48 protein-coding genes and 1 pseudogene (2 of these 49 only partly in view) are annotated in these 56,464 nt (G+C 68.7%); 24 read left to right on the forward strand and 25 right to left on the reverse strand.

Annotated features, from left to right (window positions below):
- Positions 1 to 387, forward strand: the final stretch of a protein-coding gene (locus tag ACTT2I_RS17795) for a benzoate/H(+) symporter BenE family transporter (protein WP_088435230.1). Its footprint begins 804 nt before the window's first position; the window shows 387 of its 1,191 coding nt (coding positions 805–1,191); the start codon falls outside the window, past its left edge; it ends in the stop codon at positions 385 to 387.
- Positions 388 to 391: 4 nt separating this feature from the next.
- Here ACTT2I_RS17795 and ACTT2I_RS17800 read toward each other — a convergent pair whose 3' ends face one another.
- Genes ACTT2I_RS17800 through egtB form a run of 4 tightly spaced genes read right to left on the reverse strand, consistent with a single transcriptional unit; the run spans position 392 to position 5,432 of the window.
- Positions 392 to 955 carry a DUF2628 domain-containing protein gene (locus ACTT2I_RS17800; protein WP_088435231.1) on the reverse strand — a complete coding sequence of 188 codons (564 nt, stop codon included), beginning with the start codon at positions 953 to 955 and terminating at the stop codon, positions 392 to 394.
- The gene (locus tag ACTT2I_RS17805) at positions 952 to 3,120 is read right to left on the reverse strand and encodes a lytic murein transglycosylase (protein WP_088435232.1); all 2,169 of its coding nucleotides are present in this window, start codon (positions 3,118 to 3,120) and stop codon (positions 952 to 954) included. Before ACTT2I_RS17805 ends, ACTT2I_RS17800 begins: the two co-directional genes overlap by 4 nt.
- Before the next feature lie 54 nt (positions 3,121 to 3,174).
- Positions 3,175 to 4,149: an L-histidine N(alpha)-methyltransferase gene (gene egtD / locus ACTT2I_RS17810; RefSeq protein ID WP_421100001.1), complete on the reverse strand. Its 975-nt coding sequence runs from the start codon at positions 4,147 to 4,149 to the stop codon at positions 3,175 to 3,177.
- A complete protein-coding gene (gene egtB / locus ACTT2I_RS17815; RefSeq protein ID WP_421100002.1) occupies positions 4,146 to 5,432 on the reverse strand; it encodes an ergothioneine biosynthesis protein EgtB in 1,287 nt (428 codons plus the stop codon). The genes egtD and egtB overlap by 4 nt, the downstream gene beginning before the upstream one ends.
- A 172-nt stretch (positions 5,433 to 5,604) precedes the next feature.
- Between egtB and ACTT2I_RS17820 the strand changes: the two genes are divergently transcribed.
- A complete protein-coding gene (locus ACTT2I_RS17820) occupies positions 5,605 to 6,912 on the forward strand; it encodes a GGDEF domain-containing protein (RefSeq protein WP_421100003.1) in 1,308 nt (435 codons plus the stop codon).
- Here ACTT2I_RS17820 and ACTT2I_RS17825 read toward each other — a convergent pair.
- A complete protein-coding gene (locus ACTT2I_RS17825) occupies positions 6,891 to 7,286 on the reverse strand; it encodes a YchJ family metal-binding protein (protein WP_421100004.1) in 396 nt (131 codons plus the stop codon). The genes ACTT2I_RS17820 and ACTT2I_RS17825 overlap by 22 nt on opposite strands.
- Positions 7,287 to 7,348: 62 nt before the next feature.
- On the opposite strand from ACTT2I_RS17825, the gene ACTT2I_RS17830 reads away from it, so the two are divergent.
- Positions 7,349 to 8,125, forward strand: a complete 777-nt coding sequence (locus tag ACTT2I_RS17830) for a sulfite exporter TauE/SafE family protein (RefSeq protein WP_070474219.1) — start codon at positions 7,349 to 7,351, stop codon at positions 8,123 to 8,125.
- A gap of 37 nt (positions 8,126 to 8,162) precedes the next feature.
- Here the strand turns inward: ACTT2I_RS17830 and ACTT2I_RS17835 are convergent, their stop codons facing one another.
- The 4 genes from ACTT2I_RS17835 to folE all read right to left on the reverse strand — a co-directional run bounded on the left by ACTT2I_RS17835 (position 8,163) and on the right by folE (position 14,714).
- Entirely contained in the window at positions 8,163 to 11,780 is a 3,618-nt protein-coding gene (locus ACTT2I_RS17835) for an ATP-binding protein (RefSeq protein WP_421100005.1), read from the reverse strand.
- Positions 11,781 to 11,826: 46 nt separating this feature from the next.
- A complete protein-coding gene (locus ACTT2I_RS17840) occupies positions 11,827 to 12,528 on the reverse strand; it encodes a DUF4194 domain-containing protein (protein WP_421100006.1) in 702 nt (233 codons plus the stop codon).
- Complete coding sequence (locus ACTT2I_RS17845) at positions 12,515 to 13,984, reverse strand: DUF3375 domain-containing protein (protein ID WP_421100007.1); 1,470 nt, start codon at positions 13,982 to 13,984, stop codon at positions 12,515 to 12,517. Before ACTT2I_RS17845 ends, ACTT2I_RS17840 begins: the two co-directional genes overlap by 14 nt.
- A 127-nt stretch (positions 13,985 to 14,111) precedes the next feature.
- A complete protein-coding gene (gene folE / locus ACTT2I_RS17850; protein ID WP_019183982.1) occupies positions 14,112 to 14,714 on the reverse strand; it encodes a GTP cyclohydrolase I FolE in 603 nt (200 codons plus the stop codon).
- 159 nt (positions 14,715 to 14,873) lie between these two features.
- Between folE and ACTT2I_RS17855 the strand changes: the two genes are divergently transcribed.
- The 6 genes from ACTT2I_RS17855 to ACTT2I_RS17880 all read left to right on the forward strand — a co-directional run bounded on the left by ACTT2I_RS17855 (position 14,874) and on the right by ACTT2I_RS17880 (position 20,524).
- The gene (locus tag ACTT2I_RS17855) at positions 14,874 to 15,329 is read left to right on the forward strand and encodes a MarR family winged helix-turn-helix transcriptional regulator (RefSeq protein ID WP_293978816.1); all 456 of its coding nucleotides are present in this window, start codon (positions 14,874 to 14,876) and stop codon (positions 15,327 to 15,329) included.
- Positions 15,330 to 15,413: 84 nt separating this feature from the next.
- Positions 15,414 to 15,623: a DUF1656 domain-containing protein gene (locus tag ACTT2I_RS17860; RefSeq protein WP_019183984.1), complete on the forward strand. Its 210-nt coding sequence runs from the start codon at positions 15,414 to 15,416 to the stop codon at positions 15,621 to 15,623.
- Complete coding sequence (locus tag ACTT2I_RS17865) at positions 15,620 to 16,528, forward strand: efflux RND transporter periplasmic adaptor subunit (RefSeq protein WP_421100008.1); 909 nt, start codon at positions 15,620 to 15,622, stop codon at positions 16,526 to 16,528. The genes ACTT2I_RS17860 and ACTT2I_RS17865 overlap by 4 nt, the downstream gene beginning before the upstream one ends.
- On the forward strand, positions 16,525 to 17,982 hold the full coding sequence (locus ACTT2I_RS17870; protein WP_293978807.1) for an efflux transporter outer membrane subunit: 1,458 nt from the start codon (positions 16,525 to 16,527) through the stop codon (positions 17,980 to 17,982). Before ACTT2I_RS17865 ends, ACTT2I_RS17870 begins: the two co-directional genes overlap by 4 nt.
- Before the next feature lie 3 nt (positions 17,983 to 17,985).
- Positions 17,986 to 20,043 (forward strand): FUSC family protein, encoded by a 2,058-nt coding sequence (locus ACTT2I_RS17875; RefSeq protein ID WP_421100009.1) that lies wholly within the window; start codon positions 17,986 to 17,988, stop codon positions 20,041 to 20,043.
- Positions 20,044 to 20,128: 85 nt separating this feature from the next.
- Positions 20,129 to 20,524, forward strand: a complete 396-nt coding sequence (locus tag ACTT2I_RS17880; RefSeq protein ID WP_088435243.1) for a hypothetical protein — start codon at positions 20,129 to 20,131, stop codon at positions 20,522 to 20,524.
- A 14-nt stretch (positions 20,525 to 20,538) separates the two neighbouring features.
- On the opposite strand, the gene recD is transcribed toward ACTT2I_RS17880, so the two are convergent.
- The 3 genes from recD to recC are packed head-to-tail and all read right to left on the reverse strand — an operon-like array spanning position 20,539 to position 29,416.
- The gene (gene recD, locus ACTT2I_RS17885) at positions 20,539 to 22,434 is read right to left on the reverse strand and encodes an exodeoxyribonuclease V subunit alpha (RefSeq protein ID WP_421100010.1); all 1,896 of its coding nucleotides are present in this window, start codon (positions 22,432 to 22,434) and stop codon (positions 20,539 to 20,541) included.
- Positions 22,431 to 26,072: an exodeoxyribonuclease V subunit beta gene (recB, locus tag ACTT2I_RS17890; RefSeq protein ID WP_421100011.1), complete on the reverse strand. Its 3,642-nt coding sequence runs from the start codon at positions 26,070 to 26,072 to the stop codon at positions 22,431 to 22,433. Before recB ends, recD begins: the two co-directional genes overlap by 4 nt.
- On the reverse strand, positions 26,069 to 29,416 hold the full coding sequence (gene recC, locus ACTT2I_RS17895) for an exodeoxyribonuclease V subunit gamma (protein WP_421100012.1): 3,348 nt from the start codon (positions 29,414 to 29,416) through the stop codon (positions 26,069 to 26,071). Before recC ends, recB begins: the two co-directional genes overlap by 4 nt.
- A gap of 224 nt (positions 29,417 to 29,640) precedes the next feature.
- Here recC and ACTT2I_RS17900 point away from each other — a divergent pair, with 224 nt between their 5' ends.
- The 6 genes from ACTT2I_RS17900 (at position 29,641) to ACTT2I_RS17925 (ending at position 33,782) form a co-directional block, all read left to right on the forward strand.
- Positions 29,641 to 30,429, forward strand: coding sequence for an ABC transporter ATP-binding protein (locus tag ACTT2I_RS17900; protein ID WP_019183992.1), 789 nt, complete (start codon positions 29,641 to 29,643; stop codon positions 30,427 to 30,429).
- The gene (locus ACTT2I_RS17905; protein ID WP_019183993.1) at positions 30,429 to 31,178 is read left to right on the forward strand and encodes an MlaE family lipid ABC transporter permease subunit; all 750 of its coding nucleotides are present in this window, start codon (positions 30,429 to 30,431) and stop codon (positions 31,176 to 31,178) included. Before ACTT2I_RS17900 ends, ACTT2I_RS17905 begins: the two co-directional genes overlap by 1 nt.
- A gap of 116 nt (positions 31,179 to 31,294) precedes the next feature.
- Positions 31,295 to 31,822, forward strand: coding sequence for an outer membrane lipid asymmetry maintenance protein MlaD (mlaD, locus tag ACTT2I_RS17910; RefSeq protein WP_421100013.1), 528 nt, complete (start codon positions 31,295 to 31,297; stop codon positions 31,820 to 31,822).
- Positions 31,819 to 32,481, forward strand: a complete 663-nt coding sequence (locus tag ACTT2I_RS17915) for an MlaC/ttg2D family ABC transporter substrate-binding protein (protein ID WP_019183995.1) — start codon at positions 31,819 to 31,821, stop codon at positions 32,479 to 32,481. The genes mlaD and ACTT2I_RS17915 overlap by 4 nt, the downstream gene beginning before the upstream one ends.
- On the forward strand, positions 32,471 to 32,782 hold the full coding sequence (locus ACTT2I_RS17920) for an STAS domain-containing protein (protein WP_421100014.1): 312 nt from the start codon (positions 32,471 to 32,473) through the stop codon (positions 32,780 to 32,782). The genes ACTT2I_RS17915 and ACTT2I_RS17920 overlap by 11 nt, the downstream gene beginning before the upstream one ends.
- A gap of 1 nt (position 32,783) precedes the next feature.
- Positions 32,784 to 33,782: an MlaA family lipoprotein gene (locus tag ACTT2I_RS17925; protein WP_421100015.1), complete on the forward strand. Its 999-nt coding sequence runs from the start codon at positions 32,784 to 32,786 to the stop codon at positions 33,780 to 33,782.
- Between the two features lie 58 nt (positions 33,783 to 33,840).
- Here the strand turns inward: ACTT2I_RS17925 and ACTT2I_RS17930 are convergent, their stop codons facing one another.
- From ACTT2I_RS17930 to ACTT2I_RS17950, 5 genes are all read right to left on the reverse strand, one after another.
- Positions 33,841 to 34,401: a glutathione peroxidase gene (locus ACTT2I_RS17930; protein ID WP_088435249.1), complete on the reverse strand. Its 561-nt coding sequence runs from the start codon at positions 34,399 to 34,401 to the stop codon at positions 33,841 to 33,843.
- A gap of 56 nt (positions 34,402 to 34,457) precedes the next feature.
- On the reverse strand, positions 34,458 to 34,823 hold the full coding sequence (locus ACTT2I_RS17935; protein ID WP_421100016.1) for a hypothetical protein: 366 nt from the start codon (positions 34,821 to 34,823) through the stop codon (positions 34,458 to 34,460).
- An 85-nt stretch (positions 34,824 to 34,908) separates the two neighbouring features.
- Entirely contained in the window at positions 34,909 to 36,492 is a 1,584-nt protein-coding gene (rmuC, locus tag ACTT2I_RS17940; RefSeq protein WP_088435251.1) for a DNA recombination protein RmuC, read from the reverse strand.
- Positions 36,493 to 36,551: 59 nt separating this feature from the next.
- The gene (gene nfsB, locus ACTT2I_RS17945) at positions 36,552 to 37,205 is read right to left on the reverse strand and encodes an oxygen-insensitive NAD(P)H nitroreductase (protein ID WP_293978768.1); all 654 of its coding nucleotides are present in this window, start codon (positions 37,203 to 37,205) and stop codon (positions 36,552 to 36,554) included.
- Between the two features lie 29 nt (positions 37,206 to 37,234).
- The gene (locus tag ACTT2I_RS17950) at positions 37,235 to 38,242 is read right to left on the reverse strand and encodes a zinc-binding alcohol dehydrogenase family protein (protein WP_421100017.1); all 1,008 of its coding nucleotides are present in this window, start codon (positions 38,240 to 38,242) and stop codon (positions 37,235 to 37,237) included.
- Between the two features lie 90 nt (positions 38,243 to 38,332).
- On the opposite strand from ACTT2I_RS17950, the pseudogene ACTT2I_RS17955 reads away from it, so the two are divergent.
- From ACTT2I_RS17955 to ACTT2I_RS17965, 3 genes and pseudogenes are all read left to right on the forward strand, one after another.
- Positions 38,333 to 39,300: pseudogene (locus tag ACTT2I_RS17955) on the forward strand (LysR family transcriptional regulator); the annotation flags it as partial.
- 17 nt (positions 39,301 to 39,317) lie between these two features.
- Positions 39,318 to 39,944, forward strand: coding sequence for a leucine efflux protein LeuE (leuE, locus tag ACTT2I_RS17960; RefSeq protein WP_088435254.1), 627 nt, complete (start codon positions 39,318 to 39,320; stop codon positions 39,942 to 39,944).
- A 160-nt stretch (positions 39,945 to 40,104) separates the two neighbouring features.
- On the forward strand, positions 40,105 to 40,461 hold the full coding sequence (locus tag ACTT2I_RS17965) for a hypothetical protein (RefSeq protein WP_421100018.1): 357 nt from the start codon (positions 40,105 to 40,107) through the stop codon (positions 40,459 to 40,461).
- A 10-nt stretch (positions 40,462 to 40,471) separates the two neighbouring features.
- Here the strand turns inward: ACTT2I_RS17965 and ACTT2I_RS17970 are convergent, their stop codons facing one another.
- Positions 40,472 to 41,371: a LysR family transcriptional regulator gene (locus tag ACTT2I_RS17970; protein WP_293978753.1), complete on the reverse strand. Its 900-nt coding sequence runs from the start codon at positions 41,369 to 41,371 to the stop codon at positions 40,472 to 40,474.
- A 100-nt stretch (positions 41,372 to 41,471) separates the two neighbouring features.
- Here ACTT2I_RS17970 and ACTT2I_RS17975 point away from each other — a divergent pair, with 100 nt between their 5' ends.
- Positions 41,472 to 42,467, forward strand: a complete 996-nt coding sequence (locus ACTT2I_RS17975; protein WP_421100019.1) for an aldo/keto reductase — start codon at positions 41,472 to 41,474, stop codon at positions 42,465 to 42,467.
- Positions 42,468 to 42,678: 211 nt separating this feature from the next.
- Positions 42,679 to 44,091, forward strand: a complete 1,413-nt coding sequence (locus ACTT2I_RS17980) for an amino acid permease (protein WP_088435257.1) — start codon at positions 42,679 to 42,681, stop codon at positions 44,089 to 44,091.
- A 136-nt stretch (positions 44,092 to 44,227) separates the two neighbouring features.
- Here ACTT2I_RS17980 and ACTT2I_RS17985 read toward each other — a convergent pair whose 3' ends face one another.
- Both ACTT2I_RS17985 and ACTT2I_RS17990 read right to left on the reverse strand, forming a co-directional pair.
- Positions 44,228 to 45,481: a dipeptidase gene (locus ACTT2I_RS17985; RefSeq protein WP_293978746.1), complete on the reverse strand. Its 1,254-nt coding sequence runs from the start codon at positions 45,479 to 45,481 to the stop codon at positions 44,228 to 44,230.
- Positions 45,482 to 45,632: 151 nt separating this feature from the next.
- Entirely contained in the window at positions 45,633 to 46,802 is a 1,170-nt protein-coding gene (locus tag ACTT2I_RS17990; RefSeq protein ID WP_019184040.1) for a class I SAM-dependent rRNA methyltransferase, read from the reverse strand.
- Between the two features lie 393 nt (positions 46,803 to 47,195).
- On the opposite strand from ACTT2I_RS17990, the gene ACTT2I_RS17995 reads away from it, so the two are divergent.
- Positions 47,196 to 48,155: a TerC family protein gene (locus tag ACTT2I_RS17995; protein WP_088435259.1), complete on the forward strand. Its 960-nt coding sequence runs from the start codon at positions 47,196 to 47,198 to the stop codon at positions 48,153 to 48,155.
- Positions 48,156 to 48,252: 97 nt separating this feature from the next.
- On the forward strand, positions 48,253 to 49,032 hold the full coding sequence (locus tag ACTT2I_RS18000; protein ID WP_421100020.1) for a rhomboid family intramembrane serine protease: 780 nt from the start codon (positions 48,253 to 48,255) through the stop codon (positions 49,030 to 49,032).
- A 62-nt stretch (positions 49,033 to 49,094) separates the two neighbouring features.
- Here the strand turns inward: ACTT2I_RS18000 and ACTT2I_RS18005 are convergent, their stop codons facing one another.
- From ACTT2I_RS18005 to rpmH, 5 genes are all read right to left on the reverse strand, one after another.
- Positions 49,095 to 50,147, reverse strand: a complete 1,053-nt coding sequence (locus tag ACTT2I_RS18005) for a glycerophosphodiester phosphodiesterase (RefSeq protein ID WP_421100162.1) — start codon at positions 50,145 to 50,147, stop codon at positions 49,095 to 49,097.
- A 134-nt stretch (positions 50,148 to 50,281) separates the two neighbouring features.
- A complete protein-coding gene (mnmE, locus tag ACTT2I_RS18010; protein WP_421100021.1) occupies positions 50,282 to 51,625 on the reverse strand; it encodes a tRNA uridine-5-carboxymethylaminomethyl(34) synthesis GTPase MnmE in 1,344 nt (447 codons plus the stop codon).
- A gap of 107 nt (positions 51,626 to 51,732) precedes the next feature.
- Positions 51,733 to 53,430, reverse strand: a complete 1,698-nt coding sequence (gene yidC, locus ACTT2I_RS18015) for a membrane protein insertase YidC (RefSeq protein WP_421100022.1) — start codon at positions 53,428 to 53,430, stop codon at positions 51,733 to 51,735.
- A complete protein-coding gene (gene rnpA / locus ACTT2I_RS18020; RefSeq protein ID WP_088435263.1) occupies positions 53,430 to 53,921 on the reverse strand; it encodes a ribonuclease P protein component in 492 nt (163 codons plus the stop codon). The genes yidC and rnpA overlap by 1 nt, the downstream gene beginning before the upstream one ends.
- 5 nt (positions 53,922 to 53,926) lie before the next feature.
- The gene (rpmH, locus tag ACTT2I_RS18025; protein ID WP_006404565.1) at positions 53,927 to 54,067 is read right to left on the reverse strand and encodes a 50S ribosomal protein L34; all 141 of its coding nucleotides are present in this window, start codon (positions 54,065 to 54,067) and stop codon (positions 53,927 to 53,929) included.
- Between the two features lie 253 nt (positions 54,068 to 54,320).
- On the opposite strand from rpmH, the gene dnaA reads away from it, so the two are divergent.
- Together dnaA and dnaN are read left to right on the forward strand one after the other, a co-directional pair.
- Positions 54,321 to 55,655, forward strand: a complete 1,335-nt coding sequence (gene dnaA, locus ACTT2I_RS18030; protein ID WP_046272260.1) for a chromosomal replication initiator protein DnaA — start codon at positions 54,321 to 54,323, stop codon at positions 55,653 to 55,655.
- A gap of 276 nt (positions 55,656 to 55,931) precedes the next feature.
- Positions 55,932 to 56,464: the 5' end (the start) of a DNA polymerase III subunit beta gene (gene dnaN, locus ACTT2I_RS18035; protein WP_421100023.1), read on the forward strand. The gene runs 568 nt beyond the window's last position; 533 of the gene's 1,101 nt are visible here — the first part of the coding sequence; its start codon is at positions 55,932 to 55,934; its stop codon lies beyond the right edge, outside the window.

The following is a 56,464-nucleotide window of genomic DNA, read 5'->3' on the forward strand; positions in this document are numbered from 1 at the left end:
GCCTATGGGCTCAACCTGGCCGCGATCACCGCCGCAATCTGCATGGGGCGCGAAGCGCACGAGGATCCGGCTCGCCGTTACACCGCCGCGGTGGCCGCGGGCGCCTTCTATATCGTCGTTGGGCTGTTCGGTGCGACGGTAGCGGCGGTGTTCGCCGCCTTCCCCAAGGAGCTGGTGGCCTGCGTGGCCGGCATCGCGCTGTTCGGGACGATCGCCAACAGCCTGGCCACGGCCCTGCGCGAGGAGGCCGATCGCGAAGCGGCGCTGGTGACGTTCCTGGTCACCGCTTCGGGCCTGTCGCTGGCCGGGATCGGTTCGGCGTTCTGGGGGTTGGTGGCCGGCGGGATCTGTCTGGTGGCATTGCGGCCGCGCCCGGCCGCACGCTGACCGGTCACGCGCCTTCCAGCAGCCTCAGCACGACGAACAGCGCCAAGCCCAGCCCCAGCGCGAGCCGGCTGGTGCCCCCGCGGCGTACCAGTTCGGCGTTGATCCGTTCCGGCTGCCCGCTAAAACGGGCCTGGGTCCGCGCCACCATGCGGCGGCAATGCCACCGGTACAGTGCATTGCCGAGGATGCCCAGCGACACCTGCAGTCCCAGCGACAGCACGATGCCGACCCATGCCAGATTCAGCAGGGCCATGGCCGTACCGATGGCGAGATTGGCGATCAGCACCGCCAACGCCACCAGGTACATGCGCCGGTACATAAGCCAGTGGAACCCGAACAGGAAAGCCGGCCAGTGCCACGGGCGCGGCCAGCGGCCACCGGCGTCATCCAGATGCCAGCGACGGGCATACAGCGCGAAGTTGTCGCCCACCACGCTCGCCAGCAACGGATGGCGGTCATGCACCGCCACGGCCGCATCGATCTGGGCGTCGATCATCGCCTCGTGCATGGCGGCGCTGGGCGCGCGATAAGGATTGCCGGCAGTCTCCTCGCCCGGCGCGGTACTCATAGCGGGCGAACCGCCAGGGTCTGCTGCAGCACATGCTGCGCGCCCGGCGCCAGGGTCACCACGTCCGGACCGGCGTTGGCCGCCTCCAGGCACACATAGTTGCGCCAGCCGGCGCCGACATCGGCCATCTTGCTCGCGCCCGCCTCGCCCGGATTCCACGCCACCAGCGAGCGACTGCCGGTGGTGGTGATCTCGATGCGGCGCTTCAGGCCCGGGTCCTTGAGCAGGTAACGGCCGCCGGCCTGGGTATAGATGCGGTCGCTGCGGCCCGGATCACGCGGGTCGCGCAGGCTCCACTCGCCCTGCTGCTGGCGGGGGGCAGCGTAGTTCTCGAACTTGTCCAGGTAGGACAGGCCGTCCAGGCCTTCCACGCTGACCTGCATCGCATCGCTGACATGGAAGTAGTTGTGCAGGGCCTGGGTGAAGGCGACCGGTTGGCGGCCGGTGTTCTCGGTGATCAGGCGCTGCTCCAGCGTGCGGCCGATCCGCAGTTCCATGCGCAGGCGCAGGTCCAGGTTCTCCAGCACCGGCGGGGCCAGGGTCAGCACCATGGTGCCATCGGCCTCGCGACGGGCCTGCTGCAGGGTCCATGGCACGTTGCGGACGAAGCCATGCGAGGGCACGTCATTGCCCTGCCCCTGGCGGCCGAAGTACGGCCAGCACACGGGGCTGCCGCCACGGATCGGGGTTGGCAGCGGCTGGGCACTGGGCGAGAGCCACATCACGTCCTGCCCGCCCTTGGGCACGTAGGACAGCAATTGGCCGCCGAACACGCTGATCGCGGCGGTGGCGAACGGCGTCTCGACCTTCCAGGCAGGGAAGCCCTGGATGTCGGCCAGGCTGAGCCCGGGCACCTTGGGCAGGGCAGCGCGCGGCGCGGCCGGCGACTGGACGTACTGGGCGTGGTTGGGCGGCAGGGTGAACACGGTGGATGCGGGCATGGTCGGTGGTGACGAAGGAGGGGCGCCGCGCAGGGCGGCAAGGATGCGCTGGCCGGCGCGGCCATCGGCGGGGGTCCAGCCCAGGCGCTGCTGTTCGGTCTGGATGGCGCGCCGGGTGGCGGTGCCGATCATGCCGTCGGCCGTGCCGATATCGTGGCCGCGGGCCAGCAACAGGGTCTGCAGTTCACGGCGTTCGGTACGGCCGATGCCGGGATCGTCGGTCGGCCAGGCCGCCACGATGCCCGGACCACCGCGCAGGCGGTCGGCCAGGGTGGCGATCGCCAGGGCGTAGCTCTCGGCAGCGTTGTACGCGTAGATCGCGTCGTAGTTGCGGAACACCAGCCAGGCTGGCCCCTTGGCGCCGGTCGGGAGCAGCAAGGCGGCCGTGCTGTCGGCGGGCAGCCCGGCCGGGGCCAACGCGCCGCCCGCCACCGGGAGGATGCCCAGCGCGCGCCAGTCGGCCAGCGGTTTGCGCTGGGTGCGGCCGGCCAGGCTGGCATTGAAGCCGGCCGGAATCTTCACTTCCATGCCCCACGGTTGCCCGGTGCGCCAGCCGGCCTTCTTGAGATAGTTGGCGGTGGAGGCCAGGGCGTCGGGAATGGAGGCGACCAGATCGCGACGTCCATCGCCGTCGCCGTCGACCGCGATGCGGGCATAGGTGGACGGCATGAACTGGGTATGGCCGAAGGCGCCGGCCCACGAACCGGTCAGCCCTTCGGCACGCAGGTCACCGGCGTCGATCAGCCTGAGCAGGGCCAGCAGTTCACCGCGGAAGAAGGGCTGGCGACGGCCTTCGCAGGACAGCGTGGCCAGCGACTGCAGCAGCGGGCGCTTGCCGAACACGCGGCCGTAATCGCTCTCCACACCCCACACGGCGACGATGGTGGCGGCATCGACACCGTACTCGGCCGACACGCGGGCCAGCAGATCACGGTGCTCGACCAGACGGGCGCGTCCATCGTCGACGCGCTGGCTATCCACCAGGGCGGCCAGGTAATCCCACAGCGGGGTGGTGAACTCCGGCTGTGCATCGAGCAGGGGCAGCACGCTGGGATCCGGGGTAAGCCCGGCAGTGAGCACGTCGAAGCGCTCGGCATGGATGCCCTGCTTGCCGGCCTGCGCTTTGAGCGTGACCAGGCAGCTGGCAAACGCATCCGGCGCGGCCACCGCCAGCGACGGTGCGCCGAGCCACAGCCCAGTCAACAACAGGGGCAACCATCGCATTGGCGGAATCCTTGCAGCCAGTGGACCTGCATCATAGCGGCAATGCCGCGCGGATCAGGCCGGCTGCAGCAGGCGCAGGCCGAAGGCGGGATCGGTCGCGTTCCAGTGGGCGTTGACCCGCAGGCCCGCGGCAGCGGCCATCGCCGCGAACACCGCATCGGTGTACTTGTGGCTGTATTCGACGGTCATCGCTTCGCCTTCGGCGAACGCGAAGCTCTGCCCGTCCACCTGCACGCGCTGGTCGCGCTGGCTGACCAGTTCGGTTTCGATGCGCAGGCGCGGCACGCTGTAGCGGGCGCGGTGGCGGAAACCGTCCAGATCGAAATCGCTGCCGATGTCGCGATTGAGCCGGCGCAGCAGGTTCAGGGTGAAGTCGGCGGTGACGCCGGCGGCATCGTTGTAGGCAGCCTCGATCAGCCCCGCATCCTTGTGCAGGTCGATGCCGATCAGGGCCATGCCATCGGGCCCCATGGTCTGGCGCATCGCCTTCAACAGTGCGATGGCATCGTCATGGGCGAAGTTGCCCAGCGTCGAACCGGGGAAGAACACCAGGTGGCGTGCCGGCTCGCGCTGCGGTGACGGCAACTGCACCGGCTGGGTGAAATCCGCGCAGACCGGCAGCATTTCGATCTCCGGCAGCGAGGGGGCCAGCCGGGTGATGCTGTCCAGCAGCGCGGCGCGGGAGATCTCGATCGGGGTGTAGGCCACGGGGTCGCGCAGCGCATGCAGCAGCAGTTCGGTCTTGCGCCCGCTGCCGCTGCCCAGTTCGACCACATGCACGCGGGGCCCGACCACCTTGGCGATGTCGCGCGCGCACTCCTGCAGCAGCTGCAGCTCGGTGCGGGTCGGGTAGTACTCCGGCTGCTGGGTGATCTGCTCGAACAGCGCCGAGCCCTGCGCATCGTAGAAATACTTGGACGGCAGCTGCCGCGGCGTGGACGAGAGGCCGCGCAGGATGTCGGCGGTGATCTGATCACGGTCCGGCTGCAGATCGGTCAACGCCTCGAGTGCATCACGGACCGAACTCATGCGATGTCCCGGGCCAGGCGCAGGCCGGCGAACTGCCACCGGGCCGACGGTGCGAAGAAATTGCGGTAGCTGGCGCGCAGATGATCGGCCGGGGTGGCACAGCTGCCCCCGCGCAGCACCCACTGCCCGCACATGAACTTGCCGTTGTACTCGCCCAGGTTGCCCGGGAAGGTGCGGAAGCCCGGATATGGCCCGTAGGCGCTGCTGGTCCATTCCCAGACATCGCCGAACAATTGAACGATGTCGCCGTCCTCTTCGGCCCCACCGGGGTGGAACTGATCGGCATCGGCGAAGCGACCCCGCAGCGGGCGACCGGCGGTGGCCGCCTCCCATTCGAACTCGGTGGGCAGACGGGCCTCCTGCCAGCGCGCGTAGGCGTCGGCTTCGAAGTAACTGAGGTGGCAGACCGGTGCGTGCGGATCGAGCGGGCGCCAGCCCCCCAGGGTGAACTCGCGCTCCAGTGCGTCATCCCAGTACAGCGGATGCTGCCAATGCTGGTCCTGGCACAGCGTCCACCCTTCACTCATCCACCAGCGCGGCTCGCGGTAGCCACCGGCCTGCACGAACCGCCGGTACTCCTCATTGCTGACCGGGCGGTTGGCCAGCGCATGCGCCGGGACCAACGCGCGGTGTACAGGCGATTCGTTGTCATAGGCGAATGTGGGCTGGGTGGGCCAGACCGGCGCGCCGATCTCCACGATCCGCTCGGGACTGCTGAGCCACCGCAGCGGCAGCGCACGGGCCGGTGCCACCGCCAGATCCTCCCGGTAGGCCGGCTGCAGCGGGTTGGACCAGAACGCGTGCTTGATATCGGTCAGCAGCAGCTCCTGGTGCTGCTGCTCGTGATGCAGGCCGAGCAGCAGCTGATGCTGGGCCTGTTCGCTCAGGCTGCCGGCCTGCAGTGCGGTGATCACGCGCTGGTCGATCTCGGCGCGGAAATGCAGCACCTCATCCAGTGACGGGCGCGAGAGCAGCCCGCGCTGCGGACGCGCATGCGCCGGGCCGATGCTCTGGTAATAGCTGTTGAACAGGTAATGCCAGTCCGCATCGATCGGGGCGTAGCCGGGCCGGGTGGCGAGCACGAAGCGCTCGAAGAACCAGGTGGTGTGGGCCAGGTGCCATTTGGCCGGGCTGGCATCGGCCATGCTCTGCACCATGGCGTCCTCAGCGCTCAGCGGGGCGGCCAGCGCGACCGTGCGGGCGCGCACGCCAGCGTAACGGGCGGCCAGCGACGCGGGCGGGACGGCAGTGAGCGGTGGTGCGGCAGCGACGGCGGTATTCATCGCGATCAGGATCGGCCAGCCGGGGTGAGTGTCACGTCATGGCAGGGCATCGCTGCGGTGACAGCGCTCAAGTTGAATGCGCGCGGGCCGCTATCGGGGGAGACTCCCTGCCTGTGTTGTCCGGTTTGCACGCTGCAGCCACGGCGCGCCGGCCCACGACGTGGACCCCTTCTTGCGGACGCACCTGCTACGCCAGCCCAGCCACTATCTGTTCGTGCTGCCTGCCGTGCTGGTGGCCGTGGGCCTGTGGGGCGCCACGCCGGCGGCCGAGGTCGGCAATCCTGTGCACCGCCTGCTGCCGCTGGTGCTGGCCTGCCTGGGCATCGGGCTGGCGTTGATCTACGCCCGCGTGCGGGCGGTCTGTCTGATGCTGGCGGTCGCACTGGCCTTCGCGCTGCTGCACGGGGTGGTCGGTACGTTCCTGCGTGAGGGCGTGATCTCGGACCACACGCCGCTGATTTTTCATGCCGTGTCGTGGTGGTTGCCGCTGCTGTTCCTGGTGCATGGGCTGTGGCCCGAGCGCGGGCGGCTGCGCCAGGACCTGCTGCTGCGCGGCGTGGTCAGCGGCACGGCGCTGGGGGTTTTCCTGCTGTTGGCCGCCCAGGGCCCGGACGGCATGCAGGCACTGCTGTCGGATCGACACCTGGCGTGGCTGCCGAGCGGCTGGAACGCGCTGGCGCAGCTGCCGGCGCTGTTGTTCATGGTGGCAACGCTCGCGCTGGGGGTACAGGCCTGGCACCAGCCGCGGCCGCTGCACACCGCCCTGCTGATCGCCCTGCTCTGCCTGTGGTGGATGCTGCCGCGGGTGTTCGTCTCGCCCGCGCTGCTGCCGGCGGTCAGCTGCATGGCGCTGCTGTTGATTGTTTCGGCGATGCTGCAGGAGGCCTTCCACATGGCCTTCCGCGATGAACTCACCGGGCTGCCCGGCCGCCGCGCATTCAACGAATGCCTGCAGCGGGTGGGGCCCACCTACACCATCGCGATGGTGGATGTGGATCACTTCAAGCGCTTCAACGATACCCACGGCCACGATGCCGGTGATGACGTGCTCAAGCTGGTGGCCGCGCGCCTGGCCGGGATCGGCGGCGGGGGCCGCGCGTTCCGCTACGGCGGCGAGGAATTCGCACTGGTGTTCCTGGATCGCCCAGCCCCGGCCTGTGTGGCGGCGGTGGAGGAGATCCGCGCGACGATCGAAGGCGCGCGGATGCACCTGCGCGACCGCGCCGCGCGCAGCCGCGACGATGCGGTGGGGCAGCTGCAGCGCGGACGCGGTGGCAGTGGCGCGGTGGTGCAGGTGACGGTGAGCATCGGCGTGGCCGACAGCCGGGTGGCTGACAGCCCGCAGGGCGTGATCAAAGCGGCCGACCAGGCGCTGTACGCGGCCAAGGACGCCGGCCGCAACTGTGTGCGCGCCCATGGCCAGCAGGGTGCCGTGGCGGTGCGCACGGCGGCGCTGGCTCAGGGCAGCGCGTCGAGATAGAACCAGCGGCCGTCTTCGCGCACGAAGCGGCTGTGCTCGCGCATCTTCACCGCGCTGCCGCCGCCGACCTTGTAGCGGGCCAGAAAAAGGACCTGGGCGTGGTCCGGATCTGACTGCGTGTGGTCCTGGATCGTCAGCCCCAGCCACTGGGTGCGCTGCCCGGGTGCTTCCTCCAGCGACAGCTCGGCCGGGCGCGTGGACGGGTGCCAGCTGGCCAGCAGGTACTCGGCCAGGTGGCGCACGTAAGCGCTGTAGCGCGAGCGCATCAGCGCTTCGGCATCCGGAGCGGGTGTGCCGGCGTGGTAGCAGCCGCAGCGGGTGCTGTAGGCCTGCGGGCGGCCGCAGGGACAGGGATCGGAGTTGGCGGTGGTCATGGGGGTATTGTCGCGCGATGACGGGGCGTATGCTGGCGCGCCTTCTGCCGCGATGTGCCGCCGTGCTTGAGCTGGTTCCCCCTGAGCTGTTGTGGTTGGTGGCGATCGCCTTCATCGCCGGCCTGGTCGATGCCGCCGTCGGTGGCGGTGGGCTGGTGCAGTTGCCCGGGTTGTTCACCGTCCTGCCGCAGCACACGCCGGCGATGCTGTTCGGCACCAACAAGTTCAGCTCGATGTTCGGCACGGCCGCCGCGGCATTCCGCTATGCGCGCAATGTGCGCTTCCCGTGGCGGCCGGTACTGTTCGCCGCGGGCACGGCCTTCGTGTTCTCCTTCGCCGGGGCCACGGCCGTCAGCCTGCTGCCCAAGGACGCGGTACGCCCGCTGGTGCTGGTGCTGCTGGTGGCGATGCTCGGCTACACGCTGTGGAAGAAGGACTTCGGTGCCCTGCACCGCCCGCGCGAGATCGGCCGCAAGGAGCTGGTGACCGCACTGGCGATCGGTGCGGTGATCGGGTTCTACGACGGCTTCTTCGGGCCCGGCACCGGCAGCTTCCTGATCTTCCTGTTCGTGCGTTTCTTCGGGCTGGACTTCCTGCGCGCCTCGGCCGCCTCCAAGGTGGTGAACCTGGCGACCAACGTGGCGGCGATCTCGTTCTTCGTGCCGACCGGCAACATCCTGTGGCTGTTCGCGCTGCCGATGGCCGCGGCCAACATCATCGGCTCGGTGGTCGGCACGCGGATGGCCCTGCGCGGCGGCACGCCCTTCATCCGCAAGTTGTTCGTCGGCCTGGTGGTGGTGCTGATCGCCCGGATGGGCTGGGATACCTTCGCCGGTTAGCAGGACGGGTCAGCCCTGGGGCTGACCCGCCGATTGCTCAGCGCTTGGGCCTGGCCGGCTTCTTGGCGGCGGCCTTGGGGGCTGCTTTGCTGGCCACCTTGCTGGCGGCTTTCTTTGCCGGCGCCTTGGCCGCGGCTTTCTTCGGGCGCGATGCCGGTACCGGTGCGTCCAGCGCCGTTGTGGCGGCGTCGGCCTGCCCGGCGTGCGGTTCGGCGATCACCGCGTCGGCCGCCGTTTCGGGCACCTCGACCACGTCCGGCGCTGCGGTCACGGCCGCTGCCGGCGCCACCGCGGCCTCACCGCCGGCACGGGCGCGCTCGGGCAGCTTCAGGCGCTTGCCCTCGTCGTCGTACTCGATCAGCAGCACGCCGGAGTCGTGACGACCGCTGATCTCCACGAAGCAGGCGCCCCCGATGAACGGCTCCAGCGTCATCACCGACTTCAGCGGGGTGGCCACGACCATCTGGAACCCGAAGTTGTCGAAGATGTTCATCGCCAGCGCGGTGAACTCGTTGTCGGCCTTGTCGAAGGCTTCATCGAGCACCACCGCCGCGTAACTGGGCAGCTGGCCGTCGGCGCCGCCGAGCTGGTAGCGCAGCGCGGCCGCCAGGCAGGTGGTGGCCAGCTTCTGGCGCTGGCCGCCGGACTTGCCTGCACCGCTGCGGTAGATCTCGACCTGCTGACGGGTGGCGGCGTCGAGTTCGACGCCGACGAATTCCACGTGCAGGCGCACGTCCAGCACCAGCTCGCGCCAGCGCTTGTCCTCGCCTTCCTGCGAGCCGAGCTTGGCGACCAGCTCACGCAGCACCGCGAACTGCGCTTCGGCCAGTTCGCGCTGCTCGGTCTGCTGTTGGGACAGCACGTCGCGCAGGCGCTGGTGGAAATCCAGCACTTCGGGCAGGCGGCGGTCGGTGAGTTCGATGGTCAGCAGGGTGCCGCGGTTGAACGGCACCTGCTCCAGCGAGGCATTGACTTCGTCCAGACGCTGGGCGATCGACTTGCGCGCCTCGGCGGTGTGGCGCTGCAGGGCCAGCAGGTTGTTCTTGCTCTGGCTCTGCAGCAGATCGAAGAAGCGTGCCTCGTGCTGCGGCAGGCCGTCGTTCTCCAGCCGCTGCAGGCGGGCCAGGAAGTCTTCGGCGCTGGACAGGCTGACGGTGAAGTCACCGCTGTCTTCCGGCCAGGCCTGGCAGTAGCGGCGGAAGCAGCCCAGCAGCAGGTTCTCCAGCCGGTTGTGTTCGGCCTGGGAGCCGCCGAGCTGTTCGTTGAGCGTGTTGCTGATCTGCCGGAAGTGGGCTTCCAGGTTCTCCAGGCTGAGCACGCCGAGCGCTTTGAGGCGTTCGTCCAGGCCCTGTTGCTGCAGGGGCGTGACCACGCGCTTGGCCAGCGGCGCGCACTGCTCATGCAGCCGCTCCAGGCGTTCGTGTTCACGGCCAAGCTGGCCGCGCTCCACGCGCACGTCTTCATAGGTGCGCTTGGCCTGGGCCACATCGGCCCGGGTCTTCTCGATCTGTTCGCCCAGCTTGCGCAGATCGGCATTGCCTTCGCGCAGGTCGTGCAGGGCCTGGGCGATGTCGTCCAGGCGCTGCAACGGTGCGGCCACATCGATCTCATCCCAGCCCAGCGTGCACAGCTGATGGCAGGCCAGACGGGCCTTGCCCTCGTGCTCGCGCTGCGCGCGCAGGCCGGCCACGTCGCTGTCGCAGGCGGCGATGCGCTGGGCCAGTTCGATCGCTTCTCGCTCGTACAGATCCAGCTTGTCGCGGTTGTTGAAGCCGAGCAGCCAGCGGCGGCGGTCGCTGATGTTGTGGCGGTCGTCCTTTTCGAAGCGCTCGCCCGGGTGCTTGACCTGGCCTTCCTTGGTGATGCCGCGGTCGGTATCGCGCAGGTGGCGTGCATCCACGCATTCGTAGTCGAAGCGTTTGCCCAGCTCGCGGCGCAGCCAACCGGCATAGCCATGCTCGCGCAGCACCAGCTTGTGCAGCAGCGAGCGTGCACCGGGCTCGCGGCCGTGCAGGGCATCGTCGTTGCGGCGCACGCGGTAATAGACCAGGCGGGTACCGAGGTGGGTCTGGTTGATCCACTCCGAGACCTGGGCATGGTGGCGCTCATCGACCAGCAGCGACTGCGCGAAGCCGTGCAGCACGCGCTCGATGGCGCCCTGCCACGCGGCGTCTTCGTCGCGGACCTGCAGCAGTTCGCCCACGAACGGCAGCGCCGCCTCGGGAATGCCGGTATCGCTGCTCAGGCGCGCGCGCAGCTGCTGCATCGGCGCGGGAATGCTGGACGGGGTGCGCTTGAGCGCTTCCAGTTCCGAACGCACCTCGGCGAAGCGGCGTTCGTCGTCGCGCTTGCCGCCCATGCGCTCGGCGATGGCTTCGTCCAGTTCCGCCGCAGCACGCTGGCCGTCGTCCAGGCGCGCCTGGGCCCGGGCCAGCTGTTCGGCGAACCCGTGCGCGGTCTCGGCCAGGGTTTCGCCGAGCTCACGGCTGGCGTGGTTGGCCTGGCTGCGCTTGGCCAGGCGGCGGTCGCGTTCCTGGGCCACACGGCCCTGCTCGCGCTCCAGCTCTTCGATGCGCTCGCCGCCCTGCTGGCGACGCTGCGCCTCCAGTTCGGCGAGGTGGCTTTCATGGTTCTCCAGCGCACTGCGGCGCTGGCCTTCTTCACCGGACAGACCGCGGTCGCGGGTGTCCAGTTCCAGCAAGCGCGCCTCCAGCAGGGCCAGGCGACGCTGCTCGCGCACGCCGTCGATGCCCAGCTTCATTTCGTCCAGGTCTTCGCGCTGGCGGCGCAGCGCCTGCAGATCGGCGTAATGCCCGCGTGCGGGCAGCAGGGTTTCGACCTGGCGGCGCGCGGTGACCACCGCCTGGTGGGCGCCATCCAGTTCGGCGAAATCATCGACCAGCCGCTCGGCGGCATCGAAGGTGCGCGGTGCGTCGAGCATGAAGTCGCGCAGGAACACATTCAGGTCGCCGAGGTTCTTCGCCGACTGGGTCTTGTGCAGCAGGCGCAGCGCCATCTCGTTCTCGATCCCGAGCACGTGGCGGAACCGTTCGGCATAGCTGGCGAAGCTGTCGAAGTGATGCACATCGCCCAGGCGCTGCTTGAGCTTGCGCAGGTCCAGGTCGAAGCCGCCGAGGTCGCGCGCGATGTCGAAACTGCGCTCGGCGACCATGTAGTGCTTGCGCACATCGGCCGCGGCCGCGCCGTTGCCGGCGATCCAGAACAGGCGCACCAGGCTGACGATGCGGCCGTCATTGCTGCGGTATTCCAGCACCAGCGCGGTCCAGGTGGCGCCTTTGCGCAGGTACTGGGTGGCGATCTCGCCGGTGCCGCTGTCCTGCTGGTCGGCCCAGGCGCCACGCACGTAGGAGACCAGGTTGCGGTCGCGGCCACTGCGTTCGGCTTCGCGCGCGGCGGCGTTGAAGTCGACCAGGGCCGGCGGCACCAGCAGCGCGGACATCGCATCGAGCAGCGTGGACTTGCCCGAGCCGGAGCGGCCGACGAACAGGAAGCCACGTTCGGCGATCGGCACTTCGGTCAGGCCGGAGAAGGTGCCCCAGTTGTGGACCTGCAGGCGGCGCATGCGGAACTGCTGCGCGCGCGGGTCGGGCTGGTCGCCGGGGAACAGGGCGGGTGCGGGAATGTGGACGGTCATGGCAGGGCTAGCAATCCAGGCAGGGCAGCGGCGCGCGGGCGCGCGCTCAGGCGTCGAGGTCGGCCGGCGCTTCGCGCAGGCGGCGGTACACCTGGGCCAGGGCGGCGACATCTTCGGCGGAGAACATCAGTTTCAGTGCCGGCGAGACTTCATGACGCGCATCGTCACCGCCGAGGCGGGTGAGGATGTGGTTGTCCTTCATCTTCTGCACGGCACTGGCGACACGGCGGTTGAAGCCGGCGCGGTCGGTGGACAGGTGGCGCTCGTACACGGCCAGTGCTTCGGCCAGTTCGCCATCCTCGACCACCGCGCGCACGCCGCGTGCATCGGCTTCGGCCAGCTGCTGGCGCAGGTGCAGCAGCAGCACCGAATCGATGAAGGTCAGCGGCGAGGTACGCAGCAGCACCGGCGCGTCGATATCTTCGGTGTCGGCCTGGCGGGTGAAAGCTACGCCGCTCTCGCGGTCCAGCACCAGCTCCAGGAACAGGTCCGAGAGCGCCGAGCGGATCGCCGCTTCACTGCGGATCAGCGCCGGCCACAGCTTGGCGTGCCGCAACTGGTCGATGCTCGGGCCGATCAGCAGCTGGCACAGCGCGCGGCGCCCATCCAGCGGCAGCCGGCCGGTGTCGCCCATGTAGTACACGTCATTGCTGCGACGCAGGACGGGCGTCACCACGACCGGTTCGTCGTCGTGCTCGTGGGCGCCGCCGTCGATCGGGGTGTCGGTGGATTGTTCATGCCAGCTCATGGCGTTTCTCCTGGGTGAACCAGATCAGCGGAATGCGGGCGCGACGCCAGTGGCCGTCGCCGCCGCGCCATTGCGCGATCTCCTGTTGATCGGTGGCAACCTCGCCGTGGCGGGTGCCAAGAGAGAGGTAACCGATGATGCTGCCCAGCCCCTGCGGGGCCTCGCGGTGTTCAAGCACCTGCGCGATCGACAGCCGCGGCTGCTCGCCGAGCAGATCGTGCAGATCGCGGCGCAGGGTGCGGAAGTCGATTTCCGAGGCCGCCACCAGATCGCCGACGCTCTCCAGCGAGATCGCGGCGGTGTCGTTCCGCTGCACGCTGCCATCGACCTGCGCCTGGCGCGGGTCGTGCAGTTTCCACTGCGACAGCGAGCGCAGGCGGCTGGTGGTCAGCTGCAGGTCGCGGCCGATGCTGCGCTGGGCCGGGATGTGGTCGCGCAGGCCCAGCGCCTCGCCCTGGGCCTGCTTGAGCAGCTGGTTGAGACGGCGCTGTTCCAGGTAGCCGCGGCTCTGCACGAAGCCACGCAGGCTGCGCGCGAAGTGCTGCAGCACATCGTGGACCTGGCTGCCGCGCTCGAGCATGGTGGTGGTGAAGCCGCGCAGGAAGGTGCGTTCGGTGCGGTCCAGCTTGCGGGCGAAGCCGCGTGCGAGCACGGTCTCCAGCGCGGCGTCGAGCTGGGCGCTCTGTTCGGCATCGTTGAGCAGGCGCCAGAACGCGTCGAAGCTGCGCCCGGCATCGCTGTCGCCGATCACGTCCACGCCTTCGAATAGCTTGGACAGCACGTCGCCGCGCTCGCCTTCGTCATCGATGATGCGTTCGCGGAATTCGCGGTTGAGGCGTTCGAAGTCATCGCGCACGCGGCGGAAATCTTCGGTCAGTTCGTCGGCCAGGCCGATGATCTGGCGGGTCCGTTCCAGCGCGCGCTTGCCATCCAGCGAGGACACCTTGCCGCCGCTGACGCGGGCGATCTCGGCATCGATGCGGTCGCGCTCGTCGCGCAGCGCGGACAGGCGTGCGTCCGGATTGGATTCGGTCAGCGCGGCCAGCTGCGAGAGCTGCTCGATCACCAGTGCCAAGCGGCTCTCGGTGGCGGCAGCGCGCGCCTGCTCCAGGCTGTCGGCGAAGCGGATCGCCTGCGCGGCCTGGGTGGACAGTTCGTACTGCTCCTGGTCGGCACCTTCAGGCAGGCGGCGTTCCAGCCAGCCCTGGGCCAGCCAGTGGGCGATGTAGGCCTGCGCGGTGCGCGGCAGCTCGCGCGAGAGTTCATCGGCCTTCAGATCATCCAGCGCGCGCTGCAGGCGTTCGTGCAGCACCGCGGTGGACAGGGTGCGCTCGTCCTGCATCAGCAGGCTCTGCAGCAGGCCGATGATCTCCGGCGCGTGATCGGCCGCCAGCAGCTTCCACTGCGACTGTTCGCGCAGGTGGCGGTAACGGGTAATGCGCTCGCGATGCTTCATTCGAGACCGGATACGGGAAGACGGGCCGCGCGGGTCGCAGCGGCCGGGAGGGAAACGGGACGCGCACGCGCCCACAGGGCCGGGCCGAAGCCCGGCACCTGCCGGCCGCGCGCGACAGCGCGGGGAATCAGCGCTTGCCGCCCACTTCGATGAAACGCAGGAACTCGGCGCGTGTGCGCGCGTCCTCGCGGAAGCTGCCCAGCATCTTGGAGGTGACCATGCTGACGCCGCGCTTGTGGATGCCGCGGGTGGTCATGCACTCGTGCGCACCTTCCACCACCACACCCACGCCGACCGGCTGCAGGACGTCCTGGATGCACTGGGCGATCTGCGCGGTCATCTTTTCCTGGACCTGGAAGCGGCGTGCGTACGCTTCGACCACGCGGGCCAGCTTGCTGATGCCCACCACCTTGCCGGCCGGCAGATAGCCGACGTGCACGCGGCCGATGATCGGCGCCATGTGGTGTTCGCAGTGGCTTTCGTACTCGATGTCGCGCAGCACGATCAGTTCGTCGTAGCCGGCCACTTCCTCGAAGGTCCGCTCCATGTAGGCGCGCGGGTCATCGCGGTAGCCGCTGAACCAGTCGCCATAGGCTTCGGCGACGCGGCGCGGGGTATCCAGCAGGCCTTCACGGGTCGGATCTTCACCGGCCCAGCGCAGCAGGGTGCGCACCGCCGATTCGGCCTCGGCCTGGGTGACGGGGTTGGCGTCGTTGTCTTGCTTGCTCATTACATACAGCACCCGAAGGGGGGCGAGCATCGTACCCGACAGACCCCTCGGGCGTCCTGCGCCGGGAGGCGCGGGCCGGATCGGGCCACGCGTTCATTGGGCCGCGGTTGTGCCACGGGTATTGATAGGAGACGAATTAGTAGTATCCTATCTATTCTAATGAACCGATCCCTCGACGAACGCACCCAGCTGCAGATGCAGCTCAGTTCCGGCCTGCTCTATGCAGGGCGGCAGTGGCAGCGCCTGGCCGACCAAGCCCTGGGCAGCTACGGCATCTCGGCCGCCTGCACCATGCCGCTGCTGATGATCGGGCGCGCCGGCGGCGGTATCCGCCAGGTGGCGCTGGCTCACCAGCTGGGCATGGAAGGGCCCTCGCTGGTGCGCCTGCTGGACAAGCTGGCCGCCAGCAATCTGGTCCGCCGCGAATGCGACGCCAGCGACCGCCGCGCCAACCTGCTGTGGCTGACCGACAAAGGCGAGGCGCTGGTCAGCGAGCTGGAAACCCAGCTGATCGGCCTGCGCCAGGATGTGTTCGGCGAGCTGTCCATGGATGAACTGCGCACCGTGCTGAAGCTGTGGCAGCTGCTGGCCGATGCTGCCGACCGCGTGACGTAAGCCTGTTCCCCCGTTGTACCGCCCGGTGTCGTCCCTCGACGCCGGGCGATCCCCTTTCCGCTCCCCTGTGAATCCTTTGCCTCGATGTACGGTGAATTCAGTCTCTATGGTGTGTTCGTCCCGACCCTGCTCGGGCTGATGCTGCTTGCCTACCTGCTCAAGAGCGGGTTGCGCGTGGTCCTGCAGCGCACCGGCGCCTACCGCCACATCTGGCACCCCGCCCTGTTCAACCTGGCCGTGTACGTGATCGTGCTCGGCGGGTTGTTTTCCCTGATGCGTTGGATGCAATCGTGAACAAGATCCTCAAGCAGACATTCCCGGTCGTGTTGACCGTCGTGGCCGTGGTGGCCGCCGTACTGGTGCTGCGCCACCTGTGGGCGTACTACATGGACGAACCGTGGACGCGCGATGCGCATGTCAGCGCCGACGTGGTGCAGGTCGCGCCGGACGTGTCCGGGCTGGTGGAAGCGGTGAAGGTCGCCGACAACCAGCCGGTCAAGCGCGGTGAGGTGCTGTTCGTGGTCGACCGCGCGCGCTATGAGATCGCACTGGAGCAGGCCCAGGCCGCCTTGGGCGAGCGCCGCGCCACGCTGGACCAGTTGCGCCGCGAGATCGCGCGCGACCGCAGCCTGCAGGATCTGGTCGCTGCCGAGGACGCCGAAGTGCGCCGCGCCAAGCTGCTCGCCGCCCAGGCCTCGATGGCCACCGCGCAGGCCGCGGTCGACCTGGCCAAGCTCAACCTGGCGCGCACTGAAGTGCGCAGCCCGAGCGATGGCCACGTCAACGACCGCACCGTGCGTGCCGGTGACTACGTGACCGCCGGGCGCCCGGTGATGGCCGTGCTCGATACCGGCTCGTTCCGCGTGGATGGCTACTTCGAGGAAACCCGCCTGCAGGGCGTGCATGCCGGCCAGAAGGTCGACATCCGCCTGATGGGCGAAGCGCAGCCGTTGCAGGGCCACGTGCAGAGCATCGCCGCCGGCATCGAAGACCGTTACCGCAGCGAAGGCAGCAGCCTGCTGCCGAACGTCACCCCGGCCTTCGACTGGGTTCGGCTGGCGCAGCGCATCCCGGTACGCATCCATATCGACCGCGTGCCGGCCGGCGTGAACCTGATCGCCGGGCGGACCGCCACCGTCACCATCCAGCCGGACCCCGCCCCGGCCACGCCGGTGCAACCGGCCCGGACGGCCCTGTGAACCGCCCGGCGCTGCACCGCATCGCGCTGGGGCTGGCGCTGACCACGCTGGCCGCCTGCCGCACGGTCGGCCCGGACTATGCCGTGCCGGCCGGGTCCGCCTTCCAGCGGCCGGAGGCGAATGCCGCCTTCCTCGACACCGGCAACCCGCAGGTCGCCGCCGGCGCCGCGCTGCCCGCACGCTGGTGGGAGCTGTACCAGGACGACACCCTCAACGCGCTGGTGCAGCAGGCGCTGCGCGACAACGTGGAACTGAAGGTCGCCGATGCCAACCTGCGCCGCGCCGCCGCCGTGTACGAACAGGCGCTGGATGCCGGTGGCGTCGAGTACGAGGCCGAGGCCGGCGTGAGCCGCGCGCAGCTGTCGGCCGAATCGTTCCTGCTGGAACACGAACTGCCGCCGATCAACCTGGCCGACGGCAAGTTCGCGGTCTCCTATCAGTTCGATCTGTTCGGCAAGCTCAAGCGCGCCTCCGAGGCCGCGCATGCCGACGAGCAGGCCACTGCCGCCGCAATGGACCTGGCGCGCGTATCGCTGGTGGCGCAGGTGGCCGGCAGCTATGTCGACATCTGCCACGCCAACCACGAACTGCATGTGGCTGAGCACTCGCTGCAACTGCAGCAGCGCAGCCGCGAGGTCACCCAGCGCTTGATCACGGCCGGCCGCGGCACCCCGCCCGAGCTGGCCCGCGCCAACGCCCAGGTGGCGATGCTGCAGGCCGCATTGCCGCCGCTGCGCGCGCACCGCCAGGCCTCCGAATACCAGTTGGCGGCCCTGCTCGGCCGCACCCCGGGGCAACTGCCCGACGGCGTGAGCGACTGCAGCCAGGCCCCGACCCTGGCCCAGGCGCTGCCGATCGGCGATGGCCGCGCGCTGCTGCAACGTCGCCCGGACATCCGCCAGGCCGAGCGCAAGCTCGCTGCCGCCACGGCGCGGATCGGCGTGGCCACCGCCGAGCTCTACCCGGACATCCGCCTCGGTGCCTCGGTGGGCGCCGCCGGCCTGCTGGAAGACTTCGGCACGCCGCTGACCCAGCAGTGGTCGATCGGCCCGCTGATCTCCTGGACGCTGCCCTCCTCCGGCACGCATGCCCGCATCCACGCCACCGAAGCCGGTGCCGATGCCGCGCTGGCCGAGTTCGACCACAGCGTGCTGCAGGCCCTGCGTGAAACCCAGACCGCGCTGAGCCGCTATGCGCAGGACCTGCAGCGCCTGCAGTTCCTGCAGCAGGCGCAGCAGCAGGCCGATCTGGCCGCCAGCCAGAACCGTCGCCTCTACCAGGGCGGGCGCACGCCTTACCTGGCCAGCTTGGACGCGGACCGCAGCCTGGCCAGCGCCGATGCGACGCTTGCCGAGGCGCAGGCACAGGTCTCGCGCGACCAGATCCAGTTGTTCCTGGTGCTCGGCGGCGGCTGGAATGCCGACGCCGTGGCCACCGGCACGGCCGCGAGGTAAGCCATGCTGCTGCTGGACAGACAGGCCTGGGTGTTCTCGGTCAAGACCTTCCTGGCGGCGCTGGCAGCGCTGTACATCGGGCTGGCCGGCAATCTCTCGCGCCCGTACTGGGCGATGGCCACGGTCTACATCGTGACCCAGCCGATGCTGGGCCCGACCCGCGCCAAGGGCGCCTACCGCATCCTCGGCACGCTGATCGCCGGCGCGGCCACGCTGTGGATGCTGCCGCACCTGGTGGAAACCCCGCTGCTGCTGAGCGCGGCGATGTCGCTGTGGCTGTCCACGTGCCTGTTCATCGCCCTGCTCAACCGTGGCCCGCGCGGTTATGCGTTCCTGCTGGCCGGGTACACCACTGCCTTCATCGGCTTCCCGGCGGTGACTTCGCCGGACACCATCTTCGACACCGTGGTGGCGCGCAGCGAAGAGATCATCCTGGGCACGGTGGTGGCGGTGCTGTTCGCCTCGCTGTTCTTCCCCGCCTCGGTGCGCCCGATGCTGCGCTCGCGGATCGGCAGCTGGATGGGCGATGCCGCCGACTGGTGCCGGCAGATCCTCTCGCGTGGCCACGCGCATGGACCGCGCAACCGCCTGGCAGCCGATCTGGTCCAGTTCGAAGCGCTGATCGAGTTCATGCGTCGCGACGATCCGCGCCATGCCGGTGCGGCGGTCTCGATGGAGCGGCTGCGTGAGCGCATGCTGCTGATGCTGCCGGTGCTGTCTTCGATCGCAGACCGGTTGGGTGCGCTGCGCGCGGGTGGCCGCGCGCTGCCGCCCGGTCTGGAGCCCTTGATCGCCGATCTGGCGCAGTGGCTGGAGCAGCCCGGCCGCTCCAGTGCCAGCGCCTACACTACGCTGCGCGCGCGCATCGTCGCGCTCAAGCCGGCGGTGAATGGCGAGCTGGATCATCTGCTGCTGGTGACCCTGCTGCTGCGCCTGGAAGAACTGGTGGACCTCTGGCAGGACTGCACCACCCTGCACGCCGCCATCGATGCCGGCACCGCGCCGAGCGCTACCGCGCACTACCGCGTGCGCACCCAGCGCGTGGATCACGTGCGCCACGTGGACTACGGCATGGCGCTGTTCTCCGCGGCCAGTGCTGGCGTGGCGCTGATGACGTACTGCGTGCTGTGGATCGGGCTGGGCTGGGAAGGCGGTGGCAACGGCGCAATGATGGCCGCGGTGGCCGCCGCGTTCTTCGCCGCGCAGGATGATCCCGCACCGAGCATGCTGTCCTTCCTGCTCTGGGCCATCGTGGCCAGCCTGGTGGCCGGCGTGTATCTGTTCGGGATCTTCCCGGCCGTGCACGACTTCGGCAGCCTGGCCCTGGTGCTGGCGGTGATCTTCCTGCCGCTGGGCCTGCTGCTGCATCGGCCCAAGACCGCGTTGATCGGCCTGCCGCTGACGGTGAATCTGGTGGCGCTGCTGAACGTGCAGAACACCTACAGCGCCAACATCCAGAGCTTCATCAACTCGGCCGTGGCGATGTTCATCGGGATCGGCTTTGCGGTGGTGATGACCCGCCTGTTCCGCTCGGTGGGTGCCGAGTGGACCGCGCGCCGGCTGGTGCGCCAGGGCTGGAATACGCTGGCCGACGCGGCCGAGGGCCGTGGCCAACAGGATCGCCAGCAGTTCGCCGCGCGCATGCTCGATCTGCTCGGCCTGCTCGCACCGCGCCTGGCGGCCACCCCGGAGGGCAGCGACATCGCCTCGGTGGACATGCTCACCGAGGCGCGGATCGGCCTGAACATCCTGCAGCTGCGCCGCTCCCGGCACGGCCTGCCGGCGGCCAGCGTGGCCGCGATCGACGCGATATTGGACGAGGTGGCAGCGCATTACCGGGCGCAGGCGGCGCGTCGGCGTCCCCTGCCCGCTCCCACCGGGCTGCAGGCCCGGCTGGAGGCCTCGCTCAAGCGCGTGCAGACCGTGGAGGCCGGCAAGGCCCGCGACGAGGCCCTGATGGGCCTGATCGGGCTGCGCTATGCCCTGTTCCCCGAGGCGCCGGTGGTCGATACCCCTGCCGAGACCCCCGCAACGGCACCCGGCCTGCCCGCGCCGCGCTGAACCGGCCCGGGTGCGGGCCGACCGGTCCGCGCCGATCAGGGCTATCCTGACGCATGCATTTGCGCATGGATCTAGGTGATTCCCGATGAGTTACGACCTGATGGTGTTCGACCCCGCCGTCGCCCCGCGCGAGGCCGAGGCCTTCCTGCAGTGGTACGACGCGCAGACCGAGTGGAACGAGACGCACGACTACGACGATCCGAAGGTGTCGGTGCCGGCACTGCAGGCATTCTTCGCCGCGTTGGCCGAGCATTACCCGCCGATGGATGGCCCGCTGTCCGATGAGGAAGACGACCGCCCGGAAGTGACCGACTACAGCATCGGCCAGCACGTGGTCTACGCCTCGTTCGATGACGAGGTGGCCGAAAACGCGCATGGCCTGGTGCAGGTACTGGCCAACACCCACCAGCTGGGCTTCTTCGATGTCAGCGGCGACGGTGCCATCGTCTTCCCCGATGGCACCGTGGTGATTCCGGAGTAAGACCGGACACGGGACTAGAACAGCTGCCCCTGGGCCGGCGCCGTCACGACGGTGTCGGCCACTGCGTTCCCTTGGCCGCCCTGCAGGCGTGCGGCCAAGCCCGACAGGCGGCTGGCATGCCGCGCCAATGCGGCCTCCAGCACCTCCGCGCTGCCCAGCACATGCAGCGCCTGCCGCGCACGGGTCATGCCGGTATAGATCAGTTCGCGCGACAGCACGCGGTTGTCGCGTCGCGGCAGCTGCAGCCAGACCTCATCGAACTCCGAGCCCTGCGCCTTGTGCACGGTCATCGCGAACGCGCTTTCATGTGCAGGCAACGCACCCGGGTGGAAGCCGCGCGGTTGGTCCGGCGTCTCGCCGGGGAACCAGGCGGTCACGCTGCCGTGGCGATCGATCAGGCAGATGCCGATGTCGCCGTTGAACAGGCGGTGCCGGTAGCTGTTCTCGGTGATCAGCAGCAACCGGCCGTGGAAATAGCCCGGCGCCATGCCGGGCCGTGGTACGCCGGCCAGCAGTGCTTCGATGCGCGCGTTGAGCCCGCGCGCCCCCTGTGGGCCTTCGCGCACGGCGGTGAGCAGGCGGATGCGGCCGGCATTGGCCAGCGCCACGCCGGGATCGGCTGCCTCGCCGAGACCACGCCAATGCCCGAGCAGCTGCTCGCGGTGGTGCTGCAGCGGATCGCTCTGGTCTTCGTGGAAATGTACGCCGGCCAGCGTGCCTACGCGTAGCAGGGCAAGCGCGGTGGCACTGTTGCCGTCGCGCACGGCATGCGCCAGCGGCGCCAGATCGAGCGCGTCGGTCTGCCGGTAACCGCGCTGCAGCTGCACGCGGCGGCCAGCGAACCGGCGCGGCGGCGCCAGCGGCTGCAGCGCGTCGGGCGCCAGCAGCGTGTGCAGGGCCTGGGCATCGTCGGCCTGGGTGCCCAGGCCATCGCCACTGGCGCGCAGGATGGCACTGAGCACATCGCCCGCTTCCACCGAGGGCAGCTGGTCCGGATCGCCGAGCAGCACCAGCCGGCTGCCATCGGCGACGGCCTCGACCAGCTTGGTCATCAGCGGCAGGTCGATCATCGAGGCTTCGTCCACCACCACCACGTCATACGGCAGCGGGTTGTCGGCGTGATGGCGGAAGCGCGGCGAATCGGGGATCACCCCGAGCAGGCGATGCAGGGTGGTGCCGGTGCTCGGCATCGCATCGCACAGCGCCGGCGCGATACCGACCAGGCGCAGCCGCTGCACGGCCAGGCGCAGGCTCTCGGCCATGCGCTCGGCGGCGCGGCCGGTGGGGGCAGCCAGTGCCACCCGCGGCAGGGGCTGGTCAGCCTGCACCGCCTGTGCGGCGAGGAGCACCAGCAGCCGCGCGATGGTGGTGGTCTTGCCGGTACCGGGGCCGCCGGTCACCAGCACCAGCGGATGGCGCAGGGCGACGGCCGCGGCGCGGGCCTGATGATCGATCCCGTCGCGGGCCTGCGGGAACAGCTGGCCGAACAGCGTGGCCAAGGTACCCGGATCGGCACCGGGCAGCGCATGCGCGGCGATCCGCTGCAGACCGTGCGCCAGCCGACGTTCGTATTCGCGGTAGCGACGCAGATACAGCAGCCCGTTCTCCAGCACCAGCGGTGCATCGCCGGCGACCGCGTCATCCGCGCCGGGCACCTCCACCCACGGCGACGCCTGCAGCTGCGCCAGCCACGCGTCGGGTGCCGGCCAGTCGACATCGGCCTCGATCAAGCGCTGCGGCTGGGTCGGATCCAGACCGGCGTGCCCGTCCGAAACCGCCAGCGACGCCAGTGCGGCCCCGACCAGCACCGCGTCGGGCGTGTCCGGACGCAGCCGGCGCAGGCTCTGCGCCAGGGCATGGTCGAGCGTGCGCAGTACCTTGCCACGGTACAGCGTGGTGAGCAGGCTCATGCCTCCCCCCGTGCGCGCGCGGCCATGCGTGCCTGGGCGTGTTCGCCGCCGGCGAACAGGGCATCCAGGGCGTCGACCAGGGCCGGATCGAAGCGATGCGCATACAGGCCCGGACTGTCGTCGCGGCCAGCATCCAGGCCGCGGCAGAACAGGTAGCGGATGCCGCCCATGTCGCGCGCGTAGTCGTACTGCGCGCCCAGACGGAAGCGCAGCCAGCGGTGCAGCGCGACCGTGTAGATCAGCGCCTGCAGGTCGTATTCGCTGTGCTGCATGGCGCTGGCCAGCCGGCCCGCGTCGTAGCCGGGCAGGCGATTGGATTTGTAGTCGAGCACGTACCAGCGGTCCGCACGCACGTAGGTGAGGTCGATCTTGCCGGTCATCAGGCCCTCCAGCCGCCGGCGGGTGCCGAAGCCATGGCGGTCGCGCACCAGTCCATGCGCGTGCAGCAAGGTCAGCAGGGCGGGCACGGCGGTCGGCTGCATCGCGAAGTGGAATTCGATCTCGGCACGGCGCGCATCGGCCGGCAGATCGTGCAGTGCGCCGCCTTCCGGGAGGGGCACGGTCAGGGTCTGGCCAACCAGCCCGGTCAGCATGGCCACGCCATCGTCCAAGTCCGGCTCGGCATAGCCTTCGGCGCGCAGCGAGGCACGCAGGACCTCGGCTTCCCCGCCGGGGGCGGGCTGGCCGGCCTGCCAGCCGCCCCACAGCGCGAAATCGGTGTTTTCCAGCGCATCGTGCAGCACGTTGCCGAAGCGGCTGCCCATGAAGCGCGGGTCGCTCTCTTCGCTGGCCACGGCCGGTTGTTCGGCTTCCTGGGTGAGGTCCACGCCGGCCGGTTCGTCGGCCGCAGGGGCGGGCACTTCGGTGGCGGCGGCGTCGGTGTCGTGCCCCGCATCGGCATGCGCCAGCTGGGTGAAGCTGTACACCCACCAGTCGTGCGGCACGCGCCGGGTCAGCGCGCGGACCGGTGGCAGTTCGCCGTCGCGCTCGAACGCGAGCTGCGCCGGGCGGGCGTCCACCGGACCGTCGATCACGGCAATATCCGGATGGTCACGCAGGGCCTCCAGGTTCGACAACATCGGTGCCAGGCGGGTCTTCGCCAACCCGGCCAGATCACCGGCGGCGATCCACAGCGCATGCTCGGCGCGGGTCAGCCCGACGTAGAGCAGGCGCGCATCCTCGGCGTCCTGTTCCTGCGTGCTGCGCGTGCTGGCCGCATTCCAGCTCTCGTCCTTGTCCAGTTTCCAGTGCAGCTCGCGGCGGCCGTTGGCGTACACCGTGCAGTGGGCCTCGGTGTTGGGCGCGCCGCCCCCGATGCCCACGAACGGCAGGAACACCAGCGGGTACTCCAGCCCCTTGCTCTTGTGCAGGGTGATGATCTGCACGCGGCGCGCATCCGATTCCAGGCGCAGCAGCTGCTGTTCGTCGTTCTGGTCGGCATGCGCCATCTGCACCTGCAGCCAGTCGAGCAGGCCGTGCATGCCCAGCGTCTGCCCGGCCGCCTGCTGCAGCAGTTCGCCCAGCTGCAGGTAGTTGGTCAGGCGGCGCTCGCCATCCAGCAGGCCCAGCAGGCGCTCGGCATGTTCGGCGCAGAGATCGGCGATCACCGCGAACGGGCCGCCGCGCTGCCAGCGCTCACGCCATTCCAGCAGCCGCACCTGGAACGAGCGCTGCGCATCCCCTTCGCGCTCCAGCGCATCGATCGCGCCGGCGTCTTCGCCGAGCAGCACGGTCGACAGCGCGGCGCGCAGCCGTCCTTCATCGGCCGGCTGCAGCAGCGCCAGCAACAGCAGACGCAGGTCGTGCGCTTCGGGCGTGGCATACAAGCTCTGCTTGCCTGCGGCGACGGCGGGAATCCCCACCGCACCGAGCGCCTGCTGGATGCGCGTGGCCTCCTTGTGCGAGCGCACCAGCACCGCGATGTCGCCGGGTTGTACGGGCACGTCGCGCAGCAGCGCGCGCCCTTGCCGGGCTTCGCTGAGGATCTGGTGGATCGCGGCCACACAGGCATCACTGGCCTGCTGCCGCGACGGATCGGCCTTGAGGTCGCCGCCCTCGGTGTTGTGCAGCACGCGCACGGTCAGGCCAGGCGCGGGGATCCCGTCGCGCAGGAAATCCGCATCCACGCGGGTGCTGCCGGGGTGCACCGGTTCGAAGGCGATGTCGGCTTCGAGGAAGGCGCGCTCACCGGCGTTGGCGTACAGCGCTTCGATCGCGTGCAGCACCGCCGGACGCGAACGGAAGTTGCGGTCCAGTGCGGGCGCTGCGTCGGCTTCGCGCTTGGCCTTGAGGTAGGTGTGGATATCGCCGCCGCGGAAACCGTAGATGGCCTGCTTCGGATCGCCGATCAGGAACAGCGCCGGTGCCAGGCCGGCCTCGCGGGTCTCCTGCGAATCGCCGAACACGCGCTGGAAGATGCCCCACTGGCGGTCGTCGGTATCCTGGAACTCGTCCACCAGCGCGATCGCGTACTGCGCGCGCAGCTGCTGCACCAGGGTGGCGCGGTGCGGGCCGTCCAGGGCATCGGCGACGCCATCGATCAGGTCATCGTAGGTCTGCACGCGGCCGATCCGCTTGAGCTCGGCCAGGCGCGCACGCGCTTCATCGCGCAGGTCATGCAGGAACGCGGTGGCCTGCTGGCGCAGCCACTGCTCGCGCGCGTCAGCGGCGTGCCACCAGCGTTGCAGTGCATCGAACAGCGGCGAGACCGGGCACTGGCCGTCCATGCCGTCCTTGCAGAAGGCCAGCAGCTGCACCGGCAGCAGCTTGCCCAGGTGGCTCTTGTCGCCGCGCGGCCAGTGCTGCGCGCTGCGGCCGGCGAACAGCTCGCCGAAGGCCTTGTCGAAACTGGGCCGTTTGGCACGGCGACCGTCGAAGATCTTGCGATCGAAGGCGACGGCGATCTGCGCCTGCGCGTCTTCGGCGTGGGTTTGGATCGCCTCGGCCAGCGCGGCCGCGGCGAGCCGCAGCTGCGGCGCGGGATCATCGAAGATATGGGTTGGCCGCGCTGGCAGCAGCGGCAAGGGCTTGATCAGCGTGGAGAGATCACCGGCCAGCGCTTCGGGTGAGGCCCACAGCCAGGTCAGCGCATCGACCGTGGCCGGGTCGTTGGCGTGCACGCGCCACAGGTCGGCGGCCAGTTCTTCGTGCAGCTCGCGTTCGCTTGGCAGCAGGGTCGGCGGATCGAAGGTGTGTCCGCTCTCCAGCGCATGCTCACGCAGCACGCGGGTGCAGAAGCCGTGGATGGTGAAGATCGAGGCAAGGTCGATCTCGTCGGCAGCGGTCTGCAGCCGGCGCGCCAGCGCGGCCGGTGTTTCTTCGCCGAGGGCGAGCTGGCGGTGCAGGATCACCCGGGTCAACGCGACCTCCGGGCTGTCCTGTTCGCCCGGCGCGCGCTCCACCAGTTGCGCGGCCAAGGCCAGACGCTCGCGGATGCGCTTGCGCAGTTCCTGCGTGGCGGCATCGGTGAAGGTGACGGCCAGGATCTGGCCGATGCGCCAGCCCTTCTCCACCACCAGCCGGGTGAACAGCGTGGCCAGGGTGAAGGTCTTGCCGGTGCCGGCACTGGCCTCGATCAGGCGCACGCCGTCCAGCGGCAGCGCCAGGTAGGGATCGGTCAGCAGGTCGTGGTCGGTCATCGCAGAGCTCCTTGCTCGTCGAAGCCCGGGAACACCCGGCCTTCGCGCACCGCGGTGAACACCACGAAGCTGTTGTGCAGCAGTTGCCGGTAACTGTCGGCACTGGCGAAGGGGTCGTGGCCGCGCAGCGCGAGCTGGTAGCCGGCGCCGGTGGACTCGCCCCAGGTGCGGTCGCTGCCGTGCCACTTGGCGCGGCCCTCGGCTTCGCGCTTGGCTTCGGCTGCGGTGTACAGCACCCAGCCGGTGGACGGGCCGTACAGCAATGGCGCGCGCAGACCTTCGGCGCGCAACTGCAGCAGGCGACGCAGCACTTCGCGCGCACGTTCGGCCTCCAGCGGCGGCAGCGTGTGCGGGCCCAGCCCGTCATCGCCGGCGTCGTGGAACTGCACCAGCGGGAGTGCATCGCCGGCAGCATTGGCCAGCAGCCAGTCCAGGCCCTGGCGGATCGCGGCGCGGCCATTGAGCGGGCCCGGGCGCAGGCGGACCAGACCGTGCGGATGCAATCCGTCCACGCGGCCGTGCAGGCGCAGCCCGTCGATATCCACCTCGTAGCGGCGGCTGTCGACCGCGGTACCGGCCTGCCACTGGGCCAGGGCCTGGGCGTAGGGCTCGGTCTGTGCCTGCAGCAGCGCGAACTGCCGTTCGCCCAGTGCGCCGGAGGGCAGCAGCGCCCGCGCACGCAGCCGCGGGTACAGCGGCGCGGCGTCCTCACCGAGGGTCGACTCGATCACCGCCTGCTGCAGCAGCACGGTGTCACCGCCGCGCGCGGCCATCACCAGCGGCTCGACGTCGTCGGCGTTGTCCACGTCATCGGGCAGGCGCAGACCGAGCCGTTGCGAGAGGAACTGGCTGGCCGGATCGGTGAGGAAGCGGCGCAGTGCATCCACGCTCAGCTCCGGCTCGGCAGCGCCGCTGTCCATCGGCGGCAGCGGCGTGGTGAACCACGGCGCCAGCGCGCGACGCGCACCGCCGAGCGAGCCGGCGGCCGGGTGCCATTGCCGGCGATAGCTGAAACGCCGTGGCTCCTCGCCCCCGCCGAACGCGGCCGGAGCGAACGGCTGCAGCGAATGCCGCACAGTCATCCTGCGCGCCGCCACCGGGGGATCCAGGTGGTACTCGGCCGCGGCATCGATCAGCTCACTGACCAGCACCGAGGGCTCGCGCACGCTGCCGTCGCGCGGATCCGCGCCCAGGTAACTCAGGTAGAACACATCCTGGGCCGAGGCGAACAGCTGCAGGAACAGGAAGCGATCATCCTCGCGCAGCGAGCGGTCGCCATGCCGACGCTGGTCGGTGCCCAGTTCGGCCGTGAGCTGGTTGAGGCCCGCCGCCGGGTCGCGACGCGGGAAGTCGCCATCGTTCAAGCCAAGCACGCAGATCACCCGGAACGGCAGCAGGCGCATCGGCACCATCCGCCCGAAGCTGACGCCGCCGGTCAACAGCGGTGCACGCGTATCGGCCTGGGCAAGCACGCCGGCGAAATGGGCGCGCAGCACCTCCGGCGGCACGTCGCCTGCAAAGCCGGCGGTCTCCGCATCGCGGGCGAACTCGTTGATCAGTTTGCGCAGGCGCTCCAGCGCACGCTGGCTGTTGGCGGCCTGCGGCGGATCCGGCAGCAACGCATCAAGCAGGGCCAGCAGACGCTGCCGCCACTGCCCGGGCGACATGGCCTCACCGAGGGCCTTCTGGTAGCGCGCCAGCACGCGCAGCAGCCCCAGCAGGCGGTCCAGCGCGTCCAGCGCACTGCCTTCCAGTTCCGGCCATGGCGCGACCCCGGCGATATCGCCGTCGCTGCCGCTGGCATGACCCAGCAGCAGGCGATCCAGCGCGAACTGCCAGGTAAACGCATCGTCGATAGGCGCCTGATGCTGGCCCCGATGCGTGGCGTCCAGGCCCCAGCGCGCGCCGGCCGCCTGCAGCCAGTCGTGCAGGCGGTCGAACGCGGCCGCATCGAGCCCGGCCGCTTCGGCCAGCGGCGCGCTGGCCAGCAGGTCGAGCACTTCGTTCAAGCCGAAGCGCGAGACCGGCAACCCCAGCAGGTGCACGAACACATCGGCCAACGGCTCACCGGCCAGCGGGCTGGTGTCGGCCAGCGCATAGGGAATGTGCTCCTCGCCGCCGCTGCGGCCGCCGAACACGGCTTCCAGGTACGGCACGTAGGGATCGATGTCCGGTGCCAGCACCGCGATGTCGCGTGCCTGCAGCGGCGGATCGAAGCGCGGATCCTGCAGCAGGCCGCGCAGCTGGTCATGCAGCACCTGCAGTTCGCGCAGGCGGGTGTGGCAGGCATGCACCTGCAGGCTGGGGTCGTCGTAGCGCAGGCCGTCGCGCAGCTCGCCGGCCGGCTGCCCGCGGCGGTGGAACAGGTCGCGCTGCAAGCGGTGCAGCAGGCTGTCGGACAAGCCGCCCTCGGCCATGTCCGCATGCGCATCCTCTTCGGGATCGTCGTAGGCGGCGATCTCACCGGAGGGGTGCACGACCTCGTAGCTGCCCAGCACCGCCATGAAATCGCGACCCGCCGCGCCCCAGGCCTGCAGCAGGCGGTTCTCGCCCGCGGCCTCACCGAACGGATCGGGCGCGCCACTGCGCAGCTTCTCGCCCAGGGTCTGCAGATCGCCCCAATACGCCTGGGTCGGCGTCGGCAGATAGAAGTGCATCGTGCCGACCCGCGCCTGGGTGGCCATCACCCGCAGCACGTCCGGGGAGATGTTGAGGGTGGCGAAGGCGAACACGCGCGCCGGCAGACCCTGCGGCAGCGGCCGGCCGGCACCCTCGAAGCGGGACAGATAGGCATCGATGCGGCGGGCGCGGTACTGCTCGCCGCCGGCGATGCGTCGCCACAGGATCGCCTGCGGGTCGTTCGGCGATGCGCCGGCTTCCCAGCGAAGCAGCCAATCGCGACGCCAGGCCTGGTACTTCTCGAAGACCGAGGCCAGCTCGGCCGCCAGCGCCCACGGCTTGAGCGGATCGGCCGCGGACAGGTACGCCTGCAGAGCGGCCATCGGCGGCTGCGCCATCAACGCCGGGTCGCGCAGGGCGGCGTACAACCGCCAGCGCAGGCCCTCGGCGTTGAGATCGCCCTGTTCCCCGGGCACGTTGGCATTGAGGGCGCGGGCGACCAGCTCACCCGGCGTGAGGAACTCCAGGTTGGCGGCAATGCCATACTCGGCCGCCAGGGTCGACTGCAGCCAGCGGCGCATCGCGACCTGCGGGATCAGCACCACCTCCGGCACCAGGATCGATTGGCCCGGCACCGGCGTGCGCAGCGTCGTGGCCAACAGGGCGGCCAGCACATCGAGCGAGTTGGAGTGGTACAGGCGGAAGTCTGAAGCAGCGTCGGTCATCGCAGGAGTGTGCCGCAGCCGGCGCACGAACGCAGCGCTGGTGACTGTCTGGAAAAGAAAAAGGCGCTGGCCGATACCGGCCCGACACGCTGTGTTGCAGGCGACGGCATGCCCGCCGCGGCACTGCCCTCACCCGCCCGTGCGACAATACTGCACGGTCCAGTTCGGTTATGTTCAGCCGTTCACCACGATCTTACAACGTTGGAATTTTGTTAATGGCGCCCATGACGGTTTCCGAAGAGAGTCTGGTGCAGTTGTCCAACGTCCGCATCGACCGCGGCGGGCGTACGATCCTGCGCGACGTTTCGCTGACCGTTCCGCGCGGCAGCATCACCGCCGTGCTCGGCCCGTCGGGCAGTGGCAAGTCCACGCTGCTGGCCGCGCTGACCGGTGAGCTGCGCCCGGTGGCCGGCGAGGTCACCCTGTTTGGCCAGCCCATCCCGACCGGCGCACGCGCGCTGTTGGAGATGCGCAAGAGCGTGGGCGTTCTGCTGCAGGGCAATGGCCTGCTGACCGATCTGACCGTGGCCGAGAACGTGGCCCTGCCGCTGCGTACCCACACCCGCCTGCCGAAGCCCGTCTTGCGCCGCCTGGTGCAGATGAAGCTGCACGCGGTGGGCCTGCTGGCCGCCGCCGATGCCTGGCCGCGCGAGCTGTCCGGCGGCATGGCGCGCCGTGTCGCGCTGGCCCGCGCGCTGGCCCTGGACCCGCCGCTGATGATCTACGACGAGCCGCTGACCGGGCTGGACCCGATCGCCTCGGGCGTGATCATGAGCCTGATCCAGCGCCTCAACCACAGTCTGGGGCTGACCAGCATCATCGTCAGCCACCACGTGCACGAGACCCTGCCGATCTGCGACCAAGTGATCGCGATCGCCAACGGCGGCATCGTGTTCCAGGGCAGCCCGGCCGCGCTCGAATCCAGCCAGGACCCGCTGCTGCGGCAGTTCCTGCACGGTGAGCCGGACGGCCCGATCCCCTTCGATGCCGCACCACGTGCGAGGGTTGCCTGATGCCGTTCGTTGACGCCACCCGCTCGCTCGGTCGCGCCGGCCTGTTCTCGCTGACGGTGCTGCGCGGCTCGCTGCCGACCGCCGATTTCCTGGCCGAGCTCACCCGCGAGATCTACAAGATCGGCGCACGATCGCTGCCGATCATCGCGGTGGGCGGTGCATTCGTCGGGCTGGTGCTGACCCTGCAGGGCTACCGGACGCTGACCACCTTCGGCGCCGCCGATGCGTTGTCCACGCTGCTTGGCCTCTCGCTGTACCGCGAACTGGCGCCGGTGCTGACCGCACTGCTGTTCATCGGCCGCGCCGGCAGCTCGATCGCCGCCGAACTGGGCCTGATGCGGGCCACCGACCAGATCAAGGCGCTGGAGCTGATGGCGATCGACCCGGTCGCCAAGGTCGTCGCCCCGCGCTTCTGGGCGGCGGTACTGACCGTGCCGCTGCTGACCGGCATCTTCTGCTCGCTGGCGATCAGTGCCAGCTACTTCGAGGCCGTGCATGTGCTCGGCCTGGACAACGGGGTGTTCTGGTCGGCGCTGAGCAACAGCGTGGACTTCTGGGACGATTTCGGCGTGGCGATGCTCAAGTCGGCGATCTTCGGCGGCACCGCGGCCCTGGTCGCGTCCTATGTCGGCTTCCATGCCGAACCCACCATCGAAGGCACCTCGGTCGCCACCACGCGTGCGGTGGTCAACGCCTCGCTGCTGGTGCTGGTCTTCAACTTCGTGCTGTCCGCCATGATGTTCCAGTAGGTACCGACCGTTGGTCGGTACGGCCGTTGTCCCTGGCCAACACCCCGCTTGAGTACGCAAAGACTTCCCGCCCGGACACCTGTCCAGGCACCTGACAAAGAACAGTGAGATATCCCATGGCCATCCGCGGTCCCAGACTCGAATTTTCCGTCGGCGCGTTCCTGCTGCTGGCGCTGGCCTCGCTGCTGGTGCTGGCCGTGGCCTCCACCAATCAACGGTGGGGCACCGGCGGCAGCGGCTACGAACTGAAGGCGCGTTTCACCCAGATCGGCCAGCTGCGCAAACAGGCACCGGTCAAGATCGGCGGCGTGACGATCGGCCAGGTCTCGGGGATCGAACTGGATGCGCAGAAGTTCGATTCGATCGTGACCCTCAAGCTCGACGGCAAGTTCAAGGATCTGCCCGCCGATACGTCGGCCGGCATCTTCACCAGCGGTTTGCTCGGCGAGAGCTATATCGGACTGCAGCCGGGCGGAGATCCGGACGTACTCAAGTCCGGCGACGAGATCGTCTTCACCCAGCCGGCGGTGGACCTGCTCCAGCTGGTCGGCAAGTACATGTTCAGCGGTCCGGCCAACACCGGTGGCGCTGACTCCCACGATGGCAACGGCGCGCCCGCGCCTGCAACGGAACCGCAACCATGAAAAAGACCCTGATCCCGGCGCTGCTGGCCTCGGCCCTGCTCGCCGCCACGCCCTCGCTCTCCTTCGCCCAGGCCGCTCCGGCGGCCGCCGCCGCGCAGCAGGGCCAGGCCAGCAAGGCCGTGATGGACGCCAGCACCCGCATCCTGACCTCGCTGCAGCAGCGCCGCACCGAGTTCCGGGCCAACCCGGCCGTGCTGCGTGACTTCATCAACAGCGAGCTCAACAAGACCTTCGACCGCGATTACGCCGCCCGCCTGGTGCTGGGCGTGCACGGCCGCGGCGCCTCGGATGCCGACGTCAAGCTGTTCGCCGATGCGATGGCCGACAACCTGATGCAGCGCTATGGTTCGGCCCTGCTCGAGATCCAGGGCAAGCCGACCTTCCGCCTGAAGAGCGAGTCGCCGCTGCCGGGCAACCGTGGCGTGCGCGTGTCCACCGAGCTGATCCGCGCCGGCAATGAGCCGACCCCGGTCGACTACCTGATGCGCAACGTCAACGGCCAGTGGAAAATCTTCGATGTGATGATCGAAGGCATCTCCTACGTGCAGACCTTCAAGACCCAGTTCGACGCCCCACTGCGCCAGAAGTCGATCCAGCAGGTGGCCACCGAACTGCGCAACGGCAGCATGCAGGCCGGGCAGGCCCCGCGTGGCAAGTAACAGCGCCAGCGTGCAGCGCAACGGCACCTCGCTGGTGTTCAGCGGGGTGCTCGACCGCGCGGCGGTGACGGCCCTGTGGCCTTCGCTGACCGCGCTGGGCGGTGTGCAGCAGTTGGATCTGGCGGCGGTGAGCAAGCTGGACAGCGCCGGGCTGGCGCTGCTGGCCGAGCTGGCCGCGCGACTGCGTGCAACCGGGACCCTGCCGACGATCGTCGGCAGCCCGGACGGTTTCACCGACCTCAGTGCCGCCTACCGGCTGGCACCCACCCTGGATTTCCATGCCCTTTCTGCGGCGAGCTGACATGAACGTCATACGCACCCTCCCCCTCCTCGTGCTGGCGCTGGCCTTGAGCGCCTGTGCCGGCAAACCCGCACGCGACAGCGCACAGGTCAGCGTCGAGGTCGCCCCTGCGGCGGCACCGGCGACCGATGTGGCCGATGCGCCTGCGGTACCGGCCGACGCGGTCGTCGACACTGCCGCCCCGCCACCCCAAGGCAGCACCGATACGGCCGCCGCGCCGGTCACCGGTGGCACCCCGCCGACCAATGCCGAGGACGACTTCGCCGCGCTGTACGGCGGTCCGGCCCCGACCGCGGACGGCACCGAGCCCAGCCGCACCCCGTACGATCCGTGGGAACCGTTCAACCGCAAGGTGCACAGCTTCAACAACGTGGTCGACCGGGCGGTCGCACGCCCGCTGGCGGTGGCCTACACCAACGTGGTGCCGCGCTTCGCCCGCACCGGCGTGAGCAACTTCTTCAGCAACCTGCGCGCCCCGGTGACGATCACCAACCAGCTGCTGCAGGGCCGTCCGGATGATGCCTGGGACAGCCTGGGCCGCTTCCTGATGAACTCCACGCTGGGTATCGGCGGTCTGTTCGATCCGGCCAGCAAGGCCATGGTCCCGCACCGCAAGGAAGACTTCGGTCAGACCCTGGGCACCTGGGGCTGGCGCCGTTCGCGTTACGTGGAACTGCCCTTCTTCGGCCCGCGCACCGTGCGCGATGTGTTCGGCCTGGCCGGCGACATGCCGCTCTCGCCGATCCGCACGATCGAAGAGGACAAGGTCCGCATCGGCCTGCAGGGGCTTCAGCTGGTGGACACGCGTTCGCAGCTGCTGGCGGTGGACGACATGCGCGCCAACGCCGTGGACGAGTACTCGCTGGTCCGCGATGCCTGGCTGCAGCGCCGCAACTACCAGATCGAGAACGACCTGCGCGGCAAGCATGCGCGCGGCAAGGACGATACGGACGCGCCGATTCCGGTCGATGCGATGCCGATGCCAAGCTGGGGCAACTGAGCCCGGACGAAAAAAGCCCCGCCGAAGCGGGGCTTTTTTTTGTTCCAGGCGCAGCCGATCAGGCCGCCAGCGCGGCGTCGATCGCAGCCACCAGGCGGGCGTCATCGGCCGGCACGTCCGGTGCGAAGCGCGCGATCACCTGGCCATCGCGGCCGATCAGGAACTTCTCGAAGTTCCACAGCACGCCCGGGGCGGCGTTGACCACCAGCTCGGGGTACTTGGCCACCGCGCCCTGCAGCTTTTCACGCATCGGGCCTTCGCCGGTGGCGGCCGGCTGCGCGGCGGTCAGCTGCTGGTACAGCGGGTGGGTGTCCTCACCGGCGACGCTGATCTTGGCGAACATCGGGAAGCTGACGTTGTATTCCAGCTGGCAGAACTGCTGGATGTCCGCTTCACTGCCCGGCTCCTGGGCCAGGAAGTTGTTGGCCGGGAAGCCCAGCACTTCCAGGCCGGCGGCCTGCTTGTCGGCGTACAGCGCCTGCAGGCCTTCGTACTGGGGGGTCAGGCCGCACTTGGAAGCGACGTTGACCACCAGCAGCACCTTGCCGCGGTAATCGGCCAACGAGGTCGGCTGGCCTTCGATGGTGGTGACGGGAATGTCGTAGACGGTCTGGCTCACTGCAGATTCCTTGCGTTGGATCAGGGGAGGCACAGCATAGCCGTGCCGTGGGGAGGTCAGTCGACGCAGATCGTGCCCAGGGTCACGCCGCCATCGATGCGCTGGCGGCAGCCGAAGTTCTGGCTGACATCACGCTGGCAGACGCCACGCGCAGCCGTTCCCGGTGCGGCATCGCCGGTTGCCAGGCACTGGCCACTGCAGTCGGCCTTGGCGCTGCAGACCTTGCCGGCATCGGCGTAGGGCACCACGCACTGCACGCGCTGCAGGCGACCCAGCGGCTGCAGGCTGCCACCGGCGGCGGTGCATTCGGCGGCGCTCGGCGTGGCGGGCGTGGCGGGCGTGGCCGCGGTGGTATCGGCAGGCGGTGTGCTGCTGCACCCGGCCAGGGCGAACAGGAGGGACAGCATCAGAGTCAGACGCATGGGCGGTTCCTTGAAAGGTTGAAGACGGCAGGGAAAAGACGTGCCGCGCAGCATGCGCGATCACCTGCATGCACGGCGTCGGCGTTCACTCCTGCGCGGTGCTGGTCTCGTCGCCGGCCACGTCCTCGTCCTCGCCGCTCATGTCGCCGAGCAGGTCCTGGGTCTGTTCGCTGCCCAGCGTTTCCACGCTGCGCAGGCGGCGCTCGATGGTGCGGGTCTTGCGGCTGGCCTCGCCGAGGCTGCGGCCGACCGTACTGATCTGCTTCTCGGCCTTTTCCAGGATGCCGGCGAACTTGCCGAACTCGCTCTTGACCGCACCGAGCAGGCCCCACACTTCACTGGAGCGTTGTTCGATGGCCAGCGTGCGGAAGCCCATCTGCAGGCTGTTGAGCAGCGCGGTGACCGTGGTCGGGCCGGCCACCACCACGCGGTGGTCGCGCTGCAGCAGATCGATCAGGCCGGGGCGGCGGATCACTTCGGCGTACAGGCTTTCGGTGGGCAGGAACATCACCGCGAAATCGGTGGTGTGCGGCGGGGCGATGTACTTGTCGCAGATCGATTTGGCCTGAATGCGGATCGCGCGCTCCAGCTGCGCTCCCTGCACGCGCACCCCCTCGACATCGCCCTGTTCCTGCGCATCGAGCAGGCGCTCGTAATCTTCGCGCGGGAACTTGGAATCGATCGGCAGCCAGACCGGCGTGTCTTCGTGGCCGCGACCGGGCAGGCGCACCGCGATATCGACGATCTCGTTGCTGTCCGGGCGCACTTTGACGCCGCGCGCGTACTGCTCCTGGGTGAGCGTCTGCTCGAGGATGTTGTCCAGCTGCACTTCGCCCCAGCTGCCGCGGTTCTTGACGTTGGTCAGCACGCGCTTGAGGTCGCCCACGCCGGTGGCCAGCTGCTGCATTTCGCCGAGGCCGCGCTGGACCTGCTCCAGGCGCTCGGAGACCAGCTGGAACGAAGCCCCCAGGCGGGTTTCCAGCGTGGTCTGCAGCTTCTCGTCGACGGTCACGCGCATCTGGTCGAGCTTTTCGGCGTTGTCGCTCTGCAGGCTCTTGAGCTGCTGCTCCAGCGTGGCGCGCATCTCACCGATGCGCTGCTCGTTGCGCTGGGTCATCTCCTGCAGGCGCAGGCCCAGCGATTCGGCCAGGCGCTGCTGCGACTGCCCGGTTTCCTCACGGCCCAACCGTGCGTCATCGGCCAGGGCCTGGCGCAGCGCGGCCATGTGGCTGTCGGTGCGCGTGGTCAGTTCCACCAGCTGCTGGCCGAACGCTTCGATGCGCGCCTGCTGCTGTTGCCCGAACGCTTCCAGCTGCGCGCGCACTTCCTGCATGCGCAGCGCCAGCAGGTCGCCGGTGCGCTGCTGGCTGAGCGTGCTTTCCTCGCGGGCCTTGCGCGCGTCTTCGCCGAGCGCATCGCGCAGCAGGTCCAGGCGCTGGTCGGTACGGGTGGACAGATCGGTCAGCGCGCGCGCGAAGCTTTCCAGCCGGGCATCCTGCTGGCGGCCCAGGCCTTCGAGCTGCTCGCGCAGTTCGCTGCGGCCGATCCGCGCTTCCTCGCGCAGGGTCTGTTCGAGGTCGCCATGGCCGGAACGCCGCAGCAGCGCGAGCAGCTGCAGCACGAGGACGGCACACACCAGGCCGCCGAGAATGAGGAATTCGGTTTGCATGCGGCAAGTGTAGGCCGCGGCGGTCTCATTGGCTGCGCCGGCGTGCGGCCGCGGACCGCTTACAGGTGGGTGAACACCTGGTCCTTGGGCAGGCGCGACTTGGGCAGGTCGGCATTGAAGTTGGCCTCGCTGCCGTAGCCCAGCGCCACCAGCACCACGCTGGTCAAGCCGCGCTCGCCCAGGCCCAGTTCGGCATCCAGCACGGCCGCGTCGAAGCCTTCCATCGGGGTGGCGTCGATGCCGTGCACGCCGGCGGCCAGCAGCAAGGTGCCAAGCGCCAGGTAGGTCTGCTTCTGCATCCAGTGCTGCACGTCACCCAGCGTGTGGCGGTGCAGATCCACGTAGTGGTGCAGCGCCCCGCGCTGGCCTTCGCGCGCCTCGGGGGTCGGGTAGCGGCCGTCCGCGGTTTCCTGCTCGATCACCTGCGCCAGGTACGCATCATCGATGCCGGTGCGGGTGGCGAACACGATCACGTGCGAGGCATCGGTGATCTTGGCAGTGTTGTAGGGCTGGTCCGGCTGGGTGGCGCGCGCGATGCGGGCACGCGCTTGGTCAGTGCCGGCCACCAGGAAATGCCAGGGCTGGGAGTTCACCGAGGACGGCGCGTGGTGCAGCACGTCGAGCAGGTCGTGCAGCACCGCCGGCGGCAGCTTGCGGGCCGGATCGTAGGCCTTGGTGGTATGGCGGCGGCGAGCCACGGGGGCGAGGGTCATGTACGGGTAATCCATGGGGGATGGGAGGCTCAGAAACCTTCAAGCACGAGCTTGCCGCGGGCGCGGTGGCTTTCGATCAGGGCATGCGCCTGGCGCAGGTTGGCGGCGTTGATGCGGCCGTAGTGCTCGCCCAGCGTGGTGCGCAGTACGCCGGCATCGATCAGCGCGGCAACGCGTTCGAGCAGCTCGTGCTGGCGCTGCACGTCGGGGGTGTTGAAGCTGGAGCGGGTGAACATCGATTCCCAGTGCAGCGACAGGCTCTTGCGCTTGAGCGCCATCACATCGAGCTGGCCGGGATCGTCGATCAGTGCCAGCTGACCCTGCGGGGCGAGCACGGCGACGATCTGGTCATAGTGCTGGTCGGTATGGGTCAGGCTGGCGACGTGGCTGACCTCGGCGATGCCCAGGCGCTGCAGGCCTTCGCTCAGTGGCTGGGTGTGGTCGATCACGTGGTGCGCGCCCAGTGCATAGACCCAGTCCTGGGTATCCGGGCGCGAGGCGGTGCCGATCACGGTCAGGCGGGTGAGCTGGCGGGCCAGCTGGACCAGGATCGAGCCGACGCCACCGGCGGCCCCGATCACCAGCAGGGTCTGGCCTTCGCCACCGTTCTCCGGAATGCGCAGGCGGTCGAACAGCAGCTCCCAGGCGGTGATCGCGGTCAGCGGCAAGGCGGCCGCGGCGGCGTCATCCAGGCTGGCCGGCTTATGACCGACGATGCGCTCGTCCACCAGCTGGTACTCGGCATTGCTGCCAGCGCGGCCGATCGCACCCGCGTAGAAGACCGCATCGCCGGGCTGGAACAGCGTCACCTCCTCGCCCACCGCATCCACGATGCCGACCGCGTCGAAACCCAGCACGCGCGGCTCGGTGACCGCCACGCCGTTGCGGACCTTGGTATCGACCGGGTTCACCGAGATCGCACGGACTTCCACCCGCAGGTCGCGCGGGCCGGGCGTGGGGATCGGCAGGGTGATGTCCACCAGCGCGGCGGGGTCGCTGATCGGCAGGCCTTGCTGGGTATAGGCGACGGCTTTCATCGGGGGAGATCCGTTGGGGAAGACCGACAGCCTGCGCTTCACGGGCGGGTGGAGAAAGGCGCAAAATCGGGCAGCACTTTCACTGCTGGAATGAAAATGGTCCGGTTCGACGATCTCGCCCTGTTCGTCCGCACTGCCGCGCTGGGCAGCTTCTCCAACGCCGCGCGCGAGGCCGATCTGCTGCCCGGCCAGGTCGCGGCGGCGGTGGCCCGGCTGGAACGCGAGCTGGACCTGCGCCTGTTCGTGCGCTCCACCCGCAGCCTGCGCCTGACCGCCGAGGGCGCGCTGTACCTGCCCTATGCCCAGGAGGTGCTGGCCGCCCTGCGCGAGGGCGAGGCCCGGGTGCGTGGCGAGGATGCCGAACTGCGCGGCACGCTGCAGGTGGCGGCGCCGTCGGACCTGGGCCGCAATCTGCTGCTGCCCTGGCTGACCGAGTTCCGCGCCGCGCACCCCAAGCTGCAGCTGCGCCTGCAGCTGTCCGACCAGGTCGCCGATGTGTTCCGCGATCCGGTCGACATCGCGTTCCGCCTGGGCCGGTTCGACAACGCCAGCTATGTCGCCCTGCCATTGTTGCCCGGCAATCGCCGGGTGCTGGCCGCCTCACCGGACTATCTGGCCCGGCACGGCACGCCGGACAGCCTGGACGCGCTGAAGGAGCACCACTGCCTGCTCCACCAGCTGGCCGGGCGCGCGTATGACCGCTGGAGTTTCGAGGCCGATGGCCGGCGCACGGTGATCCCGGTGCGCGGCAACATGGTCTGCGACGATGCCGACGTGGTCCGGCGGTGGGCGGTGGCGGGGGAAGGCATCGTGTTCAAGTCGTGGCTGGATATCTGCGCCGATGTGCAGGCCGGGCGCCTGCAGGTGCTGCTGGACGGGGCAGGCGACAGCCTGCCGTTGAACCTGGTGTGCCCGCACCGCAAGCAGTTCTCCCCGGCCATCCGGCAACTGCATGCGATGTTCGCGCAACGGCTGCAGCCGCTGCTCGCCGGGTTGCCGGCCAGCGCGCGCTGACGCTATCGCCCGGGGCGCGGCTGCCGGACAATGCCCCTCCCCCCGTTGTCGAGTCGCCGCCATGCCGTGGATGGGCATCCAGGATCTGTGGACCTTTATCGCTGCCGTGCTGGTGTTCCTGGCCCTGCCGGGCCCGGGCACGTTCACCCTGCTCACCGCCACTGGCCGCGGCGGTGTCCGTGGTGGTTACACGGCACTGTTCGGCCTGCTGCTGGGCGACCAGATCCTGATGTGGCTGGCGGTGGCCGGGGTGGCCGCGCTGCTCAAGGCCAACCCCCTCGTCTTCCACGCGGTGCAGTACCTCGGCGCGGCCTACTTGGTGTGGATCGGCATCGGCCTGCTGCGCCAGCCGCGCGCCCAGGGCGAGGAAGGCGGCATCCGGCTCAAGCCCGGTCACTACTTCCGCCAGGCGGTGCTGATCAACCTGCTCAACCCGAAGGCGATCATTTTCTACATGGCCTTCCTGCCGTTGTTCATCGACCCGGCACGGCACCAGGGCGTGGTGACGTTCGCGACCATGGCGCTGATCATCTTCGTCATGGGCCTGGCGTACTGCTCGGTGCTGATCGGGGTGGGCAACCTGGCGCGCCGTCGGATTCTCCAGCACCCGCGGGTCGGGCTTTGGCTGCGGCGGGTGGCGGGGGTGTTCCTGGTCGGGTTCGGTGTGCGCCTGGGCGTGAGCGGCTGAGGCCTTGCAGGCGCGGTCCGGTTCACCGCGACCGCGCGGGTCGTGTTTGGCCGTAGATAGTCAGCGTCATCGCGACGGCCGCGTTTCATTCAAACCTTGAGATTCCCTCGCCTGCCGGAGCGGTGTTCAATCGGCAGCATCGCCCTGTCGCGAGGATCCGATGCCCGCCCCGATCTACTTCGTGCAGCACTTGAGCGGCCATGACGAGCGCCTGCTCGGCATGCACACCCGCCGCATCGATCTGGCCCACCCGGCCGTCACCCGCATCCTCGCCGGCCTCCATCCGGTGGACCGGGTCGATCTGCGCGCCTGCCTGTTCGACTGCCAGGCCAGCCTGGTGCGCGGCCTGCGTGATCGCATCGCGCAGGCCGAAGCCGCCGCACAGGGCTGGCGAGTGTTCGATGCGCGGGGCGTGCTGTGCTGCAAGCGCTTCCCCGGCGATGCGCAGGTGATCTATCCACAGGGTCATCCACCGCCGGGCGAGTGGGCGGGCGCGTTGCTTCCCGGCACGCGCTGAGCCGGCGCCGTCAGCGCCGCATCGCCTCGCGCAGGAAGTCGATGAACACCCGCAGCTTGGGCGCCATCTGTTCGCGCGCGGGGTAATAGAGGTGGAACCCGGCAAACGGCTGCTGCCAGTCCTGCAGCACGCACTGCAGGCGGCCGGCCGCCACATCGCCGGCGTACAACGCCTCGAACCCCTGGGCCAGCCCCAGGCCCTTGCGGACCGCCGCCTGGATCAGGCCGGCGTCGTTGAACACCAACCGGCCGGCGACCTCGACCTCGAAGTCGCGGCCATCGCCGGTGAACTCCCACGCCATCCGCCGGCCCGTGCTGAGCCGGTGCACGATGCACTCGTGCGCGACCAGATCGCCCGGGGTCGCGGGCACGCCGTGCGTGGCCAGATACGCCGGCGTGGCCACCACCACCTGGCGTTCCAGCGGCCCGATCGGCACCGCGATCATGCCGCGGGCCAGGCTTTCGCCCAGGCGGATGCCGGCGTCGAAGCCGCCGGCGACCAGGTCGGTTAGCGCGGTTTCCACGAACAGCTCCACCTCGATCTGTGGATAACGCGCCAGGAAGCCGGGCAGGTGCGGCAGCACCAGCAGTTCGGCGGCGATCCGGGGCACGTTGATGCGCAGCTTGCCGGCGGGAACGTCGCGCTGCTGGTCCAGCTCCTCGAAAGCGGCATCGATGCGCGCCAGGCCCTCGCGCACCTGCGCCAGGAAGCGCGCGCCCTGCTCGGTCAGGCCGACCCGGCGCGTGGTCCGCTGCAGCAGCCGAACGCCGAGGTGGGCCTCCAGCGCGCGCACCGTCTGCGAAAGCGCCGAGGGCGACACGCCCAGCGCATCAGCGGCCCGGGTGAAGCTGGCATGCTGCGCGACGCGGGCGAAGGCGACGACGGCGGGCAGCGGGTGTGGGGCACTCATTGTGAAGTCTGGCTTCAAGGACGATGCAGTGGCAGCCAGTTTATCCACATAGTGGGAAGGAGGAGGATGCGCCTGTCCCCCTTCCCCCCTGGAGTAACGCATGCAGACCCGCACCCTTGGCCGCACCGGCCCCACCGTTTCCGCACTCGGCCTGGGCTGCATGGGCATGAGCGCCTTCTATGGCGGCCGCGGCAGCGATGCCGAGTCCATCGCGGTCATCCACCGCGCGCTGGAACGCGGCGTCACCCTGCTCGACACCGCCGACATGTACGGCCCGCACACCAACGAAGTGCTGGTCGGCAAGGCGATCGCCGACCGCCGCGACCAGGTGTTCCTGGCGACCAAGTTCGGGATCAAGCTGGAGCCGAGCGACACCGCCGCGCGCAGTGTCGATGGCCGCCCCGAGTACGTGATCGCCGCCTGCGAGGCCAGCCTGCAGCGGCTGGGCGTGGACCACATCGACCTGTATTACCAGCACCGCGTGGACGCCACGGTGCCGATCGAGGACACGGTGGGCGCGATGGCGCGCCTGGTCGAGCAGGGCAAGGTGCGCTTCCTGGGCCTGTCCGAAGCGTCGGCCGGCACGATCCGCCGCGCCCACGCGGTGCACCCGATCACCGCAGTGCAGACCGAGTACTCGCTGTGGTCGCGCGATCCGGAAGACAACGGCGTGCTGGCGACCGTGCGCGAGCTCGGCATCGGCTTCGTGCCGTACTCACCGCTGGGGCGCGGCTTCCTGACCGGCGCGATCCGCAGCCCGGCCGATTTCGATGCCGATGACTATCGCCGCCAATCGCCGCGCTTTCAGGGCGATAACTTCGACCGCAACCTGGCCTTGGTCGAGGCGGTCACCACAATGGCCACCACCAAGGGCGTGAGCCCCGGGCAGCTGGCCCTGGCGTGGGTGCTGGCACAGGGCGAGGACCTGGTACCGATCCCGGGCACCAAGCGCCTGGCCTATCTGGAAGAGAACCTGGGCGCGCTGCAGGTGCAGCTCAGCGCCGACGAGCTGGCCCACATCAACGCCCTCTTCCCGGCCAATGCCGCCGCCGGCCCGCGCTATGCCCCCGCGGCGATGGCGACGTTGAACCGCTGAGGTCCACCGGCCGGATCGCGGGGCTCGATCCGGCCGATGCTGCCAGCAGCGTGCGCGGCAGCCAGACCGCCGGCCTTTATGCCGGTTTCGTCACCTTCGCCCCAGTCATGGGGACCGTGCAGCCGCTTACGACGCTTGGCAGTAGTAATGCTGCGCCGCGTTCGGTAAAACTCGCAGACTTGTCGTTCACAGTCATCCACCGCGAGGCCCCATGTCATTGCTCCGGCGCAAGTCCCTAGACACTGTCACCGTCCATGAAGCCGGCAGGCAATTGATCCCGACCCTGAGTTGGCCGCACCTGATCGCGCTGGGCATCGGCGCGATCGTCGGCACCGGCATCTACACCCTGATCGGCGTAGGCGCCAACCTGGCCGGCCCCGCCGTGCTGATTTCCTTCGCCATCGCCGGTGCGGTCTGCGCCTGCGCGGCGCTGTCCTATGCCGAACTGGCCACGATGATGCCGGCCGCCGGCAGCGCCTATACCTACAGCTACAGCGCGCTCGGCGAGGTGGTGGCCTGGGTGGTCGGCTGGAGCCTGATCCTGGAGTACTCGCTGGTGGTCAGCACGGTCGCGGTCGGGTGGTCCGGCTACGCGGTCGGCTTCCTGCATGGCTTCGGCATCGACCTGCCCTTGATGCTCAGCGCCGGCCCGCACGTGGAAGGTGGCTTCATCAACCTGCCGGCCGTGCTGATCACCTTCCTGGTGGCCGGCATGCTGATGGCCGGCACCAAGGAGAGCGCGACCCTCAACGCGGTGCTGGTGGTGATCAAGATCATCGCGCTGACCGTGTTCGTGGCGATCGCCCTGCCGCACTTCGATACCGGCCACATGGAGCCGTTCATGCCGTTCGGCTTCGTCAAGTCGCTGGGCGCCGATGGCGTCGAGCGCGGCGTGATGGCCGCTGCGGCGATCATCTTCTTCGCGTTCTACGGCTTCGATGCGATCTCCACCGCGGCCGAAGAAACCAAGAAGCCCGAGCGCGACCTGGCGATCGGCATCATCGGCTCGATGGTCGGCTGCACCATCATCTACGTGCTGGTGGCGCTGGCCGCCGTGGGTGCGATGAGCTACACGATCTTCGGCCAGAGCGCCGAGCCGCTGGCGCTGATCCTGCGCGAGCTGGGCAGCCCGGGCGCGGCCAAGTGGATCGGCGCGGCGGCGGTGATCGCCCTGCCGACCGTGCTGCTGGCCTTCCTGTATGGCCAGAGCCGCATCTTCTTCGTCATGTCGCGCGATGGCCTGCTGCCGCGTGGGCTGTCCAAGGTCAGCGCGCGCACCGGTACCCCGGTTGCGACCACGCTGTTCACCGCGGTGCTGGTGGCGGCCCTGGCCGGCGTGGCACGCCTGGATGAAATCGCCGCGCTGGCCAACGCGGGCACGCTGGCCGCGTTCACCGCGGTGGGCCTGTGCCTGGTGGTGCTGCGCAAGCGCGAGCCGAACCGCGTGCGCAAGTTCCGCACGCCGCTGGCCTACGTGGTCGGCCCGCTGGCGGTGATCGGCTGTGTGTACCTGTTCTTCAGCCTGCCCAGCACCACGCAGTTGTACTTCCTGGCGTGGAACGTACTGGGCCTGATCGCCTACTTCGCCTATGGCCGCCGCAATGCGGTGCTGGGCAAGGGCTGAGCGGACCTGCCGGCCCAGGGCCGGCTGAGCGTCAACATGAAAAAGGCAGGCCCAAGGCCTGCCTTTTTCTTTGTCGGTGCCGGTGGCGGTGGCGGTGCGGGACCTCCACCGCCGGCGCGCGAGGCAACGCCAGTACTCAGGGCTTCGCGGCGGCGGCGACCTTGCTGGCATGATCCTGCGCCTGCTGCATGACGCGCAGCAGGTTGCCGCCCCAGATGCCGGCGATCTGCTTCTCGCTGTAACCCTTGCGCAGCAGCCACGCGGTGATCTTCGGCAACTGGCTCACGTCGGGCAGATCGGCCAGGCCACCGCCGCCATCCCAGTCCAGCCCGATGCCCACATGTTCCGGGCCGACCACCTTGAGGATGTGCTCGAAGTGGGCGAAGAAATCGTCGAGCGTGGCCTTGCGCAGCGGGATGCGCTGGTCGATTTCCTCCAGCCCCTTCTTCAGCGCGACCCCCTGCGGGATGCTCATGCCGTCGTAATCGGTGCCGAGCTGCGCCATCAAGGCCGTCTCGGCCGCCTTGCGCGCCTCGCTTTTGCCGGTGTCGATCAGGTAACCGCCATAAGCGTTGACCTGGATCACACCGCCGGCCTTGGCCAGCTGCTTTAGACGCGCATCGTCGAGATTGCGCGGGTGGTTGTAGATCGCCTTGGCCGAACTGTGCGAGAGCACGAACGGCACCGGCATGCGCTCGATCAGATCATCGAATACCGCATCGGAGGCATGCGACTGATCGATGACGATGCCCAGCCGCACCGCTTCATCCACCAGCGCCTTGCCGGCCGGGCTCAGCCCCTTCCATTCGGCGCCCTTGGGATCGGTGGCCGAATCGGCGAACTCGTTGTTGGCGAAGTGCACGGTGCTGAGCAGGCGCAGGCCGGCCAGGTGGTAGTAACTGAGCAGCGTGGGATCGTCGACCAGCGGGCTGGCGTTCTCCATGCTGATGTAGACCACGCGCTTGCCGGCGGCCTTGATGCGCGCGGCATCGGCGGCGGTCAGCGCGAGCTGGAAGGTGTCCGGATGCGCGGCGAGCATCTCGCGGATTTCCGTCAACCGCAGCAGGCCGGCATCGCGGTCGTGCTGGTGCGCCTGCGCACTGCGGTCGCCCTGGTCGGTGTAGATGGCCCAGAAGCCGCCATCGAGCGCGCCTTCCACCATGCGCGGGTAATCCACCTGCGACAGGGCGTTGTGGTCGTGGCGCTGGGTGATGTCGAAGCCGTCGCGGTGGAAGTTGGCCGGCGTATCGAGGTGGCTGTCCAGGGTCAGCAGACGCTGCTGCAGCGTGGACGCCTTGGCCAGCTCCTGCGGGGTGAACTCGATCGCGTGGGCGGCCAGCGGCGTGCACAACGCCAGCGAAACCAGCAAAGACAGACTGCGCAACGTCATGACGCCTCACCTTGGTTGGGAAGCGTCAGACCATAGCGCTGTGGCGCCTGCCTGGGTAGGTACCGACCGTGGGTCGGTACCGGCAACATAGCGCACCGACCCACGGTCGGTGCCTACCGGCTGCGGGACGCGGCCGGGAACCGGGCGGTGTTCAGTCGACCACGCGGCAGAACACGGCCTTGAGGTAACGCGATTCCTGCACGTGGGCCATGAACGGATGATCCGGACCGGCGCCGGCCACTTTCAGGATCTGGATGGTGCGGCCGGCGTAGAACGCGGCGCGGCGCAGCATGTCCAGGAACTGATCCTCGGCCACCAGGCCGGTGCAGGAGAACGTGGCGAGCAGGCCGCCGGGCTTGACCACGCCGAGCGCCAGCTTGTTCATGTCCAGGTACTTCTTCAACGCGGTGATGACCTGGTCGCGGTCGCGGGTCATCTTGGCCGGGTCCAGGATCACCACGTCGTACTGCTCACCCCGGTTGGACGCATCGCGCAGCCACGGGAAGATGTCGGACTGGATGAACTTCGGGCGCACGTTGTTGAGCTTGGCGTTGCCCTTGGCGATGGCGATCACGTCTTCATCGATGTCGATGCCAACCACTTCGGCCGCACCGCGCGCGGCGGCATACACCGCGAAGCCACCGGTGTTGCAGCACAGGTCGAGCACGGTCTTGCCTTCCACCTGCTGGCTCAGCCACTGGCGGTTTTCGCGCTGGTCAGCGAAGAAGCCGGTCTTGTGCGCACCGGCCGGGTCGGCACGGAACTTCACGCCGTACTCGGTGATCACCGAGGCTTCGGTGGTGGTGTTGCCATGGAAGTCGAAGCTTTCCTGCTTCTGCACGTGCTCGTCGGCGAAGCTGTGGAAACGGCAGCCCGGGAACTGTTCGCGCAGGGCCTCGTAGACCCACTCGCGGTGGCGGAACATGCCGGCGGCGAAGAATTCGACCACGACCAGGTCGCCATAGCGATCCACGACCAGGCCGGACAGACCGTCGCCTTCGCTGTGGACCACGCGCCAAGCGTCGGAAACCTGGTCCAGCTTGAGCACCTCACGACGCAGCGACACGGCCTGGGCGATCTTGCGCGAGAACCAGCCGGCGTCGACCGGGATGGCCTGATCGGTCTCCAGGATGCGCACGGCGATCCGCGAGTGACCGTTGTAGAAGCCCCGCCCGATCCACTCCCCGTCCACGCCGACGACGTCGACGATGGCACCGGGTTTGGGACGGACGGCCGGCTTTTCGACCAGTTTCTGGAAGATCCACGGGTGGCTGGAGCGCCAGGCGTTCTTGAGGCGGACAACGGGGGCAGGGGTATTCATGTACGCATTGTATGACGCGGCACCGCATGCGCGCTGCCGCCCCACGGTCTGCTGCGCATACCGCGGGTCCCGTCATACCCGCAACCACACCCCCGCGCCTGCGGCGCTGCCCCCTGACTCAGGGGCGATCATTCAGCACGAATGGGGCATGGAAATCATTTGACGCCGGCCCCGGCACCCCGCAGAATCGGCCCCAGAAGGGGAGTAGCTCCCAGACGTTGTCGCCGTCAATTCGAGCCCGCAGGCTCCGGTGCAACGGCAGTCCCACCCATCGGGACTGCGAGCGAGACCTTCGCCGTATGGCGAAGCTCTGTCCCCGGATCCCCCCGATCCTCCGTTGCAGATCCTCGCCGTCCGGCTTGAGGCATTCTATTTTTCCAACGGATAAACCCAATGCAGACGATCGGTAATGTGTGGTTGTGGGGCGGCTTCGGCGCGGTGGTGATCATCGCGCTGCTGGTCGACCTCGTTTTGATGCGACACGGCGGACCGCACAAGGTCACCTTCAAGGAGGCCCTGTGGTGGTCCATCGGCTGGGTCGTACTGGCCCTGGCCTTCAACGGTGGCCTCTGGTACTACCTGAACGAGACCGCCGGCCAGGTGGTGGCCAACAAGGTCGGCCTGGAGTTCCTGACCGGTTACCTGGTCGAGAAAGCCTTGGCCGTGGACAACATCTTCGTGTTCCTGATGATCATGGGCTACTTCGCGGTGCCCGAGGAACAGCGCCAGAAGGTGTTGATCATCGGCATCCTGGGCGCGATCGTGCTGCGTACGATCATGATCTTCGCCGGCAGCGTGCTGCTGACCAAGTTCCACTGGCTGCTCTACGTGTTCGGCGCGTTCCTGCTCTTCACCGGCTGGAAGATGTGGTTCTCGGCCGGGAGCGAGCCGGATCTGGAGACCAACCCCGCTCTGCGCTGGATGCGCAAGCACCTGCGCCTGCTGCCGGACTATGCCGGCAACGCGATGAGCGTCATGCGCGATGGCAAGCGCTGGTTCACGCCGCTGTTCGTGGTACTGATCCTGATCGCGGTGACCGACGTGATCTTCGCGGTGGACAGCATCCCGGCGATCTTCGCCATCACCACCGACCCGTTCATCGTGCTGACCTCCAACGTCTTCGCGGTGCTGGGCCTGCGTGCGATGTTCTTCCTGCTGGCCGGCATGGCCGATCGCTTCCACCTGCTGCCGTACGGTCTCGCCCTGGTGCTGGCCTTCATCGGCATCAAGATGATGCTGATCGACCTCTTCAAGATCCCCACCCCGATCTCGCTGGGTGTGGTGGCAGTGATCATCGCCGCGACCGTGGTGCTGAGCCTGAAGAACCCGCCGAAGGAAGGCGGCCACGCCTGACCGACCGTACCGCCTGCGGGATTGTCCCGCAGGCGGTACCTCTCTCTCCCACGGCGTTGCCCTTGTGTTCATCCGGGGCGACGCCATCCCTAAGGGTATGAACGCCAACCTGCCCCAGCCCACCGGCGCGCCGCCGGTCCCGTCCCGCAACGACCGTGGTGGTGTACTGCGGGCGTTCAATCTGAGCCTGGCCTTCGTGCTGCTGCTGGTCGCGGTGTATACCGCCCAGGGCCATTTCGACTGGCGTCCGTGGGCCGTGGCCCCGCTGGACAAGGCCGGCCTGCTCGGCATTCTCGGTGCACCGCTGCTGCACGGCTCGATCCAGCATCTGGGTGCCAATGCGGCCGCCCTGCTGATCCTCGGCACCCTGGCCGGCAGCGTCTATCCCAAAGCAACGCTGCGCGCGCTGCCCCTGCTATGGGTCGGTTCGGGGCTCGGTGCCTGGTTGCTCGGCGATCTGGGCAGCCGCCATCTCGGTGCCAGTGGCATCACCCACGGCCTGATGTTCCTGGTGTTCGTGCTCGGCCTGCTGCGCCGCGACCGGCCGGCGATCGCGGCCGGGCTGATCGCGTTCCTGTTCTACGGGAGCATGCTGCTCACCATCCTCCCGCACGAACCGGGCGTGTCCTGGCAGTCGCACATGGGCGGTGCCTTCGCCGGCATCATCAGCGCACTGCTGTTCCGCCTCTCCGACCCGATGGCGCCACGCAAGCGCTACAGCTGGGAGGACGAGGAAGAAGACGACCTCGAGGCAGCGCGCGACGCCGATCTGGAGCCGCCCTCCCCGCCCCGGGTGCCGGTGCTGTGGCAGCCGCGCGAGGGCCGCGACTTCGTGGTGCTGCCGTTCCGGCGGCCTGATCAGGACCAGAACCGGTAGGCATCGACTGTTGGTCGATGCGCGCAGTGCCGATCACGAGCGTACCGACCAACGGTCGGTACCTACGGGGTTGCCGGCGTGCCGTCCCCATCCACCGCACGCCGGCCCAGCGCCGGGTCATCGGTGAAGAACGCATCGATGCCGGTGGCCAGGTAGGCCCGCATCTCGGCGACCGAGCCCTCGGCATTGCGGGCATTCGGCTCGCCCTTGCGGAACTCCGCGGCCTGGAAATAGTTCTCCGGCCGGAACGTATACGGCACCACCATCAATCCCGCTGCATGCGCATCGCGCACCAGCGAGGTCGGGGTGCCCAGCTTCCCCTGCGCATCCAGCGGGATGACCATGCGCAGGCTCGGGCCGATGCCGTCGGCATAGGTGGCCACCTCGCGCAGCCCGGCCGGGGTGATCAGGTCGGCATAGCGCTGGCTGCCCTTGGCGGCCAACACATCACCGGGCTGCTGCGTCGGATCGCCGAGCAGCTGCAGCAGGCGGATGTTGCTGTCACGGCCGAGCTTGCCGCGTAGGTAACGCAGGTTGCCGACCTCGAAGGACTGGATCGTCACCGGTGCCAGGCGCGTGTAGGCGTTGCCCTGCAGCGCGGCGACCACCTTGTCTTCCATCGGCAGGCCGATGCGCGTGAAGTAGGTGCCGTGCTTGATCTCCGGCACCAGCCCGATGCCGCGGTTGGCGCGGCCGGCCTGCTGCACCAGGAAGGCGATGATCTCGTCCAGCGTGGCGATGCGGAACTGGCCGTCGAAGGCGGTGCTGCGCAGCTGCGGCAGGCGCTCGCGGGCGTACAGCGTTTTCAGCTCGGCCAGGGTGAAGTCTTCGGTGAACCAGCCTTCGATGCGCTCGCCGTCGATGGTCTTGACGGTCCTGCGGCTGGCGAACTCGGGGTGCGCGGCCACATCGGTGGTGCCGCCGATTTCGTTCTCGTGGCGCGATACCAGCACGCCGTCCTTGGTCATCACCAGGTCCGGCTCGATGTAGTCAGCGCCGTCGGCGATGGCCTGCGCGTACGCGGCGAGCGTGTGCTCGGGCAGCAGCGCACTGGCGCCGCGGTGGCCGTAGACGGCCGCCTTGGCCGGCGTGGAGGAAGACGATTCAGCGCTCATGGCCACCGATGGTGCCACGGCCAGCGACACCAGCAACACACATCCCCACAACTGCTTGGACACTGCAGATCCCTGTCGATTAAGAACCGGGTCAGTCTGCTGCCAGGGTGTGACAGCGCGAAGAAAGGCGCCGCCTACTTCCCGATGCAGAAGCTCGAGAAGATCCGCCCGAGCAGATCATCCGCGCTCATCCGCCCGGTGATCTCCCCCAGCGCCTCATGGGCCAGGCGCAGTTCCTCGGCGGCCAGCTCCAGGTGCTCGTGGACCAGCTCCGATTCGGCGCGCTCGGCATGGCCGATGGCCTGGCTGATCGCCTCCACATGGCGGGCACGCGCGGAGAACTCGCCGTCCACGCTGTCGCCGGCACTGCCGCTGGCCAGCGCGCGCACGCGCGCGTGCAGTTGATCCAGGCCCAGGCCAGTCGCAGCCGAGACATGCACCACGTCCGCAGCGGCGTCGGACGGGATCGCGTCCAGCAGATCACTCTTGTTATGGATCCACAGCTGCTGCGGCACCTCGGCGATGCTGTCGCCCACCGCGTCGCGGCCCGCCTGCGGGTCGCGCGCATCGACCACCACGATGGCCAGGTCGGTGCGCTGCATCTCCGCACGCGCCCGGCGCATGCCTTCGCGCTCGATGGCATCGCCGCCTTCGCGCAGGCCGGCGGTGTCGACCAGGGTCAGTTCCAGCCCATCGATGCGGATGGTCTCGCGCAGCGTGTCGCGGGTGGTGCCGGCGATGTCGGTGACGATTGCCCGCTCGCTGCCGGCCAGCGCATTGAGCAGCGAGCTCTTGCCGGCGTTCGGCGGGCCCACCAGCACCGCGTGCAGACCATCGCGCAGCCTGCGCCCGCGTTCGGCATCGTCGCGCAGCCGGATCAGTGCCTGCAGCGCGGTGACCAGGCCACTGCGCACCTGCGCGCCGCCGAGGGTATCGAGCGGTTCGTCGGCGAAATCGATGGCCGCTTCCACGTGGATCCGCAGCAGAACAAGCTGTTCTGCAACCTCGTCCACGCGGCGCGAGAACACGCCGTCCAGCGAGCGGCGGGCCGCGCGCGCTGCGCGGGTATCACTGGCGGCGATCAGGTCGGCGATCGCCTCGGCCTGGGCCAGGTCGAGCTTGCCGTTGAGGAAGGCGCGCTCGCTGAATTCACCGGGCCGCGCCTGGCGCGCGCCCAAGGCGATGCAGCGCGCGACCAGCTGCTGCAGCACCACCGGGCTGCCATGCCCCTGCAGTTCCACCACCTCTTCGCCGGTGAAGCTGTTCGGCGCCGGGAACCACAGCGCGATGCCGTCGTCGATCACCTCGCCGGCCGCATCGCGGAAGCGCGCGTAGTGCGCGTGCCGCGGCTGCATCGCGCGCACGCCGATCGCCTCGGCGATGGGGCGCGCCTGCGGGCCGGACAGCCGCAGCATGCCCACGCCGCCCGCGCCGGGCGCGGTGGCGATGGCCACGATGGTGTCGGGGGCATGGGTCATGTCGGGCTCACTGCAGCAGGCGGGGAATCAGGGAGCATTCTACGGACCGCACGGAGGCGCGGGCCCAGATGCAGGAAACCCGCCTTGCGGCGGGTCTCCTGTGCAGCTTACTTCTTGGCGGTGACGACCGGCAGCGGATCGCTGCCGTGGCGCTTAGTCATCCACCACTGCTGGAGCAGGCCCAGGCCACCGTTGACGACCCAGTACAGCACCAGACCGGACGGCATGAAGGCCATCATGACGCCGAACACCAGCGGCATCAGCTGCATCATCTTGGCCTGCATCGGGTCCATGCCCGGCGCCGGGGTCAGCTTCTGCGTGGCCCACATCACCGCCACGTTGATCACCGGCAGGATGAAGTACGGGTCGCGTGCGGTCAGATCCTGGATCCAGCCCAGCCACGGAGCCTGGCGCAGTTCCACCGATTCCACCAGCACCCAGTACAGCGCGAAGAAGATCGGCATCTGGATGAGGATCGGCAGACAGCCGCCCATCGGGTTGATCTTCTCTTTCTTGTACAGCTCCATCATCGCGGTCTGGAACTTCTGGCGGTCATCGCCATAGCGTTCCTTGAGCTGCGCGATGCGCGGCTGGAAGCGACGCATCTTGGCGCCGGACTTGTACTGCACCGCCGAGAGCGGATACAGCACCAGCTTCAGCAGCACCACCAGCCCGACGATTGCCCAGCCCCAGTTGTTGACGACCTTGTGGACCTGGTTGAGGACCCAGAACAGGCCCTGGCCGATGATCGCCATCAGCGAGAAGCGGCTGTAATCGACCACGCGGTCCAGGCCCTTCACGTCTTCCTTGGCGATCAGGTTGACCAGCTTCGGGCCGACCCACAGGCGGGCTTCGGTGCTGACCTGCTGGCCCGGGGCCACGGTGAAGGCCGGGCCACGCGCTTCGATCTGGTCACGGCCGTTGTTCTGCGCCAGCGAGTACTGCGCGGCCTGGTCGGCCTGCGGAATCCACGCGGTGAAGAAGTGGTGCTGCAGCATCGCCAGCCAGCCGCCGGTGATGGTGCGGTTGAGGTGGCCGTCGTCCAGGTAATCCTTGAACGCGCGACGCTCGTAACCGTCCTGCGGGCTGAACCAGGTCGCGCCGTTGAAGCTGAACGAGTCCGGGTTGGTCATGCTGCGCGAGAGGATGGTCGGGGTGCGGTCCAGGGTGCGGAACACGTAGCCGCTCCACGGGGCGCTGCCGCCGTTGACCACTTCATCCTTCACCGTGATCGCGTACTCATTGCGACCCAGCGAGTAGGTGCGGCGGATGGTCACGCCGTTCGGGCCGGTCCATTCGAACGGCACCGTGACCTCGTCCTGGCCCTTGGCCAGCACGAAGTCGTGGTTGTCACCGACCAGCTTGAAGCCGTTGGCGGCCGGCACCGGCATGGCCTTGTCTTCGCTGATCCAGCCACTCACCGCGCGGTACGGGTGGGTCGCTTCTTCCGTCAGCAGGCGGACCGGCGGGCTGCCTTCTTCCTTGGTCTGCGGGAACTGCAGCAGCTCGGCGTCGAGCACCGTGCCACCGTCCAGCACCAGACGCAGCACGTCGGTGGTGATGGTCACGCGGGCCGGGCCGGCCTCGGTCTGTGCAGCCGGCTGTGCCGCCGGCAGGGAGCCGTCGGCCTGGGGCACGGGCGCACCGGGGATGCTGCCGGCAGCCGCACCTAGCACGCTGGCCTGGGTGGTCTGGGTGGCCACGGCCGGGGTCGGCGGCGCGGCTTTGTCGCGGCCCCACTCCATCCACAGCAACACGGCCACCATCAGCCAGGCAAAAATCAGGAAAACGCGGGTCTGGTTCATCAGCGTGCAGGCTCGACGGGGCCGGCACGCAATGCCGGCTCGGACTGGGAAAGGGGTGCAACGCCCAGGGGCGGCGGCATTGTGCCGTCCGCGCCCGGCATGGGCAATGCGCCAAGGCGGCGCAACAGGCGTTCAAAGGCCTGGCGGAGTTCAGAATTGCTGGCGGTACGGGCGGCACTGCGGGCAACGACGACGTAATCGCCGGCACTCATCCACGGCCGTACGTGGCGTGTGGCATCGCGCAGCACACGCTTCACTCGGTTGCGACCCACGGCTCGGGGATCGACTTTGCGCGACACCGCAAGACCCAACCTGGCTGGCGTATCGCTCTTCAGCCAGTGCAGGGTCATCAGCGGATCGGACACACGGCGGGCGCCGTTGAAGACCGTTGTATATTCGGCACGCGTACGAACCCGCGCAGAGCGAGGAAATCGCTTGCGCGGGTCGGAACTGCTCACAGTCAGGATTGCGTCTGCCGCGGGAAGCGGCATTGCAATCAAGCGCTCAGGACTTTACGGCCCTTGGCGCGGCGACGCGACAGGATCTTGCGGCCGTCAGCGGTCTTCATACGGGCACGGAAGCCATGGTCGCGCTTACGCTTGAGGTTGCTGGGTTGGAAAGTGCGCTTGGTGGCCATGCGGGCCTCTATATGAAGGGGACGGAAAGAACCGGAAATTCTATAGACCTCATCGAGGTCCCGTCAAGTGTCTGTCACTACGGGAATTCACCGGGCTGTGCAATAGCTGTGGATCGTTTTGTGAATAACTTTGGGACAACCATTCCCGGCCCCCCTCGTCGGTGGTAGTCTGCGCCATCCATTCTTCCCCCCTTCCGGCCTGCGGTGCGGCGCTTTTGTTCGCCTATCCACTGGCCCCAGACGATTATTGCCGATGGATGCCTGGTCTCGTTCTCTCGAACGCCTCGAAGCGGAGTTTCCGCCCGAGGATGTTCACACCTGGTTGAAGCCGCTGCAGGCAGATCTGCGCGCGGACAGCCTGGTGCTTTATGCGCCAAACGCCTTCATCGTCGACCAGGTGCGCGAGCTGTATCTGCCGCGCATCAAGGAACTGCTGGCGCACTTCGCCGGTTTCGGCGACGTTTTTCTTGAAATCGGCTCGCGTCCGCGTCCGGTAGAGGCGCAGATCGCGCCGATTCCGGGCCTGTCCGCACCGGCGGCGCCGGCCGAACCCCTGGTGCCGTTCGCCGGCAACATGGATTCGCATTACACCTTCGCCAACTTCGTGGAGGGCCGCAGCAACCAGCTGGGTCTGGCCGCGGCGTTCCAGGCGGCGCAGAAGCCGGGCGACCGGGCCCACAACCCGTTGCTGCTGTACGGCGGAACCGGCCTGGGCAAGACCCACCTGATGTTCGCGGCCGGCAATGCGATGCGTCAGGCCAACCCGGCGGCCAAAGTGCTGTACCTGCGTTCAGAACAGTTCTTCAGCGCGATGATCCGTGCGCTGCAGGAAAAAACCATGGACCAGTTCAAGCGCCAGTTCCAGCAGGTGGACGCGCTGCTGATCGATGACATCCAGTTCTTCGCCGGCAAGGACCGTACCCAGGAAGAGTTCTTCCATACGTTCAACGCCCTGTTCGACGGCAAGCAGCAGATCATCCTGACCTGCGACCGGTACCCGCGCGAAGTCGAGGGGCTGGAAGCACGGCTGAAGTCGCGGCTGGCCTGGGGCCTGTCGGTGGCGATCGAGCCGCCGGACTTCGAGACGCGCGCAGCGATCGTGCTGGCCAAGGCCCGCGAGCGTGGCACCGATATCCCCGACGATGTGGCGTTTCTGATTGCCAAGAAGATGCGCTCCAATGTCCGCGACCTCGAAGGTGCGTTGAATACCCTGGCCGCACGCGCCAATTTCACCGGCCGTGCGATCACCACTGATTTCGCCCAGGAAACCCTGCGCGACCTGCTTCGCGCCCAGCAGCAGGCGATCAGCATTCCCAACATCCAGAAAACCGTGGCCGACTACTACGGGCTGCAGATCAAGGATCTGCTGTCCAAGCGTCGGACCCGGTCGCTGGCCCGTCCCCGTCAGGTTGCCATGGCCCTGACCAAGGAACTGACCGAGCACAGCCTGCCGGAAATCGGCGATGCCTTTGCCGGCCGGGACCACACCACGGTGCTGCATGCCTGCCGGCAGATCCGGACGTTGATGGAAGCGGACGGCAAGTTGCGGGAAGACTGGGACAAGCTGATCCGGAAGTTGAGCGAATGATGCATGTACGCCGCTAAGGCGTCATCGCATAAAACGGTGCAGAATCCGGTAGTAAGCGAGGTATAGGTTGTGGATAAAAAAGCCGGCTGATTCAACGGTAAAGTTATCCACACCTTTCCCCACCCCTTGGGGGCTAGTAATGCAGAGGGTTTCGCGGTCAAAAACCCTATTGTTTACAAAGGCTTAGTCGTGTTTTCCCGCGATTCTGGCCCTACCAGCACCACCAAGCTTTTGATTTATTCCACATTTTTTTAAAGCATAGGGGCACGGAACCACATGCGTTTCACACTGCAGCGCGAAGCCTTTCTCAAGCCGTTGGCACAAGTCGTCAACGTGGTCGAACGCCGCCAGACCCTGCCGGTTCTGGCTAATTTCCTGGTTCAGGTCCAGAACGGACAGCTGTCGCTGACCGGCACGGACCTGGAAGTGGAAATGGTGTCGCGGATCGCGGTGGAAGATGCCCAGGACGGCGAGACCACCATCCCCGCCCGCAAGCTGTTCGAGATCATCCGCGCCCTGCCCGACGGCAGCCGGATCACCGTCTCGCAGACCGGTGACAAGATCACCGTGCAGGCCGGGCGCAGCCGCTTCACCCTGGCAACGTTGCCGGCCAACGACTTCCCGTCTGTCGACGAAGTCGAAGCGACCGAGCGCGTGGCCATCGGCGAGGCGACCCTGAAGGAGCTGATCGAACGCACCGCGTTCGCGATGGCCCAGCAGGACGTGCGCTACTACCTCAACGGCCTGCTGTTCGACCTTCGCGGCGATGCTCTGCGTACCGTGGCGACCGATGGTCACCGCCTGGCGCT

Source organism: Stenotrophomonas sp. PUT21, assembly GCF_052232875.1.
Taxonomy (GTDB): domain Bacteria; phylum Pseudomonadota; class Gammaproteobacteria; order Xanthomonadales; family Xanthomonadaceae; genus Stenotrophomonas; species Stenotrophomonas maltophilia_N.

Coding starts and splice junctions, on each gene's coding strand:
- ACTT2I_RS17975 (WP_421100019.1), top strand. CDS start 41,472: ATGCAGACCCGCACCCTTGGCCGCACCGGCCCCACCGTTTCCGCACTC.
- rpmH (WP_006404565.1), bottom strand. CDS start 54,067: ATGGCCACCAAGCGCACTTTCCAACCCAGCAACCTCAAGCGTAAGCGC.
- ACTT2I_RS17950 (WP_421100017.1), bottom strand. CDS start 38,242: ATGAAAGCCGTCGCCTATACCCAGCAAGGCCTGCCGATCAGCGACCCC.
- ACTT2I_RS17965 (WP_421100018.1), top strand. CDS start 40,105: ATGCCCGCCCCGATCTACTTCGTGCAGCACTTGAGCGGCCATGACGAG.
- ACTT2I_RS18000 (WP_421100020.1), top strand. CDS start 48,253: ATGAACGCCAACCTGCCCCAGCCCACCGGCGCGCCGCCGGTCCCGTCC.
- recB (WP_421100011.1), bottom strand. CDS start 26,072: ATGACCGACCACGACCTGCTGACCGATCCCTACCTGGCGCTGCCGCTG.
- ACTT2I_RS17995 (WP_088435259.1), top strand. CDS start 47,196: ATGCAGACGATCGGTAATGTGTGGTTGTGGGGCGGCTTCGGCGCGGTG.
- ACTT2I_RS17855 (WP_293978816.1), top strand. CDS start 14,874: ATGAACCGATCCCTCGACGAACGCACCCAGCTGCAGATGCAGCTCAGT.
- rmuC (WP_088435251.1), bottom strand. CDS start 36,492: ATGCAAACCGAATTCCTCATTCTCGGCGGCCTGGTGTGTGCCGTCCTC.
- ACTT2I_RS17905 (WP_019183993.1), top strand. CDS start 30,429: ATGCCGTTCGTTGACGCCACCCGCTCGCTCGGTCGCGCCGGCCTGTTC.
- nfsB (WP_293978768.1), bottom strand. CDS start 37,205: ATGACCCTCGCCCCCGTGGCTCGCCGCCGCCATACCACCAAGGCCTAC.
- ACTT2I_RS17915 (WP_019183995.1), top strand. CDS start 31,819: ATGAAAAAGACCCTGATCCCGGCGCTGCTGGCCTCGGCCCTGCTCGCC.
- ACTT2I_RS17935 (WP_421100016.1), bottom strand. CDS start 34,823: ATGCGTCTGACTCTGATGCTGTCCCTCCTGTTCGCCCTGGCCGGGTGC.
- yidC (WP_421100022.1), bottom strand. CDS start 53,430: ATGAACCAGACCCGCGTTTTCCTGATTTTTGCCTGGCTGATGGTGGCC.
- ACTT2I_RS17875 (WP_421100009.1), top strand. CDS start 17,986: ATGCTGCTGCTGGACAGACAGGCCTGGGTGTTCTCGGTCAAGACCTTC.
- ACTT2I_RS17800 (WP_088435231.1), bottom strand. CDS start 955: ATGAGTACCGCGCCGGGCGAGGAGACTGCCGGCAATCCTTATCGCGCG.
- ACTT2I_RS17980 (WP_088435257.1), top strand. CDS start 42,679: ATGTCATTGCTCCGGCGCAAGTCCCTAGACACTGTCACCGTCCATGAA.
- ACTT2I_RS17845 (WP_421100007.1), bottom strand. CDS start 13,984: ATGAAGCATCGCGAGCGCATTACCCGTTACCGCCACCTGCGCGAACAG.
- ACTT2I_RS17970 (WP_293978753.1), bottom strand. CDS start 41,371: ATGAGTGCCCCACACCCGCTGCCCGCCGTCGTCGCCTTCGCCCGCGTC.
- ACTT2I_RS17840 (WP_421100006.1), bottom strand. CDS start 12,528: ATGAGCTGGCATGAACAATCCACCGACACCCCGATCGACGGCGGCGCC.
- ACTT2I_RS17860 (WP_019183984.1), top strand. CDS start 15,414: ATGTACGGTGAATTCAGTCTCTATGGTGTGTTCGTCCCGACCCTGCTC.
- dnaA (WP_046272260.1), top strand. CDS start 54,321: ATGGATGCCTGGTCTCGTTCTCTCGAACGCCTCGAAGCGGAGTTTCCG.
- ACTT2I_RS18005 (WP_421100162.1), bottom strand. CDS start 50,147: ATGAGCGCTGAATCGTCTTCCTCCACGCCGGCCAAGGCGGCCGTCTAC.
- ACTT2I_RS17835 (WP_421100005.1), bottom strand. CDS start 11,780: ATGACCGTCCACATTCCCGCACCCGCCCTGTTCCCCGGCGACCAGCCC.
- ACTT2I_RS17900 (WP_019183992.1), top strand. CDS start 29,641: ATGACGGTTTCCGAAGAGAGTCTGGTGCAGTTGTCCAACGTCCGCATC.
- egtD (WP_421100001.1), bottom strand. CDS start 4,149: ATGAGTTCGGTCCGTGATGCACTCGAGGCGTTGACCGATCTGCAGCCG.
- ACTT2I_RS17985 (WP_293978746.1), bottom strand. CDS start 45,481: ATGACGTTGCGCAGTCTGTCTTTGCTGGTTTCGCTGGCGTTGTGCACG.
- mlaD (WP_421100013.1), top strand. CDS start 31,295: ATGGCCATCCGCGGTCCCAGACTCGAATTTTCCGTCGGCGCGTTCCTG.
- ACTT2I_RS17880 (WP_088435243.1), top strand. CDS start 20,129: ATGAGTTACGACCTGATGGTGTTCGACCCCGCCGTCGCCCCGCGCGAG.
- ACTT2I_RS17990 (WP_019184040.1), bottom strand. CDS start 46,802: ATGAATACCCCTGCCCCCGTTGTCCGCCTCAAGAACGCCTGGCGCTCC.
- leuE (WP_088435254.1), top strand. CDS start 39,318: ATGCCGTGGATGGGCATCCAGGATCTGTGGACCTTTATCGCTGCCGTG.
- folE (WP_019183982.1), bottom strand. CDS start 14,714: ATGAGCAAGCAAGACAACGACGCCAACCCCGTCACCCAGGCCGAGGCC.
- recD (WP_421100010.1), bottom strand. CDS start 22,434: ATGAGCCTGCTCACCACGCTGTACCGTGGCAAGGTACTGCGCACGCTC.
- rnpA (WP_088435263.1), bottom strand. CDS start 53,921: ATGCCGCTTCCCGCGGCAGACGCAATCCTGACTGTGAGCAGTTCCGAC.
- recC (WP_421100012.1), bottom strand. CDS start 29,416: ATGACCGACGCTGCTTCAGACTTCCGCCTGTACCACTCCAACTCGCTC.
- mnmE (WP_421100021.1), bottom strand. CDS start 51,625: ATGACCCATGCCCCCGACACCATCGTGGCCATCGCCACCGCGCCCGGC.
- ACTT2I_RS17805 (WP_088435232.1), bottom strand. CDS start 3,120: ATGCGATGGTTGCCCCTGTTGTTGACTGGGCTGTGGCTCGGCGCACCG.
- egtB (WP_421100002.1), bottom strand. CDS start 5,432: ATGAATACCGCCGTCGCTGCCGCACCACCGCTCACTGCCGTCCCGCCC.
- ACTT2I_RS17925 (WP_421100015.1), top strand. CDS start 32,784: ATGAACGTCATACGCACCCTCCCCCTCCTCGTGCTGGCGCTGGCCTTG.
- ACTT2I_RS17825 (WP_421100004.1), bottom strand. CDS start 7,286: ATGACCACCGCCAACTCCGATCCCTGTCCCTGCGGCCGCCCGCAGGCC.